This window comes from Fructobacillus tropaeoli (assembly GCF_001047135.2).
Lineage (GTDB): Bacteria > Bacillota > Bacilli > Lactobacillales > Lactobacillaceae > Fructobacillus > Fructobacillus tropaeoli.
In genome coordinates, this window is the sequence record NZ_DF968078.1 from 241009 (window position 1) to 298402 (window position 57394).

Sequence of the window (57394 nt, forward strand, 5' to 3'; positions counted from 1 at the left end):
CTAGTGAAAAAGCCTAAAAGCTGTTTTTGGCGGTTGGCTTCAGCCTTTGCGATTCGTTGTTCTCGTGTTTCCTGTACTTTTCTCGTTACCGAATCTGTTTCATCTTCTGCTACCTGACTTGATTCAGCTGCTAATTGCTCTTCTTGCAGTATTTCCTCGGCATCTAAAGCATTCTTTTGTTCATGCCTCATCTCATCATGTTCTAACCTTAATCGTTCTTCTGCATCCGTTTCTGACTCCAAAGACTCTTCTTCATCAGCTTGATTTGACCCCAAGGACTCTCCTTCATCCGTTTGATCTGACTCCAAAGACTCCGCTTCATCAGTTTGATCTGACTTCACTGACTCCTTTACATCCTTTGGTTCTGACCCCACAGACTCTTTTGAATCATTTTGTTCTGCTTGCTCAGTTTCACCTTGATCCTCCTGGACCGTTTTTTCCTGAGTCGAATCGATTAATGGCAAACCATCTGGTGACTCTGATGGCTGGTCAACTACCTGGCTTTGATTCACCGAAATTCCTAACTGGGATAATGCAGATTCTTGACTACCTTCTGTCAATGGTGGTAAGTCTCTAGGCACCAAAACCGGGCCTAATGGTGGCAAAGGTTGGTCAGGCGCAACCCCTTGATTGGTACCAGTTGCTAACAGACTCTTTTCAGTAGCGATTCTCTCTTCGTTTTGCTGAATATCCGAATCACTATCTTGCTTTTCGTCAATCAACGAATCACTATTGACCTCACTACTCTGAATTTGACTTTTTTGATTTTGCCCGTCTTTTTTAAGCTGCTTTTCAGCCTCACGCTTTGCTCGAATCCGTTCAAGCTTTTCCTGCCGACTTTCTGGCCATTCAGGATAAGATAATTGTTGCAGCAGTTCTATCCGAGGGCGGATAACCTGAATGGGGCTAGAATTGTCCGCCAAAGAGTAATGAACCAGTAAGCTATCATCGGCACTCATTAATCCCTCAATTTTTTCTGGTAACGAAGACAAAAAAGCAGCTAAATCAGTTGAATAATGGTCGATTCCTGATGGCAAAATAAGCTGGTCGGGATTGGCAACAATTGCCTTCGCCCCCTTCACGGCCTGGCGGTATTGCAATGCCACCATGGAAGAAACCAAACCATAGCCAACAAATTCAACGTCCTTAGCACGGGCTTCTTTTTTGGCTTGGCTGATTACTTTCAAGACTGCTTCATCATAAAAATCTTGGCAATGAAGCAAATCCGTAGCAAGGTATAAGACCGCCTGGGGTGATTTTTTCACTGCTTGAATTGGATAACTTGTTTGGTGAAATTCTGGCTCTGCCAAGATTACTCGAAGGGTTTTACTAGCCAGCTGATTTGGCATAGCCAAATACGCCCCGAGGTATTCGGTTATCTGTTGGTCCTGGTCCATGAGCCAGCCATCAACTTTTTCAGCCATCGTGACCTCATAGAAAGTAAAGTCACCCGTTCCAGCTGACATCAAATCTAACCGATAATGACTATAAACTCTTGGCACCTTTAAATCCAAAGAATTACTGTTTTGATACTGACTGCTAATAATTTGATCTTTTTCATCAAAAAATGTCCAGCTCAAATATGCGTGCATTCGCTTGGAATTTTGGACTCGACGAGTTGTCCGATAAGTACGACCTGGCTTCAATCGGGGTAAATCAGAAACAGACTTATCTCGATAGTAATTCGCTGCATCCGTCCATGAAGCAATAACCTGACCAGAAGGTAAAAAATGATTCGTATAATGAACCTCATTTTCCTTAATGAAGTCAACAATTGCACCCTGTAACTCATGGAGGACTGTCTGTGGTTGCCAATAGATTTGATATTGCATTAACGCCAGCCCTCCTGTTTAATTACTTTGGCCTGTCGGCTAATTTCTTTTTTCAAAAATTCGACCATGGCATCTACCTGGTCCTCGTGATGGCCAGGCATTTGCTGACGATTAACGGTGACATTGTTATGGCGGAAATAATCCAATAACTTTGGTAATGATTCACCATCATATTCGTCTTGAGTCATCGTAAAGAGTGAAACCTCGCCATTGCGCCAAGTCAATTGATTCAACGAATGCCACAATTTTTGATCTAAACGTTCGGTATCAGATTGATCAAGCCGGCCGGTTAACAAATAGCGAACATCTAAAATCCAATCATGGTTAACGCCACTATGCGCAAAGTCCCCCTGGGCGGTGAAGGTTCCCAAATTGATAATTGGCTTAGCCAATACTAGATGGTCAGCAGCAACCTTACCAGCATAATACATCGCAGCGTAAGAACCCATTGAATATCCGGTTAAAATCAATTCATCGGCCGTTACTCGGGCCGTTTCTTGAGCACTCCTGATTTTTTCCGTGACTAAATCCTCGTATTCTTCATTACCGACCATAAAGGCTCCGCCTTGTGTTCTGGAATCCGTAAAGAGCAAGTATGGGTAGCCTAAATCAGACAAAGGTCCCATCATCTCAAATCCCTCAACATAAAGACGAGTGCCGACAAAGAGAACAACAAGTGGACCCTTTTTAGTACCTGGGTTAAAGTAGGAAAGGACTTCCTGCCCATCCTCGGTCATATCACGCCTTCCACCTGGTAAAAAATACCCTAGCCCGTGGCGAGACCGCCGTTGGTGCACATTATGCAGGTCCAAGGACCCTTTACCCTTCGCAAGTACAAGAATTTGATAGTCCTGATACGAGGCCGGCGCCTTAATCGCCGTCAACCGCTGCATTGCAGGCCCTTGAATCATCTGTAATTGCTGTAAATTACCATTGTGATAAAAAACAAAGCACAACGCTAATTCAGCATCCCCAGTTTGTTCATAATCACAGTAAACAAGATTCTCTTGCCCTGGCTGATAGTCACCTGGAAAAGTTTTAAGCGTTCCAATTTGCTGGTAATCATCGCCAAAATCGCCGCTAATTGCGGTCGAAAATCGTCCCGACCGTGTGAGCTGCCAGTGATAATTTTTGACCGGCAAAAATTGCGTTTCAGAGAAACGAGTTGGAAAACCTGCTTGTCCCAAATACAAATCACGAAAAATTCGATTAGCCACCTCTTCTGGCTTTTTTTCATGAAAGTAAAAAGCACCACGATCATCTAAAGCCTGCTTCAACTCCCAATTGAAACCAACGGCATTTCCCAAATAAATAACTCGATAAGCTGGCCACTCCCTGATTTGACGTGCCAAAACGGTCGAATCAATCACGGAATCGGTCAACAAAACATATGTATAAGCTAAAAATCTGGGATCTTGTTGCCGAGCCAACAAGAAAGGCAAGTCCAAGCTAGCAGTATAATGCCAGTCCAAATTTTCGTTTTGAACCTGTTCGGTCCAATCCATTTCTCCAATTTGTAAAATTGACATCTGGGCCATCGCGGTCCTCCTTCAAAAGTTATTCAATACTTAGTTGACCTTCATCGCTTCAACCAAGCTAGTCCCGTTCAACTCAATTACCTTCTGACAGATAACTTTTTTATTTAAAATCAGCGTAACTCAAGCCGCCACTTAGCAGCCAAAGCATCACTAGCATAATCTGATTGAACCTTTATCAAGGAATCCTGAACTTCCTGCCAATTTTGCTGATCAAAGAGCCAATTCAAACTAGTAACAATATCGCTCACACTTTGAATGTGCTTCATCTCTGGTGCCTGGTAAGCCGTTTGGGTTTTAGTCAGAGAAGGCAGGCCGTGCGCCAAAGCTTGCGCCTGAAGTGACAAATCGACCTCATCGGCCAAATCAATAACGACCGATGCGGTTTGCAGATACTCCTGCCGCTTTTTAGGCGCCTGCCAATCAAGTAGAACAAACTGGGCAGGTAAAGTCTCTAATCGTTCGAAAGGCAACGTTTGGCTCTGCGCCAATTGACCTAATTTTTCGGTTAACAATTGCTGAAAGCCAACTTGCCACATGTCATTTTCAACAATAATTACCAAATCTTCATGCTCAATTGCCAAGTCGAAAAGTGTGGTAAAGATATGGTTGGCATAATCAACTGAAAGCGAACCCAAGCGCCAGTAGCAAACAAAGTGCTTCTTCGGTACAGCATTCTTAGTCGCCAAATCAACCGCAAAGGGACCCAGTACAATTGGTTGGTGGGCTAGGTTGAAAGCTGATGAAAGTGGCACTTGCCCCGTTACAGTCTGGAAAGATAAAAGATCATTTGGGCCTAATTCCTGACTAATTTCAGCCCCATAAAAGGGATAGTCCAAGACTAGGACTCGCTTATCTCCTTGAATTTGCTGGGCAATTGCTAGGTTTTTTACCGAAGGTTCTACCAGAAGCGTTTGATCTGAAAGCGATTGAATATGTAAAACCACCAGGTGTTCAATCAGGGCGCCCATCTCAGCAAAAGTTTGCTCAGAACCATCCGGTAACAGCGCCTGAACCTGACCAGTCTGACAGTTTTCAGTTGCAACCACCGCGCCGCTTTGACTAAGATAGTCAATCGTCTTCAATGATTCCTCTTGGTAAGTCAATACTCGCGAAACAAAACCCCGATCATCAATCGTGAGTTGTTGCGCCACTTGACCGTTTTGAAGCAAATCAATTCGATCAATCAAATCTGCTTTGGGATAAGTAAAATAAATTGTCGCATAGTGGGCTAAATCGACCAAGACCACAATTCGATCGTACATACGAACAAATTCAGCATTCTTTGGCCAAGTAAAATCAGTTAAATCAAGTGGCTGACGATCCTTTTGTGTCACTTGTTGCAGCTCGTCATAGGCAGACCAATACTGAATGGCTTCAATCTGAGCCTGACCAAGCCAGGTCCTCAACCGTGGCAAGTAATTGGCAAAAATAACCGTCACCTGGTCTTCGGCACGCAAAAAGAGCTTGGTCAAAGCCAGACTACTATCAACCTCGTTTTTTGAGTTCGAATTTTCTTGCCAGGTTGGCAATAAGGATATGTTCAAGGCTTCTCTCCTTTATCAACCTTAAGCTAACAGTTCAACCTTATCTAAGGGTAGGCCTGCCTTCTTTAGTTTTTCTCGGTCAATTTCTGCCACCAATACACGGCTAACAGCATGATTTTGATTCGTTAGGACCATGACTAAATCAGGCCAGACATTCCCCTGGTCATCCAAAACACCCTCTGGGAGGGCCAAAGTGGTCCCAGTAGGTGCCAAAACCAAACAACGGTCGACTGTACTAATGTGGACATCGCAGCGTCCCTGCTTTTCCATCACATGTTTCAAGTAGTTCTCTGCAGAGTCATAATGACGCTGATTTTTATCGATGACAAAGTTACGCATCCCTTGAAAATAAAAGTCTTGGCACACCATCTGATCAAAGCCAACGTAAAAATCAGATTGGAGCAGTTGACCGTTACTGAAATATTGTTTGGCAAACAAACGACCATTGCGTTGGTAAATATCTTTGCGGTCCACTTGACCGCCTTCATTTTGCCAAGTCACTGCCTGCACGAGGCGGTTGGAATTAGCAAACCAGCGTACGTCAGCCACCAAGTGACCCGCCACGGAAATACTCTTCGTCCAGTCCTTATTGACGACCAATTGACCCTGGTTAGGAACTTTTAAATCATAAAACCAGACTCCCTCACCATCTGCTTGATCGGCCAGATAACTTTGGCTACAAAGATCAAAAACTTGGTGTGACTCCAAGCCAAGATCACGGGCGATTTGAACAGCATCTTCATGAGGGGTTGCTAGCCAAAGTTCATCCAATTCACCAGTTAGCACCTGATTAATTTGCCAAGCAACCGCCTGCTGGTTTCGTTCATCAAAACTATTAATTAATGCAACTTTCATGATAGTTCATCCTCCAGTTGTGCCCATTTTTCAGCAACATTTTCTGTCAAAAATGGCCGGCAAGAAGCGATTGCACCAGCCGAAAGCCGATCATAGTCCTGGAAACAAGACAAAATGGCATCCGCAAGCTGGGCCACATTGTTTTTCCGGTCAGCATCGGTTGTCAAAAAATCAGCCAAATAACCATTTTTCCCAGGATGAATCAATTCCTTGGCGCCAAAGTTATTCGCATAACTAGCGACTGGTAGCCCCTGGCTCAAGGCTTCCAGATAAGTCAAGCCAAATCCTTCCGAGTATGATGCGGAAACAAAAACATCATGACGTTGCAAATCCTTGGTCACATGCTGAGACAAACCAGCTAAGACAACTCGATTGGTCAAACCAAGCTCCTTAATTTGCTTGGCTAATTTTTGATCCTCTGCTCCGGCGCCATAGATGGTCAAATTAACGTCATGACCACGCTCCACCAGAACTTGAACAGCGTCAATAATTTGATCAATGTGCTTTTCTTCGTGCAAACGAGAGGCTGTTACCAAATTTAATTTTTGATTTTTTCTAGTCTTTGCTTGGCCAAGCTTTGTGACCCCACCAACAGGAATGGCATAGATCTTATTAAGGTTTTTCTCTGCCGTATAACCTTGCAAATCAGCCTTTAGACCCGCTTTTTGTGCCTTGGTTGCCACAACAACCGCATCATACTGGTCTAAATGATCCAGTGTGTACTGATAAAAATTATTAAAAAGAATGTGCCCGTTCTCTTCGCTCACCTTATGGTTCGCATGGACCATACCAACAATTTTCTGCTTAGAACCTGCTGCCTTTTGTCGAACCAAAGTTTCATCGTAGAACGTTCCCCTGTCAACAAAGTACGTATTTTGTCCAAAATGTGCTGCCAGTTGATCTAAGAAAAAGGCCACTAACTCATCAAAGGTCAAGAAATAGTAATTTTCCCCCAAGAAATTAGTCAGATGAATGTCCTGCATGATTTTTTCACCTGGACCCTGTCGATATGACCACTCAACCTGATGTGCGCCCTTCGTCAAGGAAACGTGGGCATCATCAACGATATAGATATTTTTTTCTGTATTAAAAATCTTATCGCGTAAACGGCGAATTTGGTAATTACCAGAACTCTGCGTCGTAATAATTCGCTGCGTATCGGTTTGATCAATTAAAATCTTTTCATGGCTGTTTTGCACTTCGTCTGCAGGCAAGCCATTATCCAAGTAATCCAAAGGGTCAGCGGCTAACAAAAAATCATAAAGGCCAATAACCTGATTTTCCGGCAAATGCCACTCACGCATATGAATATGCAAATCCTGGAGTAAATCAGTAAAGACAATTTTGAATGGTAATTGTCGATCTAAGAAGCATTGAGCTCGATAAAACTGAGCATGTTCGACACCCGAATTTCCGTGACCCATACCTTGGTTAAGAAAAAAATTCATAAACACTTATACCGCTTTCATTCAGATTTTTGTTGAAATAATGGCAAGAAAGGGCTAACCAAGGACTCGGTTACCCCTTTAAAACGATGATTAACGCTGTGCCAAAGCTTGAGCTGCTGTGATAATGGCTACCTTGACCACGTCATCCTTGGAAGCACCTCTGGAAAGGTCCGAAACTGGCTTGGCCAGTCCTTGCAAGATTGGGCCAATCGCCTCAAATCCGCCCAAACGTTGGGCAATCTTATAACCGATATTGCCTGCCTCCAAGCTTGGAAAGACAAAGACGTTCGCCTGACCAGCCACCGTCGAGCCGGGTGCCTTGGCATTGGCCACCTTTTCAACAACGGCTGCGTCAAATTGCAAATCGCCATCAATTTGGTCAGCTAATTCTGGTGCCAATTCCTTGGCTAATTTTGTAGCTTCCTGCACCTTTTCAACTTGGTCGCCCTTTGCTGAACCCTTTGTTGAAAACGAAAGCATGGCCACCTTTGGATCGATACCAAAAATTTTAGCAGTACGAGCTGATTGAACAGCGATTTGAGCCATCGTTTCGGCATCAATCTCGATGTTAATCGCACAGTCAGCAAAGACGAAACGCTGGTCGCCCTTCTGCATAATAAAGGCACCAGAAATTCGGCGGGAACCAGGCGCTGTCTTAATTAATTGGAGAGCCGGACGAACCGTATCACCAGTTGGATGCACTGCTCCAGAAACCATCCCCTCAGCGGCACCCATTTGGACAAGCATCGTGCCAAAGTAGTTTTCATCTTGAAGCCATTTTTCAGCTGTTTTTTCGTCTGTTTTACCCTTACGACGCTCAACTAGGGCCTGAATCATCTTGACGCGTTGATCTGTTGGAACGGTTTTGATATCAACAATTTCAACCTGATTTAAACTCAATTGAAGCTTCTTTGAAAGGGCAACAATCGTCTCTTTTTCGCCCAAAACAATTGGGCTGACCAAGTCCTCTTGGGCCAACTCAACAGCGGCTGTCAAAACCCGTTCATCCGTTCCCTCAGGAAAGACAAGGCGGATTTTTTGACCCTTAATTTCTGTTTTAAACTGATCGAAAAGTGACATATTTGCGCTCCCTTTTTACTCGTTAGTCTTTTCTAAAGTATACCAAAGTTTCTTTCTTTTATTAGCCCTTTACGGTCAAATTTCAAACTTATTTCAACCAGTTAACAGGGACTTCTTGGTGCCTTTCTAAAAAGGCATTGGCCTTCGAAAATGGTTTAGAACCAAAGAAGCCTCGATAAGCGGCCAATGGGCTTGGGTGTGGCGCCATTAAAATCAGATGCCTTTCAGTATCGATTAGCCGCGCCTTTTGCTGGGCCGGCTTCCCCCACAAAATGAAAACCTTTGGCCGTTGATCAGCGCTAGCCGCCTTAATCGCTGCATCTGAGAGTTCTTCCCAGCCTTGTTTTTGGTGGCTATTAGCTTGACCAGCAGCAACCGTAAAAACCGTATTTAACAGCAAGACACCCTGGCTTGCCCATGTCGTTAAGTCATGACTGGATCGGACGTTGCCAGTATCGCTGACTAGCTCCTTTAAAATATTGCGCAGTGATGGCGGAGCTGGTAGAAAATCAGGCACCGAAAAGGCCAGGCCTTGGGCCTGATTTTCGCCATGATAAGGATCTTGACCTAGAATAACTACTTTCGTTTGCGCTAACGGCGTTTTCTCAAAAGCCAGAAAAACGTTTTCACGCTTGGGGTAAACTGGTTTTTGGGGATCTTGATAAACTTCGTTTAAAAATGATTCGGCCTGCTGTTGATAGCCTGCGGGCAAAAGAGGTGCTAAAGCCTGATCCCAGTCAGCTTTGGTCAAAGAAAAATCAGCCATGGTGTATACTACTCCTAATAAGACATTTCACTAACACTGTACCAAAGAAAAACACAAGAGAAAACGCCGCCAGACACGTTTTTACCCAATCTTAAGGGCTCTTTATGCTTAGTCGAGAAAAACTACTTAATTTAAAAGAACAATACATGACCGATCCACAGTCACTAGCCAAAATCGATATGGTGATTCAAACTCTTGCTGCCCTCGATCACCAACAGCTACCACTTCACCGTCTCCCCAACCTACTAGAAGATGTCAAATCCTTAAGTCGCCATCCAGAACGACTCCTCCTCGATGCTGCATTAGCAGAGCTAAGAGAAACACTGATTGTCAACTACGGGCTCTGGTTTTTACCAAACACAGATTGGGTCAAGGATTTAGCCCGCTTCGCCGGCCCCAGACCGATTGTTGAGCTAATGGCCGGTAATGCCGCACTATCCGCTGCACTAGAAGCACAAGGACATGTTGTGAAAGCCGTCGATAACCTTGATTGGAGTGGACAAGATAATGAACGTCCTGTCCCCTGGACAACCGTTAGCAAACAAGCTGCCCTTACGGCTGTAAAAGAGAGCTTACGCAAAGCCGATGATCCAAATTCTCAACCAATTTTTGTGATGGCTTGGGCACCAGATACTAGCGACGATGACTGGCAAATTTTACAATACCTTCGGAGCCAATCCCAACCTTTTCACTTAATTGTCATTGGTGAAAAAAATGGTGCCACCAATTCAAAGCAATTCTGGCAGGAGGCTGATTTGGAATTGAATGATGTTTTAAATCAGCATTACCGAGCCTTTGACATGATTCAAGATGCCGTTTATCTGGTGCATTGATAGTCAAGCAAGATAAAGTTTGATTGATTCTAACAAAAAAAGAAGGCTCTCGCCTTCTTTTTTTATTGACCTAATTTTAGAGACGGCCAATCTGATTTTTATAAAATTGGTGCTAGTAACCTAGCGACATACTGTTTAAAGACCAGCCAACGGCCCTGTTGGGCAAAGCTAGTCACCGTCTGCTCACTGGAAACAGTTAAATCCTGCTTAAAAACATGGGCAAGATGATGAGCTAAGTCAGAATCGTATAGAAAGGCATTCACTTCAAAATTTAGCTTAAAAGAGCGAAAATCCAAATTAGCCGAACCAACAGAAGCCAAATGATCATCGACTACCATCGTCTTGGCGTGCAAGAAACCATTTTGATAATAATAAATCTTAATTCCATACTTGGCTAACTGCGCAGCGTAATACTGAGTGGCTCGATAGACAAAGGCATGGTCAGGCATGCAAGGCACCATAATCCGAACATCAACGCCCGAATTAGCGGCAATTCGCAAAGCATCAAAAGTTGAATCATCCGGAATTAAATAGGGCGTTTGAATCCAACAGCGCTTTTTGGCCAATTGAATTAAGCGGATATAGCCCATCTTAATCTGTTCGTCATCCGTTTCAGGACCAGAAGTAACAATCTGTAAATTCGATTTACCCTGCAACGCCAATTGCAATGGTGGAAAGTAACGGTCTGACGTCACCGCCATCGGTCTCTTGGGTTCAGAAGCGTTCCAATCCAACAGAAAATGAGCTTGAAGTGAGTAGACGCCAGAACCCGTCATTCGCAAGTGCGTATCGCGCCAATGACCAAATTTCTTATCCCGGCCAAGGTACTGGTCGCCAATATTAAAACCACCAACATAGCCAATTTGACCATCAATCACCACGATTTTACGGTGATCACGGAAGTTTAACTGAAAATCAACCAGCGTCAGTCGCCGCTTCAAGAATGGCGTAGCGTAACCGCCAGCATCTCGTAACGGTGCAAAGAACCGCTTGGTTGTTCCAAAGGAACCCAAGGCATCGTAAATGACGTGCACCTCAACGCCTGCTTGAGCCCGCTCGACTAAAATGTCTCTGATTTCATGTCCCAACTGATCACTATAAAAAGTATAAAACTCAAGATTAATACTTTCCTGTGCTTGCTTCAGATCCTCTTTTAAGCGGCCAAAAAAATCCACACCCGAAGTAAAGACTTTAACCTGATTTTTTGTTGCCAAGGACGTCTGGTTAATATTTTGAAACAGCGTGACCAAAGAACGAGCCTGAACTAAGGAAGCTTGCGTTTCGTTCACACGTGTCACAAGTCCTTCCCTTTTACCGCGTTCATCAGCTTCTTGAATCAAATCGGCGATTTTCTCATTCATCGCCGAAGTATCTTGCCCTTGATAGGCAAAAAGTCGGCGCTGTGACAGCTTCCGACCCGCAAAAGAGTAAATAATAAAACCAAGGACTGGAATTAAAATCAGCACTAAGATCCACGCCCAAGTAGCGGCGATATCTCGTGGCTCACGAAAAACCGTGATAACGGCCACGGTTGTGTTAATAATTAAAAGTACTACTAGTGTTGTTAGCATCTGCTTCCCTTTATTTCACCCTGTGAAAGTCCGGTTTTGTACCAGGTGCTAGTCCTTAGTATTCCATCAAAGCAACAAACGGTACTTCGCCGGCTTCCATAATCTTCTCTCGACCGTGGAGGTCCTCTAATTCAATAATAAAGGCTACTCCGGCCACCACGCCACCTAATTCTTCCACAATCTTGCGGGTAGCATTGATGGTGCCACCAGTTGCCAAAAGGTCATCGACAATCAAGACCCGTTGACCAGGTTGAATGGCATCCTCATGAATTTCCAACTCATTGACACCGCCATACTCCAATGTGTAAGAAGCTGAAACAGCCTTACGGGGTAACTTACCAGACTTACGCGCTGGCACAAAACCAATGCCCATGGCATAGGCTAATGGCGAACCAACAATGAAGCCACGTGATTCTGGCCCAGCAATCAAGTCGACATCTAAGTCTTTGGCAAAGTCAACGATTTGGTCAATCGCTTGCTTATAGGCTGGCCCATCCCCCATCAATGGTGAGATATCACGGAAAGAAACACCAGGTTCTGGATAATCTTCCACTGTGGCAACATAATCATGTAAATCAATTTTACTCATTTTTATTTCCTCAAGCCGGGTTCATTAACCGGCAAAATACCGCTGGTATGTGACAGAGTTTGCCAAGGGCTTTTTACTGGTACTTGGTAAACACAAAATGGTCCCTGCATTCATTTTAACAAAACCGAGGTCCAAAAAGACCTGAATCATTAATTTAAATTGCTTTTCTTGCATTGAAAGTTCGGATAATACAGCTTCCAAATGCCCGATAATGTCCAAATTTTGGTGTCCATACAAATATTTATATAATCTGGCAAAGTCTTGGCTACTCGTTTGACCGATTGCCTGCGCCAATGTTGTGGATGAATTTTTAACCGCAGCTTGTGCAGTCTGTGCCGTTTGGACCACTTGCTTTTTAACCTGACGAACGACTGGCTCCATTGACGTAGGCTGATTTTGCTCTACTTCGACAAAGGACAAATCTTCCAGCATTAATTGCAGCCTAGTTTTGCCGGCAAAGGTGTTCACCCCAACCTTACCTGCTAGTGTCGCCTGCGTTTTTTCTTGGGCTTCTTTTACCAAATCAGGTTGGTTAAAGGCCAAGGCCTCGACAAAGCCCCGCCCGCCACGAATATTAAGCTTTAGGTGCTGATTCAGCGCCCCCATCGATTGAACCGATTCTAGTGGCACATCCTCAACAGCAATGACCGGCTGTGGGTTGCCCTGGCCAAATGGTTCCAACAAGGCTAATTGCTGGTAAAAATCAGGCGTCAAAATCCGTGGCTGCACAACCAAGTTAACGGCCAACTTTTGATCGGCAAATTGCAGGTTAGCCCCATCTTGTTGAACCAATTTTTGGACCACCACCAATTCATCCGGTGTCATACTGACCCCTAAGGCGCCGGCATGACCACCAAAGCTAGTGAAATGGTCAGCATAGGCCTGCAAGAAGGCGTGCAAATCAAAGTCCCCAAAGGACCGGCCAGATCCCTTATAGACACCATCAACAAGCGAAAGAACCACCACGGGCTTTTTCACCAATTCGGTCAAGCGGGCAGCAACAATGCCAAGAATACCTTGGTGCCAATCTTGACCCGCAATCAGTAAGATGTTAGTCTCCTGATTTTTTGAGTCTAATGCTTGCTCTTTTGCCTCGTCAAAAACGGTGTCCACTAAGGTCCGACGCTCATCGTTGAGCTGTTCCACTTCCTTAGCAATCGCCTTGGCCCGGTCTAGGTCCTTCGTTAACAAGAGTTCTAAGCCTAGCTGACCATCAGCCAGCCGACCAATTGCATTTAACCGCGGCGCAATTTTAAAACCGATTGTCTCGGCCAAAACTGCTTGACCCTTGGCATGCTTGGCGCTCTTTAACAGGGCTGCCAAACCAGGTCTGGGATTTTCCTCAATCTGTTTGAGACCCCAGGTCACAAAGGCCCGGTTTTCATCGGTCAAAGAAACCACATCGGCCACTGCCCCCATGGCAACCAAGTCCAAAAATTCCACTGGTAAATCTTCCAATGATTCGGCCGGTTGTCCATCGGCTAAGATTGCCTGAGCAACCTTAAAAGCAACCCCCGCTCCTGATAAATCAGAAAAAGGATAGCTTCCCTCTGGATGGCGTGGGTGGATGATGGCATAAGCATCGGGCAGAGTCTCCGGTAAAGCATGGTGGTCAGTTACAACCACGTCAACGCCAGCACCTTGCGCCCAAGCAATCGCTTCATGGCCACTGACACCGTTATCAACGGTGATAATCAAACTGGCACCGGTTTCTTCAACTAAGCGTTGGTAAGTCGTTAAATTGGGTCCATAACCGTCTTCAAAGCGGTTTGGAATATAGGGCGTCACCTCGGCACCAAGCGAGGTCAGCGTTTCCACCATAATCGCGGTACTCGTGATACCGTCGACATCATAGTCACCGTAAACCAAAATTGGTTCGGCAGTAAACACCGCTTCTTGAATCCGATCTACTGCCTTTTCCATATCGAAAAATTCGCTTGGATCATGAATACTTTGAAAATCAGGATGCAAAAAGGCCTGCGCCTCTTTCACATCCTTGATGCCGTTTTGCACCAAAAAACCTGCTGTAACTGGATTTAAATGTAATTGTTCCTGTAACCGTTGGCTACTCATTTGATCTGGTTGATCTAACAACCGCCAATTACTTGGTACCATGCTGCTCCTTCTTGAATGGGACATCAACTACGTCGAAGTCACGGGCAACATAGGTATTTGGGAACAAATGCTTCACATCACTAATGAACTTCTTTAATAATGGGCCAATGTAGCGAGCAGAAATGTGGACCAAGACTAATTTGCCAACATGACTGTCCAGTGCTAAGTGAGCCGCATCACGGGAGGTTGAATGTCCATGTGCCCGTGCTAATTTACTTTCTTCCTTACTTTGACCGTAGGTCGATTCGTGGACCAAAACGTCTGCGCCTTGCGCCAAAATCTTTGCTTGGTCGTTTGGAAGGGTGTCCAAAATAAAGGTAACAACCCGTCCTGGCTGAGCTGGGCCAAGGTAATCTTGACCATTAACCACGCGACCGTCATCAAGGGTGACGGTTTCTCCGGCCTTCAAGCGGCCATAGACGGGACCTGCTGGAATTTGATCAGCCTTCACCTTATCAATCAGTAATTCACCTGGATGAGCCTTTTCTTCGACCCGAAAGCCCCAGGCTTCAATCCGATGCTTTAGAGGAGCCGCTACCACGCGGAAGGTCTCATCTTCAAAGATTGTCCCAACCTCAATTTCCACATAGTGGACCGGGTAAGACAAGTGCGTGTCTGAAACCCGCAAAGCCGTTTGCACAAATGACTTCAAGCCCTTAGGGCCATAAATCGTCAATGGTTCACTTTTATCAGCGCCCTGGAAAGACCGCGAGGACAATAAACCAGGCAAACCAAAAATATGGTCGCCATGCAAATGGGAAATAAAAATTTTTTCAATCTTCCGTGGGCGAATCGTGGTTTGCAAAATCTGGTGCTGGGTCGCTTCCCCAACATCAAAAAGCCAGACAGCATTGCGCTCATCAAGCAGCTTCAAAGCAATGCTGGCCACGTTGCGAAATTTAGATGGTTGGCCCGAGCCGGTTCCTAAAAATTCTAGTTCCATCGGTCTTATCCTTTATTCTCTCTTCGATCTACCGATGTTTACTAGTACAAATTAATCGTCTGCTAATTCACTCTTAATATCATCCAATAGGTCGCGTTCTTCATTTGTAAATACCCGATTTTCTAATAAATCAGGTCGACGCAAGTACGTCTTTTTTAACGCTTCTTTTAACCGCCATTCAGCGATTTTACCGTGGTTTCCAGAAGTTAAGACTTCTGGCACGGTTAGGCCACGAAAGTCTGCTGGTCGCGTGTATTGTGGGTATTCCAGCAAGCCATCAGCAAAGGAATCACCTTCTGCCGATTCAGCATTGCCCAAAACATGAGGCAAAAAGCGAACCGTTGCATCAATCATAACCATCGAGGCCAGCTCTCCACCAGTTAAAACATAATCACCCAGTGAAAGTTCTTCGTCTACTAAGGTCTTAATCCGCTCATCATAGCCCTCATAATGACCGGCAATAAAAGTCAGATGGTCATAGTTTGCCAATCGTTTTGCGTCCGTGTGGTCAAACTTCTTACCAGCCGGATCTAACAAGATGACATGCCCCGCACTTTTTTCAGGGCTATTTTCCTTGACAGCCTCTAAGGCATCAAAAATCGGTTGGGGCGTGAGCAACATGCCAGCCCCACCACCGAAGGGATAGTCATCAACATTGTTATGCTTGTTGGTTGTGTAGTCACGAAAATCAGTCACGGCAAAGTCAAGGTCACCACGATCAATCGCTTTACCGATAATTGACTGACGCATTGGTGCAAACATGTCTGGAAAAAGGCTTAAAACATCAATCTTCATCGTCAAATAGCCCTTCCAAGACATCAATGGTAATCACCTTATCAGCCACATTGACCTCTTTTACGACATCATCGATGACTGGAATTAAGCCATCTTTGCCCTTGGGACGCTTCATAATCCAAACGTCGTTGGCACCAGTTGTCATAATTTCTTTGATTTCGCCCAAAGTCTGCCCGTCTAAGTCGACAACGGTGCAGCCAATGATTTCGTTGTAGTAATATTCCCCATCATCAAGGTCATCGCGATCTTCTTCATCAACGAAGACATCCTGACCCTTAAAGATTTCAACCTGGTTAATATTATCAACACCATCAAAAGTGACCAGCCACATGCCCTTATGAACACGAGCCTTTGCAATCGTTTCCTTGACGTATTGCCCCTTGTCCAAACGGTAAATCGCTTGCCCCTTTTGAAAGCGGTCATCAGCAAAGTCCGTAATGGCTTTGATTTTCAACTCACCACGAATGCCATGTGTATTGACAATCGTTCCAATTTTAAAGTAATTTTTTGTTTCCATACTCTCTATTATAGCTTATCTTAGCTTGTTCAAAAAGAAAAAAACTACCAAATGAACTTTGGTAGTTTCCACTTTATAAACCAGTTTGTCTTAAACCAATTCCAACAAGTCAGCCTTCTTAGCTGATGCTGGGTAGTCAATACCTTGGGCGTCCAAGTATGCCTTGATTTCGGCAACCTTGTTCTTAGCCGTTGGCTTTTCAGAAGAAGCAGCTGCTTCTTCCTTAACTGCTGGCTTAGCAGCAGCTGACTTCTTTGCCTTGGCAGGCTTTTCAGAAGCTGCAGCAGCCTTTTGTTCAGCATACTTAGCCATGATGCCAGCCTTTGACAACAAGTTACGAGCTGTGTCAGATGGTTGTGCACCATTTGCCAACCAAGCCAAAATCTTAGCTTCGTCCAACTTTACTTCTGCTGGAACAGCGATTGGGTTATAAGTTCCCACTGTTTCGATAAAACGACCATCACGTGGTGAACGTGAGTCAGCGATAACAACGCGGTAGAATGGACGCTTCTTAGCACCCATCCGCTTCAAGCGAATTTTAACTGCCATAATGTAATTCCTCCGTATTTCTTTACTTGTCTATTATGCCAAATATCAAAAACGATGTCAAGTGTTTTTACTTGACATCGTTTTTTAAAACAAGATAACTGATTTTTAAGCTTCAAAGCCTTCTGCTAAAGCAGCTGGATAATACTTGCGAACCAATGCAGCTTCAGCCTTTGACAATTCTGGGAAGGCCTCATCGGCTCCCAAGTCTTCGTGATAGCGACGGTCACGCGGTGACAAACCACCGCGGGCCTTTTCAACTAAAACAGGAACGTCATCAAAGCTTGGCACAGCATCTGTTGCGTCTTCGCGATCCTTCAAGTCCAATTGTGAGACCATCAAAATCAAACGCAAGTCTAAGTTCAACTCAGACAAAACGCTCTTCTGATCAGCCGTCAAGTACAACGTCATGGCTGCTTCGGCGTTCTTACCGACCAAGCCATCCGTTCGAGCGGCTTCGATTGCCTTGTTGGCTGCTGAACGCAATGCAAAGACCGTTTCCCACTTAACCATCATGTCAGCAGTTTCTGGCAAGTCCTCTACAGTTGGCATGTCTTGCAAGTAAGCGTACTTCGTGTTGGTATGTGGAATATATGACCAGATTTCTTCAGCCGTGTGTGGCAAAACTGGCAGCATCAACTTCGTTAAGGCCGTCAAAATTTCGTAGAAGACTGATTGCATTGAACGACGCAAAGCAGAATCAGGTGCTTCGACATAAACAACGTCCTTGGCAACATCCAAATAGAAAGCAGACAAGTCCACGTTAATAAAGTTAATCAAACGTGAATAGATTTCATTGAGACGATAGTTGTCATAACTATCCTTCAAATCAGCGACCAAGTTGTTCAACAAGACCGTTGCATATTGGTCATGAGCGGCACGGTCTGCGAAGGCAACCTTATCAGTATCGTAATCAAAGTCAGATGTGTTGGCCAACAAGAAACGCATGGTATTACGGATTTTGCGGTAAGAATCAGCAACTTGCTTCAAAATTTCATCTGAAACTGGCATATCTTGGGACGTATCAACTGAGATAGTCCACAAACGCAAAATTTCAACACCAAACTTGTTACCAACATCCAATGGTGAAATCGTGTTTCCCAATGACTTGGACATCTTGTTACCCTTACCATCCAAAGTAAAGCCTTGTGATAGCAAGTTCTTGTAAGGTGCCTGGCCCGTTACTGCCACAGAAGTAATCAATGAAGAGTTAAACCAACCACGGTACTGGTCAGAACCTTCCAAATACAAATCAGCAGGGTAATCCAATTGAGGGCGTTGACGCATCACCCCATTCCAAGAAGAACCGGAATCGAACCAAACATCCATGATGTCCTCTTCCTTCTTGAATTGGCCGTTTGGTGAATGCTCGTTTGTATAACCTTCTGGCAAGAGGTCCTTGGCTTCACGTTCAAACCAAACGTTTGAACCGTGCTTTTCAACCAATTGGGCAACATGTTCAATAATGTCAGCATCCAAAATGGCTGTTCCATCTTCTGCATAGAAGATTGGCAATGGCACGCCCCAAACACGTTGACGCGAAATAACCCAATCGCCACGACCGGCAATCATGTTGTGCAAGCGCTTTTGACCCCATGCTGGAAAGAAGTTAACCCCATCAATTTGATCCAAAATGTCCTGACGGAAGTTGTCAATTGAAGCAAACCATTGTGGCACAGCTCGCCAAATAATTGGCTTCTTTGTTCGCCAGTCAAATGGGTATGAGTGGGTAATCTTTTCCTTCGCCAAGAACAACCCGGCATCCGTCAACTTCGTGATAACCGTTCCGGTAACATCATCATAGAACCGACCTTCAAAATCAGGACCCGCATTCTTGGTCATATTTCCTTTTTCATCAACGGTCACAACAACCTCTAAGCCATATTGCTTTGAAACGTTGTAATCGTCTTCACCAAAGCCAGGAGCCGTGTGGACCAAACCAGTTCCGGAATCCAAAGTAACGTGGTCCGCATTCATAACCACTTCTTCGGCATCGGCATCCCATGGATGGTAAGCCGTAATCTTATCCAAGTCTTGGCCCTTATATGAATCCAAGACTTCGTAATTTTCCCAACCAAACTTTGGCGCAACCGTTTCCAGCAATTCCTTAGCCACAACATACTTCTTATCTTGACCAGCTGGCTTCACCAAAACATAGTCAAAATCAGGACCTAAGGTAATTCCACGTGAAGCGGTAACCGTAAATGGCGTCGTGGTCCAAACGACCAAGTAAGTATCACCATCCAAAATACCCTTGCCATCCTTGACACGGTTGGCATAGAACAATGAAGTTGACTTGATGTCATGGTATTCAATTTCGGCTTCCGCCAAAGCTGATTCAGATGACCATGACCAGTAAACTGGCTTAGCACCCTGGAAGATGTAACCCTTCTTGGCCATCGTACCAAAGACACGCAATTGTGCAGCTTCGAATTCAGGTTGCAAAGTAATGTATGGGTGATCCCAATCGGCCATAATCCCCAAACGCTTAAAGTCATTGCGTTGCTTATCAACTTGTTCCAGGGCAAAATCCTTGGCCAAGTTACGCCATTCGCTCTTTGGCATTGACTTCCGGTCGTGACCAGCCTTTGTTAGCTGTTGTTCAATTGGCAAACCGTGCGTATCCCATCCAGGAACATAAGGTGCATAATAGCCATTCATGTTCTTGTAACGGACAATAATATCCTTGGTAATCTTGTTCAAAGCGTGACCCAAATGAATGTTTCCATTGGCATAGGGAGGGCCATCGTGCAAGTTAAAGTGTGGCTTTTGCTCGTTTTGCGCCAGTCGTTGTTCATAGAGGTTGTCATCGTACCAACCTTGTTGCCGTTCTGGCTCCGTTGTTGGCAAAGAGCCTCGCATCGGAAATGCTGTTTTTCCTAAATTCAATGTGTCTTTATACTTCATAAGAGACTCCTTTCAATAAACAAAAAAACGTCCTGTGCCCCAAAATTTGGGACAACAGGACGTTTTTTACGTGGTACCACCTATCTTCCGCTGACCAATGGTCAACGCTCTAACTGGCGATAACGGGCCAAGCCGTCAAACTTACTCTTAGTTCAGTTTGATGAAGGGTAAGGGATGTAAAAAAGCTGAGGGAATGACCATCTTACACCGGACATGGCTCGCTAACACTATCAACTTTTTTAAACTGGCTTACACCGTTAATCAATCATTTTTACTTTGGTTGTCCATTTTCAGGGAAAACGACCACCGTTGGATCTGCAACTTCCGCTTCAACCTCAACCGTTTCACTTTCAGCAGGCTTTTCTTCCCCTTCACTAGGTTCGATTGGGCCCTTAGCAAAACTTGGAACTTCTTTAATATCGGTTGGCAACGGCTTTTCTTCAGTACCATCTTGACTAGCAGCATCCGTTGGTGCCGGTACTGATGCTTCCGAAGCAGGCTTCAACCAATGGTTCGTTTCACCCAAAACCTTTTCCGACAATTCAGAAGCAGGCAACTTATTAACTGCCTGTGACAATTGCCCCTGCTCAAGCAAAGCCTTTTGTTGGTCAATCAATGACAAGAATGATTGGCGGAAACTATCAACTCGCTGGCGCAAGCGATTTTGCTCGTCAATCAAATCAACATTTTCTTGAGCCAAACGGGCGGATTCAGCTTCAGCTTTTTGACGGGCATCATCAACAATTTGCTTAGCTTCATCTTGGGCGTGGGTCAATTGTGACTTTACTTCAGATTCCGTCTCAGAGCGCAAACGTGAGGCAGCGCTTTGGGCAAACATGATTGATTCATTCACTTGATCACGTTCACCCTCAAGCTCATCAATACGGTTTTGTTGCTGACGGTTTTGTTGTTGTAATTTCTCAAAATCAGCCAATAAAGTACGATAATCATTATTGACTTCATCCAAGAAAGAATCAACTTCGCGCGCCACATATGCCCGTGAGCCCTTTCGGGTGAATTCATGGTTTAAAATCTCATCTGGTGTTAATGCCATCTTATATCTCTGCCTCCCGAATTCATCTCATCGATGAATAATATTAAAAACTGCTTTGATTTTATCCTTTTTGCTCTGCCCTGACAAGCTTTCTAAGCAAATTCTTCCATATTTTCTCACTGAAATCACATCTTTTAGAGAAATTTGCCGGTCTACCTGGTCACTAACAGTCCAATTAACTTGCACAGAGCCACTGGTAACTAAATCTTGTGCCTTTGCACGCGCAAGGTTGAATGCCGCTGCTACAACCACATCAAGGCGCAATGAGTTGACCAACAAGAATTGGTCTTTTCCATCTTCTTCCTTTTGAAAAGCACGGTCGAAGCTAATTTCTTGCCAGTCAGTCCTAACCTTGCCAATGCGACCAATCTCTTGACGAATAAATTCGACTAATGGCTGATCAACCGCTAATTGAACCAGTCCCTCATCTTCCTTAACAACAATATCGCCAAAGCCTGACCGGTCAAGCCCCGTATGCACCAATGCACCTAAGATGTCCTTGTGACGCAAACTGACGAACTTGACCGGAAAGGACAATTCTAACAAGACCAGTTGAAAATCACTTTCCTTAATCTCATAAAAATCAGGTGCGATCACAACCCGTTTCGATTCAGCTTGGTCAAAAATGCCGTCTTCCACCATTTTTAGGCCTGAACGCTGGTTCACTAGCGTTTGCACAATATAGCGCTGGCGTGGGTTTAAAAACTTAGTTAAAACCAATCGATAGTCGATTTCTGCCTGATTTACCCAGTCGAGGGCTTGCTTCACAAAATCGCCCTCACTTTCGTGAAAGTGCTGGGCAATGGCCTGTTGATTACTCATTTAAAAGAACCATGCCAAGGCGTATTGCGCCAAATCCAAGACGATAAAGGCGATTAATGGTCGTAGATCTAAGATACCAATTGGCTTGATAAAAGAGAACCAGGACAAATAAGGGGTCACAATCTTGCCTAATTCACGGCCAAACCAGGTGTTATAAGCACCAGGAAACCATGACATCAAAACATAGGCAATCAGTGCATAAGAATAAATCTTAAGCAGCCACGCAATAATCGTGACTAGTAGTAGTCCAAACATAAATATTAATACCGACCTTGATTATCAAGGTTTTCACTCATGGAGCCTGCTACTTCATATGTTGATGGTGTCAACAAGAAAATTTTCTCACCAACTCGTTCCATCGAACCCGAAACAGCATAGACAGCTCCGCCGATATAGTCTAAGATTCGCATCGCTTGTTCCTCTTCCAACTGGGAAAAGTTAACAATCACAGCGTCACCTTCAATCACTTGACTGGCGATTGCTCGTGAATCAGCGTAAACCTTTGGTTCAAAAAGAGCAATACGACCTTGCGCTACCCCAGCAGCTCCAGCTTGACCCTGATTTTTAAAAGCAGTCATCTGCTTGTTTGCTGCAGGCTTTTGCTTTTGAACAGGTTGTTGCTCAGGAGCCTCTTCGTAGCCCTCTTCTTCATAGTAATCATCATCGCCCGAAAAAAGACGCTTAATCCCATCAAATGCCATCGCTCAATCCTCCTTATCGTTTCTTGAAGAAAGGTGGCTTATCATCATCTTCGTTTGACAAGTCTAAATCAATACTTTGGTTAACTGGCTCAACGGGATCAAAAGCTTTCTTTTGAACACCATCGAATTGACCAGTTTGGTTACTTGGCCTTTTGCTAGTCGTGATATCCCAATTCTCAAAAGGATCATCCTTACCAGGCACGTTCTGATTTAAAGACTGGTCTTGACCAGTTCGAGCAAAAAGACCATTTTGAGCTGACTCGTTTGCTGGCTTTTCTTGTTGAACGGAACGCTTTAGAGGTTGAACACCGCCAGCCTGTAAGCCGGTAGCAATCACCGTGATTCGAATTGAATCGCCCAAATCTTCGTCCACAGAGGTTCCGAAGATCACGTTCACATCGCGGCCAGCCTCTTGGTTAATCACATCAGCAGCAGTCTGCGCTTCATACAGTGACAAATCAGGACCACCAGTGATGTTCAACAAGACATCTTCAGCACCAGACATATCCACTTCAAGCAATGGTGAGGAAATGGCTGCCTTGGTTGCATCACTTGCACGTGATTCACCGTTGGCAACCCCAACACCCATCAAAGCTGGACCGGCATTTTGCATAACTGTTTTCACATCGGCAAAATCCAAGTTAATGAAACCAGGATTGGTAATCAATTCTGAAATACCACGAACGCCCTGAGCAACGACGTCATCGACAATCTTAAAGGCTTCAGACAGTGGTGTCTTCAAGTCGATACGGTCCTTCAGCTTTTCGTTCGTGATCACAATCAAAGAATCAACGGATTCGGACAAGGCTTGTAACCCTTCAACCGCATACTTTGACCGCTTTGGCCCTTCCCATGAGAAAGGACGAGTAACAACAGCGACCGTCAAGGCCCCCATTTCTTTAGCTGCCTTAGCGACGATTGGAGCAGCACCATTTCCGGTTCCACCACCCATTCCGGCTGTCACAACAACCATATCGGCGCCCTCTAAGGCTGATTTAATTTCTTCTTCAGATTCTTCAGCTGCCTTAGCACCACGCTCAGGGTTTGAGCCGGCACCAAGTCCACCTGTTAATTTAGGTCCAATTTGAACCTTTTGACGAGCCTTTGATTTATCTAAGGCCTGGACATCAGTATTGGCAACAATAAAGTCAACCCCTTGGATGCCTTCGTCAATCATATGGTTGACCGCATTAGATCCACCACCACCAACACCAATGACCTTGATGATAGCGCCGGCTTGATCCTGCGTTTCGTCGATTGTAAAATCCATGAAAGTTACTCCTTTGGGAATGTTTTATTCGTTGTCGTCTGGTTCTGCAAACAAGGAGGCGAGCGTCGACTTTACTCGTGAAAATACTCCTGGTTTCTTTTCAGCTGGATCGAGGTAAACCCCTTCCTCGCCTTGTGCTTCAATTACATCGGTCTCACCATCGTCAACCAAGTGATAATGACTAGCTTGGTCCTTTGCTGCTTCTTCAACCTGCTGTCCCATCAGCACCGCCTTGATTTCCAAGGCTAAGTTACTTTGGAAAGCCTGATGAGAGGCATAGGCAAGCGCGCGGGCAAAGCTAGGATGGCGCAAGCCAATTTGTGTTGGCTGTGCAACCTGAACATTCGAACCAAAATGTTCTTGAGCCTTAGCAAGGACCCCAGGTGTTGCTGCGTTTCCGCCAGTAATGAGAAAACCACCAGGTAGTTCTTCAGCACCAATGGCTTGTAATTGCTGGTCTAAACGATCAAAAATTTGGTCGTAGCGCGCTGCCATAATTTCAGACAAATACTGCTCGTCAACCGCCTTTTTCTCTGTTAAGCCTACGGCATTCACATAAAATTGCTGCTTAGCCGATGCCTGGTAAGGGTCGGCTGACCCGTACTTTTTCTTAACAGATTCAGCCTCATCCACACTAATACCAAGAACAGTCGAGATGTCCTTAGTCACCTGGATACCACCCTCGTAGTCCACGGTCATATACTTTACCTTGTGATCATGGACGACAGAAGCAGTTGACTGACCACCGGCTAAGTCAATTAGAATAGCACCAAAGTCCTGTTCAGCATCATTTAGAAAAGCTGGTGCCAAAGCAATTGGCGCTAACACCAGCGACTGCATTTGTAGGCCAGCCTTCTTGACAGCGGTTTTCATCGTATCAACGACTTTACTTGGTGCCAAATAAGCTAACCCTTGGACCTCTAAGCGAACACCAATCATATCGGTTGGGTCCTTAATACCATCAAAACCATCAACAATAAATTCGTTCGGTAAGAATTCAACAACCGTTTGGTCTTGAACTGAAAGCGAATCGAGGGCCTGGTGTGTCACATTGACAACATCTTGGTTTGTAATTTGTTTATTTTGATTTTCAATCGAAACAAGGCCGGTCACCGTTTGGATATCCACATGGTTAGCTGGTAAACCAACAACCACCTCGTTAATCTCAATATTTGCCTTTGCGGCAGCCTGTGAGACTGCTTGTGAAATGGCCTCAGCCGTTTGGTTGATGTCAACAATCACGCCACGGCGTAAACCAGCACCAGGGGCACTGCCCGTAGCAATGACGTTGAAGCGACCATTTTCGCTTTGGGCAACGACCACTTTGACCATGGTTGTCCCGATATCTAATCCAACTATCACGCCATCTTGGGTCATGCAAATTTCCCCTTTTTTAATAAAAATTTAGAAACTAAACCTAAAAATAATCTTATCATATTCTACCTTAGTCTGGTAGGGCTTAGAGCCAATTTATGAGCAAGTTTTTCCGTTATGAACCGTTATACGGATATGAGTATGATCCATACTGTAAATCAACAACCCCAGTCGAAGACATTTGCGCCACAATCCCAGCATAATAGCGCATTTTATCGGCCAATGTATTCTGGCTGGCATAAACTGTATTACCATCGTTCATTGACAATACTAGTTTATCGCTATTGTTCGTGTCTGGTGCAAATTTAATCTCACCGATATCCTGACGTATTGGTTTGTCCAAAGAAGAAACTGCCCTAGCAACCTTTTTAATTCGTGTCACAGAGGAAAAACCAGTATAAACAGGTCCCTGGCCATCGACTTGGTTGATTTTGCTCTGATTTCCGGCCGAATCAAGTTGGTACCATTGGTCACCCTTCTTTAGAAAACCAGCATTGATTTTCTCACCTGCTTCAATTGAAACAGTACTCTTCGTTAATGAAATTTTCACCTGCGAAATTTTATCGTTACTTCTTTTTAGCTTTTGTTCTAAAAAAGTTTCTTGAAAGAAAACTTGGTAACGGTAATCGCCCGGCTTAATCCCCACTTCTTTTTCAATTGTCTCAGATGGAATATTCCCCGCATCAACATTAACAGTCGTAATTTTCACCCACGGTTGCCAAATCACTAAAATGGTTGCGATTGTTGCCAAAAAAGCCAGGGCCACGACGGCACTGGTCCATTTGGGATGCATCCGCATTGTCATTTTAATTCTTTGCAAGGCAATTACTCCTAGTCTTTGATGACTGATTTGATCAAGCGGTAGAACCGATCGCCGGCATCGGTGATTCCAACTGCTGCCGATTGAGCCTTCATGGCTTCTGCCTGTTGGTCATTTAATAGCAAAGCATCCGCGGCCTTCACCAAGGATTCGCCATTAAAATCAGGTTCCTTAATCGACAAAGCAGCACCCGCTTCCACCAAGGCACTCGCGTTTTTAGTTTGGTGGTCACCCGTCACAAATGGTGATGGCACCAAAATGGCTGGCAGACCAAGGGCCGTTAATTCAGCAATTGATGTTGCCCCTGCTCGGGATACCAAAACATCTGCCTTTTTCATCACAGCCGGCATGTTATCAATATAAGGCAAGACCTTAATATGGTCGCCAAGTGTTAGACCACGTTCTTGTAACAAGCGGTTAAAGTTATCGATTCGCTTTGGTCCTGCCACCAAAACAACCTGGTAAGGACGGTCATTGAATGTTGAAATAGCATCAAGAGTTGCCAGGTTAATGGCCGGTGCACCTTGTGACCCACCAAAAATCAACAACGTCTTTTTGTCATCTTCTAACCCATAGCTCGTCCATGAAAAATCAGACTGGAGGTTCGCTACTTCCTGGGCTCTTGGATTACCAATCACTTCCGTCTTATCGGCTGGGAACTGGTCCTTGGCTGCTTCAAAGCCCAAGCCAATTTTTGTTGCATTTTTAGCCAAAAACTTATTGGTCACACCAGCAACTGAATTTTGCTCATGAATAACCGTTGGGATGCCCATTTGTTGTGCGGCATACAAAACAGCGCCAGAAACATAACCACCAGTTCCGACAACGACGTCGGGCTGAAAATTTTTTAAAATTTTCTTGGCAGCAGCAGTTGCCTTCAAAAATAAATAAATCGTCTTAAAGTTGGTTAACGAGAGCGAACGTGAAAAACCTTGGACATCCAATTGCATAAAGGGCAAGTTCGTCTTCGGCACGATTTGCTTCTCAACTCCACGGAAAGAACCAATATACAAAAATTCTGCTTCCGGTTCCTTTTCCTCTATGATTTTGGCCAAAGCTAAGGCCGGATAAATATGGCCACCCGTTCCACCACCTGATAACACTACTTTCATTTTTGCTCTCCTTACCCAATCTGCAAACTATTTTTTAAGGCTTGTTCGTAGGCATCCCCACGAATCTCAAAATTAGGATATTGATCCCAAGAAGCGGCTGCTGGTGAAAAAAGAACGACCTCTCCAGGTTTTGCCATTTGGACAGCCAATGGTGCCGCTTCTTCAACTGATTTCACAACCGTAACCGGTAAATTCAAGGATTCAGCCAAAGCCTTGACCTTATCGTGCGTTTCACCAAAGGCAATCACCTGACGAACATGCTTTAAATCTGAGGCCAAGCGAGATAAGTCATCTCCACGGTCTAAGCCACCAGCCAACCAAACAACTGGTTGGTTAAAGGCCGACAAGGCCGCTTGCGTTGCTTCAATATCAGTTGCCTTTGAATCGTTATAATATAGGACATCCTGGTTTTTAAACAAAAATTCCAACCGGTGCTTCACACCCGAAAAGGTTTTCAAGACATCAATGATGCCTGCTGGGTCGGCACCTGCAACCGTTGCCGCCGCCGTTGCCGCCAAAACATTTTCCAAGTTAGGTTGACCAACAAGCTTAACGTCTTTGAAAGGCATTAGTGTTTGTCCTGCAAAAACCAAGTCATCGCCACTTTGGTGGGCATAGGCTGCTTGGTCTTGATCATCAAAGAGCAATACCTGGGCAGCAGTCTTACTTTCAATTAATGGTGTATCTAGTCCCTGGCCATTTAAAATCAGCACTTGATCAGGGCGTTGGTCTTCTGTGACATGAATCTTAGCCGCTAAGTAGGCCGTTCGCGTGTGATGAAAGTCCATATGATTGGCAAAGACATTGGTAATCACGGCAATATCAGGCTGAATCATTGGAATCCCAACTAGTTGGAAAGAAGACAATTCTAAGACCAGCGTATCATCCTTCGTCATCGCACCCACAACTTGACAAACCGGCGTTCCAATATTACCAGCGACAACGACCTTCCCCTGCTTTGGATCCGCTTGCAACATCTTCCCCAAAAGTGTTGTCGTTGTCGTCTTCCCATTTGAACCAGTAACAACAATCAAACGGCCAGTGAAAGTCGACAAGGCAACGGCTACTTCCGTCAGAATTGGAATCTTCAACCGCTCCGCCTTTTCCAACAATGGTTGTTCGTAATGAATACCCGGATTTTTAACGACAAAATCAGTATCCTCTGCCAAAGATTCTGCTTGGTCGTTTTCAGCAAAAGAAACGCCAGCAGCCTTCAAGGCTTTGACATCAGCATCTTCCTCAATTTGGTCGCGATTAGCAACCGTGACCTGTGCGCCAAGTTCAACCAGTCGTTTGGCAGCAGCCTTCCCTGATTTAGCCCAACCTAACACTAATACCTTTTTATTTTTAAAATCTAACTCTGCCATACCCTACTCCTTTTTCTGACACACACAGTGCTGATTTTTTATGTACAGTGGTTGACATAGCCAACCACTTTTAAGTTTCTAATAAAAGATGAAAACGGCCAAAATGGCTAGGACCAACCCAACTGACCAAAAGGCGATGTCAATCTGCCACTCTGACCAACCAAACTTTTCAAAAGAATGGTGAATCGGTGCCATTGGGAAAACTCGTTTATGGAAGAAGTGATAAGAAAATGTCTGAATAATGACGGACAAAGTTTCAATCACAAAGACTAGTCCAATAATTAACAGTGAAATGACGGCGTGCAACAAAATGGATTCAACTGCCAGACCAGCTCCCAAAGCAAGAGAACCCGTATCGCCCATAAAAATCTTGGCCTTTGGTAAATTGAAAATCAAGAAGCCGGCTAAGGCACCAATCAACACCAGGTTAAAGGAAACCATCGCCCAGTTGGCGGCCCAATAGGCCATGACGGCGTAGGCACCATAGGCAATCACGGCTAACCCACCCAGAAGACCGTCGAGGCCATCAGTCAGGTTAGTAGCGTTTGACCAACCAACTAACCAGAACCAGATAAAGATGACATAGAAATAGCCCAGATAAACGACACCAACAACCGGCAAATTAATGATGGCTGGCACCTTTAAGGCCCAAAGCAAAAACATTAAGACAACGGCCGATAGCGTTTGTGCTGCTAATTTTGGCTTAAAAGCAAAGCCATCATCGGCATGTTTCAGTAGCTTCAAAACATCATCGACTGCACCAATCAAGGCAAATGAACCAATCGCTACTGAAAGGGTCAAAACCGTTGTGAAGGCGGTTGAATTTTCATAAGTTCTTGGCAAACAAAAAGCAACGACGATTGCCACCAAGACGAAAACGGCCCCTCCCAATGAGGGCGTACCGGCTTTTTGCTGGTGATCTGGACCCAAGACCCGAATCACGGCCTGTTCCTTACTTTGCTTCAATTTTTTGATCACCATCGGCATCAAAAGTGCTGTGATAGCCATTCCTAAGAGGAATTCTAGTACAACTGACATTACGTTCTCTCCTTAAAGTTGACGCTAATTTTACTTTGACCGGTTACCGCTGTGCCGGCCGTCACGCTTTGCTTTTCGCCATAACCAGACCCAGTTAAGGACATCTTGACCTTTGCTAAGTAGCCCCAAGTCAAAACATCGTTTTTGGTCCAAGAACTAAAATCAGGAACAGTGACTGAACCACTTGCTGTCAAGAAGACGCGTTGCCCCTTAATAGCATCCTGATTGCCCTTGATTGATTGCGCCGAAATGGTGCCACTTGAGCCCAAAGTTGTTACAGACAGCCCTGCATTTTGCAGTGTCTGCTCCGCTTGACTAATCGATAAGCCCTTCACGTCTGGCACTGTCACCTGATTGGTCTTCGACTTAACACTATCATCCCCATCGTTTAGGGCCTGAAGTATCACTGGTCGAAAGACATTATTCAATGTAATTTGAATATTGGCGTCTGGGAAAACCTGCGGCTGGCGAACTGCTATATACATAATATACTTTGGATTTTGCTCCGGCACAATTGCCATCACCGAATGAATATCATTTGTTAACCCATCCAGGTACTTTCCATTCTCGGAAATCTGCGCAGTTCCAGTCTTAGCAGCGACCTGGTAGCCAACATCAGCTAAACTATATTGTTTAGCCGTTCCATCATCGGCGTTCACAACTCCAGCCATCAAAGACAAAACTTGCTTAGCTGTACTGGCCGAAATTGGATTGGCGACCTGAGTGGTCTTGCCCTGGTAAACAACTTTCCCCGTCTCCGGATTTGTCACTCGGTCAACCAGGTAAGGTTTGATTTCCTTACCCCCGTTGGCAATGGCCGTATATGCTTGAAGTAGCTGAGCAGGGGTTACCCGAATAGCCTGGCCATATGCAGTGTTGGCCTGATCAATTGGCTGTTCAAAGGACATCGATCCGGATTCTTCGTTGGGTAAATCCATTCCGGTCTTCTTTAGGAAACGGAACTTGTTGATATAAGATTCCCAGGTACTTGCACCAAGAGCTTGTTCAAGGTGAGCAAAACCAACGTTTGATGATCGCTCATAGGCCTGGCGATAAGTTAGAATACCCTCACCGTTACCAAAAGCATCGACAACCTTCTGGCCGTTAATATCGTAAGTTCCAGATTGGTAAGTAGCATTTGGATGCCACTTGCCTTCTTGAATAGCGGCTGCCAATGTAATGGTCTTCATGGTTGAACCTGGCTCAAAGGAACCTTGATTAATCAGGTTTTCCCAAGCGGATGAAAGTCCGTCTTGTGTATTTGGATCAAAATTTGGCCGTTGCGTAGCAGCCACAATCTTACCTGTTTTCGCTTCCATCAAAACGGCGACTGCTGATTTTGCTTTTGTACCAGCGAAAAGGACATCCATCCGGTTTTCAAGCGTTGCTTGCAACTTTTCATTCAACGTTAAGGTCACGTTATTGCCATTTTCAACCTGATTCTTTTTAGAAGTCTCATTCTGATTTCCAAGAGAAGTCTGAATACCATCCTTACCACGTAAGGTACTGTTTTTAAAGGCTTCAATGCCTAAAATACCGCCAAGTGTTCGCTGACCGGCAGAGTTCTGCGTTGAATTTGTTAGACCAATAATATGTGAGGCCATCCGGTTATTCGGATAATAACGGGATGGCTGGGAATTAAACTTAATGCCCGTCAAATTTAAGGCCTTAATCTTATTGTAAGTATCGACACTTAAGTTTTTTGCCTTCGGACCAAATTCGACCTGAAGCTTGTTAGAGGTCAACTGAGCATATAAGTCATCATAGCTGATACCAAGAATGCCACTCAGTTTCTGCGCGGCATCCTTCTTATCAACCACGTAGTCAGGCTTGCCTGTCTTCGTTACTTGCTTTTTATCCAAAACGGCATACATATCATAAACCGTTGAGTTGTCCGCAAGAACTTGACCATCCGAATCCAAAATTTGCCCACGAGTAGCCGGCACTGTTTCCTTTTGCATAAAGGTTAGTCGAGTGGCAGCGGTTAAGTTATGGTTGTTGACTACCTTAAAACCAGCAATCTGAAAAAGACGACCACCCATGATTAAAATAACAAAGAAAGCCCCCACAAAGAGGAGGGCACCGAAACGCTTACCGTTCCGTGTTATTTTTTTCCCGAGTTGTCGTCTTTTCTTCTGCTTCATCTGCTTACTGGTTTACATTCCGAACGTTGTTAGTACTCTGTTCCATATTAGCTGATTGGGCAACCTTTTCCAAGTTGTCACGATTCGTTTTTGATTGAATGTCACCACGATAAGAGTCATTTTCCTCTTTCACATTGGTCACCTTCTGGGAGATCTGTTCATTTTGAGCATCAACTCGTTGCATGGTCACAGTTGTTGCCACGGTTCCCATCATCAACAGTAATACAATAGCGGCCATAAAAATAACCAAGCCACGCTCGCGTTTCGTCCAGACAGCTGCCTGGTAGCGCTTTTTGGTCCGAACTTTCTTGGCAGACGGTGTGGTAGGCTGCTCAGGTAAAGCAGTCGCCAAATCTTGGTAACGATAAGCGTTTTGTGCCATTTTTGAACTCCTTTACTAGTATCTTTTTCAAACAAAAATCATCACATTACCTGCTGAAAGCGTTAAGAATCTTCCCGCTTCAACCGGACAATGCCTCTTAATTGTGCCGAAGCAGACCGATGATTTTCTGCTTGCTCTTCTTCACTTGGCTTAATCGCCTTACGTGTTAATAATTCATAATCTGCTTGCATTTGTTCAGGCAAGAGTGGCAAGCCACGTGGTAAATCAGGTGTGGCTGCCTTTTCACGAAACATCTGCTTAATCAAGCGATCTTCTTGGGACTGGAATGAAATTGCTGAAATCCGTCCTTGAACAGCCAAAAGGTCTAAAGCTTGCGTTAGTGAATCCTCTAAAGCTCCTAATTCGTCGTTAACGGCCACTCTCAGAGCCTGGAAGGTCCGCTTTGCCGGATGACCCCCATGGCGCCTAGCTGGTGCTGGAATTGCTTCTTTAATGATTTCAACCAGGTCAAAGGTGGTTTCAATTGGCTTGACTGCCCGCGCCTGTTCAATCTTACGAGCGATAGCCTTACCAAAGCGGTCTTCTCCATAACGAGTCAACACTCGGACCAAATCAGAAAATGGCCAGTCATTGACAATGACCTTTGCCGTTAAGTCCTGGCGACGATCCATGCGCATATCCAATGGCGCATCGTGGTTATAAGAAAATCCTCGATCGCCTTGATCAAACTGAACGGATGACACGCCCAAATCATACAAAACACCATCAACTTGGTAAACACCAAGGTCATTTAGGCTTTGCTTCAATGTGCGGAAGTTCTGGAAGACCAAAACTAATTTACCAGCAGCAATTTCTTGCTCGTACTGCTTTTGATTATGTAAGATAGCGGTCTGATCTTGGTCAAAGGAATAAAGGGTCCCAGTGGTCAATTCCTTAAGAATTTCGCCAGTGTGGCCCCCGCCCCCCAAAGTCGCATCGACGTAAATGCCGTCTGGCTTGACCGCCAGCAATGCAACCGCCTCTTTTTGGAGGACCGTTACGTGTTCAAATGCCATTTTATTGTCCCCCTGTTTAACACTTTTCTCATCCATCAGTCTATTCGCGTTGAATAGACGACTTTAAAAATCAAAGTCGACTAATCCCTCAGCAATTTCATCAAAGTTTTCAGCAGTATCCTCTGTATAGGCCTGCCAATTTTCCTTAGACCAAATTTCAAAGGAATCGCCGGCACCCGTCACGACCACTTCTTTGTCAATCTGGGCATAGTCCTTCAGGTTGCCATCAACAATGATGCGCCCCTGCTTATCAAACTCTGCTTCTTTAGCACCGGCTAAAACAAAACGCTTAAAGGCCCGGGCTTCTTTTTTCCCGAGCGGCAAAGTATTTAACTGTTCCTCTAAGTTTTGCCAAACCGACATCGGCATGGCCCGTAAAGCATGTTCCATCCATCGGACAACCACAAAGGATTCACCCAATTGATTTCTAAACTTAACCGGAATGGTGAGCCGGCCCTTGGGATCTAAATTATGTGAAGATTCCCCCATGAACATCGGCACACCCTCCTTTCTTAAAGATAACTTAACAATAATTTACCACATTCCCCCACATTCCTCCACTCTTCTTGTAATTTTTTTAAACCGCTAGTAATAAAAAAAGCTTAAACCCTAAAAAATCAGGATTTAAGCTAAGTGGGGAATTTCCCCTATCTTTTCAAAATCACAGCCAGAACACACAAGACAAGTAGCAAAATAATGCCAATAATGCCAGTCGCCTGCCAATAACGATGGCAGAAGAAAGCAAGTCGTTGGCGATGCCACAAAGCTATCGAACTCCAAATTGCCCCAATCAATAGCCAAACAACTAAAACAGCTAACAAATCAGACCGATAAAAGGCTGCACCCCAGGTTAAATGTGCGAAAACAAATGTCGGAATAACAGCAAGGTCCAGGACCCCAATTTTTGGAAAAGAGCGATAAAAAAGTCGCCACAAAATAATTAAAAAGAAAATGGCTAACCAAATGGCAGGCCAATAAAACCACGTCATAAGCATTCACCTCTTCGTCAACTTTACCAAGGTCAGTTGAGAATTTCAATTTCACCCCTGCATATGTTATGATAAATTTAAATTACTCAGGAGAATGTTGCTACCAATCATGGCCAGAAAAAAAGCTAAGAAAAAAGTAAGTCAAACACCCGTTCAAAAAAATACAAACGTTGATACCGAGCTTCAAGAAGAAGTCATCCGTCAATTAGATAAACGACCAATCCCAAAGGTTGAAAAGAAAAAGAAGAGTAAATTCCAGGTTTGGACTTGGATTATGTCAATCTTCATGGTTGTTGTCATGGCCGGTTCCGTCATCTACGCCGCCATCGCCGCCATTGGCCACTAAAAATTAATCAAAAAATGCCGACCAATTTCTGTGGTCGGCGTTTTTATTATGTTGATTAATTTTATTCAACAGACAACAAGAATGGGTAAAGGTCCTGACCACCGTCATGAACTTCACATTCTAAGTCCTCATCAAGCTCAGCAACCGCTTCCGTCAAAGCTTTGATATCTTTCTTCTTAGCATCCTTACCAGTAATGATCGTGACAATTTCACTATCATCATCTAACATCTTTGCTAAAGTATCCTTGGCTGTTTCCAATAACTTTTGGCCAACCACAACGATTTCGCCATCAACCATTCCAAGCCAATCACCCTTTTTAATGGTTTGGCCATTCAGAGTTGTATCACGAACCGAATGAGTAATCTGACCAGAAACAACTGTTGCCAACTGTTCAGTCATGGCTTCTTGGTTATCCGTTACCGAAGCAGCCGGATTGTAACCCAGCATTGCCGTTAGACCTTGTTGAATCGTTCGCGACTTCACCACTTCAACTGGGACATCAACCAAGTCTTTTGCCTGGTCAGCAGCCAAGAAGATATTTGAGTTGTTTGGCAAAATAATTGCCGCTTTTGCTTGTGACTTCTCAATGGCTTCGACAAAATCAGCCGTTGAGGGGTTCATCGTTTGGCCACCAGTAATCACCTGGTAAACACCCAAAGAATCAAATAGTTGTGCAACACCATCACCAGCTGCTACTGCAAAGACCGCTACATCAGGTGCCGGCTTTTGTTCTTGTGCCGTTTGCTGGTTCTTTTGATCTTCTTTTTCTTGTTCGTCAATGACGGCCTGCTGTTGGTCACGCATGTTGTCAACCTTGACCTTAACCAATGAACCAAATTCACCACCCCAATGAATGATTGCCCCGGGATCTTCCGTGTGAACGTGAACCTTGACAACATCTTCGTCATTGATAACCAAGAGCGAATCACCCTTGTCGGCAATGTAATCGTAAAAGGTTTGGTAGTCAAATGGCTTTTCAACAGTTGTCCCCTTACCAATTTCGACCATGACTTCTGTACAGTAACCGTACTTAATGTTTTCCGGCCGTAATGATTCATTTGCTTGGGCACCCGCATGCAACTTTGAAACCATCTGGTCAAGTTCCGCGTTATCAGGCGTTTGCAGGCTTTCTTCTGAAACCGTACCCGAAATCACTTCGGCAAAGGCTGACAAAACCAAAACAAGACCCTGGCCACCAGAATCGACCACACCAACTTCTTTCAAAACAGGCAAAAGGTCTGGTGTCTTATCCAATGCCACCTGAGCAGCATGAGCTACTTGATCCATCATCGTTAGCAAATCAGCACCAGCGTTAGCCGCTTCATCAGCAGCCGCAGCGGATTCGCGAATCACCGTTAAGATAGTTCCTTCTGTTGGCTTCATTACTGATTTATAAGCAACTTGAGCTGCCATCATCAAGGCATCGGCCAAATCTCGAGCTGAAAGGTTATCCTTGTCGGCCAAAGAATCAGCCATGCCACGGAAGATTTGCGACAAAATCACACCAGAGTTCCCACGAGCTCCCATCAAAAGGCCCTTTGCCGTCGCCTTCGCTAAGGCCCCAACCGTTTCTTCCTGGGCATCACGCTCATATTGCGCACCTGAAGCCATTGACATGGCCATATTGGTCCCCGTATCCCCATCAGGAACAGGGAAAACGTTTAACTTGTTAATGTTCTCCGCATTCGCAGTCAACTTGGCCGCGGCGGCATTGACCATCTTGCCATAATCGGCAGCAGTGATAGTCATTATTTTTTCTGCAGTCATCTTCTTTTTAATCCTTGGTTTCAATTCCTTGGACAATCACGTTAACTTCGGGTACATGAATTCCCAAATAACTATCCAAATAATACTTGACCTTGCGTTGAACCGATGTGGAAATCTCTGCTAACTTCATGCCGTAACGCACAACGATATAAACATCCACAATAACACCAGCGTCCGTTTGTGAAACAACAACGCCTCGGCCATAATTTTCCCGATTCAAAATTTGGTTAACACCATCACGCAAAGCAGCCCGTGAAGCCATCCCAACCACACCAGGGTTGGCAATTGTGGCCCCACCAACAACCGACGCGATTACGTCGTTTTCAATTTTGATCTCGCCATTTTGAGTTTGAATCTTAATTGCCATCACGTTGTTGTGGGACAAAAGCCCCACATTCCTTTCTGTTTACGATAATCCTATTTTACCATGTTCTAAGAAAAGGTTCTAATTTGCCAACTAGCGGCTTTCATGTCTTTTGCCATGACATCGATTGATGGTCAAAATCAGCTCCTTGATGACCACAAGCCATCATCACCAACTGATAATAAAAAAACCACCGTCAAGTGGTGGTTTTTAAACACGTTCGATTGAGCCGTTCTTCAATCCGGCCTTCAAAGTACGTGCCGTTAAGTAAACTTTCTTAGGTGCGGAACCGTTAATCTTAACAGTAACCTTTTGCAAGTTTGGCTTCCAGCTACGACGACTTGAATTCAAGGCGTGTGAACGTTGATTACCAAAACGGGTGCGTGCACCAGTAATTGCATCTTTTGCCATGTCTGACCCTCCTATCCGAGCCGAGGTATTGTTCATGCTCTTCTTATCAACAATACAATATTTTACCAGAATAAAAGACCTTTAGCAAGAGCAGAAATCGATTTAACCATCGGTTCCACCTCAAATTCAAAGGCAATTCGCTCTATACGAGTCTTTTACCACTGTTTATCCAGAAAATTACTTATACTAAAGTTTTTCCTAATCCAGTATAACCAATTCCAGCACTAAAGGCAAAGCAAATCGTCAGCTTTGCCTTTTTACCTGATTTACGCTGGCAATCAACAAGACTAATTTTCAATCATCTTATTCATTAGTAGCGCAAGCACTAAAAAAGGGGTGTCAGCACAATCACTGCCGACACCCCAATTAAATTTGAAATTATGCGTACTTTTGCAAAATTTGAGCTAATTGCTCTTTGTTATGGAAACCAGTAATTCGTTCTACAGCCTGACCATCCTTTGTCACGACCAAAGTTGGAATTGCACGGATGCCAAAGTTGGCAGCTGTTTCCTTGTTTTCATCAACATCAACCTTATAAAAGTTGATATTCTTAGTAGCATCTTCATCAGACAAAGCATCTAAAACAGGTGATTGCATCTTGCAAGGTCCACACCAAGTTGCCCAAAAGTCCGTAATGGCAACGCCAGTAGCGGTTTCTTTTTCGAAATTTGCGTCAGTAATTGCTGTTACAGCCATTTACTTACCTCCATCTTTACTCTGAGTAACAATCATGATTCCACTGTCAAAAGACAAGTGGACCAATTCATTAATAAATTCATTTGATGACCACATTATAGCCTTACTTTCTGGCTGTGTCAAGGTATACTTCGCATCGATAATTTTCAAATTATCAACTAGACCCAATGGCATAAAACCGAGATATTTCATGCCATCAATGTGCTTCACCACCTTTTGCCCGGGCAACAAATAGGAAACAACATTCTGCTTATCGACCAGTGCCACTCGTTCTACTAAATCTGGCAAATCGATTTCTTGTGCCAATTCGGTAAAACCCTCCATTGCTGGAAAAGTTAAATTAGCCAAAAGATGATCCAGACGGCCACCGGTGGCCCCATAAACCCTGATTTCATCGGCTCCAAGACTAGCAGCGGCCTTAATGGCTAGTTGCGTATCAGTAAAGTCTTTTTCGGGTGGAAAACGATAGACATGGTTGGCTTCCAAATGGCTGATAACTTTCTCAAACTCCTCTTTTGTCAAAGAGTCAAAATCACCCACCACCGTTTGAAAGTCCATCCCGGCCTGCATCAGGTACCAGGCACCGCGGTCAGCACCCAACCACTGTCCTTCTTGCTCAAAAATATCGTCAGGCCAAAATTCAGTCGGACCCCCAGCTAAGATATTAATTCGCATCCATTCATCCTTTCTTTTCGAAAAAAGCCAAGCAAAAAATTTGCTTAGCCCATTCTGGATTATTATTTAATAGCGAGATTGTTTTACTTAGTTAAATCCAGCAACTTGGCAACCTTAGCAGCTGGATCTTTCTTATCGTAAACATATGAACCAGCAACGAAGACGTTGGCACCGGCCGCAGCCGTCAACGCAATGGTCTTGTCATTGATACCACCGTCAACTTCGATATCGTAGTCCAAGCCATTGTCTTGCTTATAGGTAGACAATTCCTTAATCTTTTCAACCATTTCTGGCAAGAAGGATTGACCACCAAAACCAGGGTTAACCGTCATGACCAAGACCTGGTCCACCATGCCTAACACAGGAATAATTGCTGATACCGGTGTTCCAGGATTAATAACCACTTCAGCCTTCACACCAGCAGCCTTAATCATTTGCAAAACACGGTGAATATGTGGCGTTGCTTCCACGTGGACACCAATCAAATCAGCACCAGCTTCAGCCAATGCTTCAACATGGTTTTCTGGGTGGACAGCCATCAAATGAACATCCAAGAACAAATCAGTTTGTGGCCGTAATTGCTTTACCCAAGCTGGACCATAAGCCATCGATGGGACAAATGACCCGTCCATCAAATCGACGTGCAAATACTTAGCACCAGCCTTTTCCACCAAGGCGACATCTTCGCCTAACTTTGTGACATCTGCACTCAAAATTGATGGAGCAATAATTCCTGCCATGTTTTCCTCTTTTCCTCAGCGCTCAGCATTGAACGAATTCATTGTCGAACAGACAAGTACCTTCTTACTGACGCCATTTTTGGCTCGTCTTTTGGTAGACTGGCCGTTTCCCTTTAATAATTTGATAAAACAGTTCGTAACTATTATACCGTGCCTGTGAAATACTGCCAAGGGCAACCCCTTCTTTCACCGCACAGCCAGGTTCATTGATATGCGAACAAGTCCGAAAACGGCACTGACCGCTGACTGCTTTGATTTCAGGAAAGTAATTTCCTAATTCTTCAACCGGAAAATCAAAGACTTCATAGGATGAAAAGCCCGGTGTATCAGCAATCAAAGCCTCAAAGGCTGGTACTAAGATTAACGATACTTGTCGGGTCGTATGCTTCCCACGCGAAAGCGCCTTTGAAACGACACCCGTCTCCAACTGCAATTCTGGTGCCAAAGTATTCAGCAACGTTGACTTGCCGGCTCCTGTTTGACCCATTGCGACCACAACCTGATTTTTCAAAATTGGCTGAAAGGCGGTGGCGACATCTTCGTCCGAAACGATGACATCGTAGCCAATCGCACGATATTCGGCTAAGGTTGCGTCAAAATTCTGTCGATCAGTCGAATCAAGCAAGTCCATTTTTGAAAAATAGAGAACAGGTTTCACACCCGCGGCCTCAAGTGCCACCAACTGCCGGTCCAACAAATTTTGAGAAAAAGCTGGTTCGACTACCGATGTCACCACAATTGCTAAATCAACATTGGCAATGGGCGGGCGCACCAAATCATTTTTCCGATCATGCAACGCCCAAATAAAACCCTCGCCATTTTCTGATTCAAAATCAGCAAAATCGCCGACTAAGGGGCGGTGGTTTTTTTGCCGAAATTGCCCTCGCGCTCGCGTTCGCTCGACAACTCCGTCATCCATCATAATGTCATAGTAACCGGCCAATGACCGAATAATCCGTCCTGTTTTCATACGCTTAGTATAGCATATTTTTAAAAATTCCAGTGCACACCGTAAGCCGAATCTTAACAAAAAAGAAAAAAATCTAATCCTTGATGAGTCTGATTTTTAAACAAAAAAAGCCACTAAAAAGTAGCTTTTTTGTCATCACTATCAATCAAAAATCCAAATTAATGGTTATTCGACGAGGATGAGGCGGAACTCGAAGATGAAGATGAAGACGAGCTCGATGCATTATTATTTGAATTATTACTATTGTTGTTACTATTCGAACTGCTCTCCTGGCCAGAAGAAATCGTCAAGGTCACCGTCTTATCTGAAGTAATTTGCGACCCAGATGGTGTATCTTGAGCAATCACTTGACCACTTGGTTGGTTAGAATTCGTAAAGTTAAAACTGAGTTGAATTCGATTGGCGTTTGCCCAACTAATCGCATCACTTTGGTTCTTACCAACCAAGTTTGGCACTTGTACCTTACTTGGACCAGTTGAAACCGTTAAGGTAATTGTCGTTGAACTAGGATCAACAGAGGTAAAGGCCGCAACCGATTGCGAGATGACTTCCCCACTAGGAACATCAGAACTAGCTTGGCTTTTTCGCTTAACGGTGAAGCCCTGACCACTTAACTGTGCAGCTGCCTCGCCATAGCTCCAACCACTATAATCCGCTAAGCTGACCTTATTCCCACCAGAGGAAACCACCAAAGAAACGGAAGTTCCCTTCTTTAGGTAGGCACCCGACCCAGGTTTCGTCTTAATCACTTGACCATTAGCCACCGTCTTAGACGACGCATAAGTTGGACTGGAAACCGTCAATCCAGCATTAGAAAGCTTACTTTCAGCTTGGTTTAAGGACATATTAGTAACATCTGGCATGGTAACGTAGTTACTTTCAAAATAGCTCGCACCGCCAATCCCAGCCAATAACAAGAGTAACATTACTAAGGAAACGACCCACTTTTTGGCCGACTTGTACTTAACGCCATTTTTTGACAAAATCTGACGAACAAACTTCGGCGTCCGATCAACTTTCGTGGCAATTTCTTTAACTGACATCCCCTGCTTAGCGTAATCAATAATTTGCTCAGTAACTGATTTTCCTTCTTCAGGATCCTTTAAAGTATCGGGGTCAGCTACGTAAGGTCGGTCGGATAAATCTGTATCGACTAAACGTGTCTCATCAGAGGTCTCCGGTACATAACGTTTTTCTTGAGATCGTCTTTTGGACAACGAGGTCTTGAGATCATCGGCCATATCTTCAGCTGAAAAATAACGATCTGCTGGATTTTTAGCCGTTGCCCGCAAAATAACATTTTCTAATGGCTGGGGAACCTGACTGTCAAAATCGCGCACAAAAGGCATTGGCATGTTTCCATGCTTATAAGCCACTTGTTCGGGCGTATCACCTTGATAAGGCACTCGGTTCGTCAAAAGTTCGTACAAAATAACACCCAGTGCATAAATATCGGACTGGGCAGAGGCATGCTGACCGATTGGTAGCTCCGGTGCCAGGTAGTGAATAGAGCCAATCACCGTGTGTACCTGAGTCAACGACTGCGATTTTTTGGCCGTCGCAATCCCAAAATCGGTAATCTTCACTTGCCCTTGTTTATCAATCAAGATATTTTGTGGTTTCAAATCACGATGAATAATACCGGCACGATGGGCAGCAGCCACCGCATCCAGGATCTGTTCCATGATATCAACTACTTCGTGATAAGGGATTGGAAAATGCGCCTGGGTATAATCCTTCAAATCCATCCCATCGACATATTCCATCACTAAATATGAGGAGCCATCAAATTCACCGGCATCATAAACCTGCACAATATGGTCATTGATTAAAGCAGTTGCTGATTTTGCCTCACGTTGAAAGCGTTCAACGGCATCCGGTTGGTCCTTGATATCCAATCGAATCATCTTCAACGTGACATCACGGTTCAAATAAGTATCAAAAGCTTGGTAGACATTGGCCATGCCGCCACCACCCAGAGGGCGCACTACTCGGTAGCGGTGATCAATCATCGTTCCTTGTTCCATTAATTTTGCCTCCCTGTTCGTTGCGGCATTTCTTGGTTATTATCTGGTATCTGACGAACGTCGGCAAAGGCCTTAGCCGCCATTTGCTGGTTTGGATTCATTAAATCAGTCACCAGCAATGCTGTAATATTGTCCGGTGCCTGGCGCGCATTGGCTGCCTTCATCAGGGCCCGGATTCGTTCGGTCAAATCTAAGACAGAACCCAATGGTGGCTCATTTCCCGGACGGTGGCGTCCTGGTTGGAGCAGCTTGACCTGGTCCTCAATTGAAAGAACCTTGGCCAACCCATCGGAGGTCAAATAGAGCCAATCGTCTTTTTTAGGGACAAAAGTCGTCCACTCAAGGTCAACTTTTTGATTAACCCCCAAATAGCGGGTCAAAGAATTGGCCTCAGGTAGGTTTTCATCATAAATTTGACCACTATCACGCTTGATTTCATTACGCAGGGTATGGTCAAAGGTCAACAATTCAGCACTTTTTCCCCGCAACAAATAGGCTCTGGAATCACCAGCGTTTGCGACTAAGATTTTCCCTGGCAAGCAAGCAGCCAAAACCACTGTTGTCGCCATATTGTTAACCCGCGGATTTTTTTGTCCAGCTAACAAAATCGCGCGGTTGGCCAAAGCAGCCTGATGCACTAGCCAGTCCTTCACGCTTTCTGGATCGGTCATATTCTTTTTTTGCCAAGCAGAACCAAGTGTTTCCACCACAATTTGACTGGCCTGCTTAGAGCCTGGATTAGAGGCAACGCCATCAGCGACAATCACTAAAGCTTCGCCCGATTGATTATAAAAGGCGCCCACTGCGTCTTGATTATCGACCCGTGTAGGGCCTTTTTCGCTGATATAAGCAATTGCCATCGTATCTAATCCTTCCTTTGAAGGGTGGCTACGAAAAAGCCGTCCGTCTCGTAGTCATCCGGGTAGATTTTCAACACATCCTCTACTCGGTCATCCTTCAACTTCTTATCGGTTGGTGTCTTCAACAAGGTAAAATCAGGATTTTCAGCTAAAAAGCGTTCAATCACGCCATCGTTTTCCTGATTTAAAATCGTACAAGTACTATAAACCAAACGGCCACCAGGTGCTAAGCGCTTCGCGGTCGCATTTAAAATCGAAAGCTGTAAGTCAGCGAGGTGCAAAACATCCTCAAGCGACTTTTCATAGCGAATTTCTGGTTTACGACGCAAAAGCCCTAAGCCAGAACAAGGCGCATCGACCAAAATTCGGTCAAAGTCTTGGTCAAGCTTTTCCGGTACCTGCCGAGCATCCAGAGCTTTTGCTTCAACTCGGTCAGCTAAGCCAAGACGCTTGGCATTGGCCTTAATCAACTTAACCTTATGCTCGTGGATGTCTAAAGCCAGAACCGTGGCATCCCCCGATAAATACTGGGCAATCTGAGTTGTCTTGCCACCGGGAGCGGCTGCGGCATCCAAAACAGAGTGAACGGACTCATCAATGTCTAACGCCTCAACCGGCAACATGGCGGATTCATCTTGAATCGTAATCAAGCCATCAACAAAGGCCTTGGAAGAAGCCACGTGACCACCGGTAACCACCAAGGCATCGGCAGCCACGGCGGAGTCGCGAACGGACAGTCCTTCGGCTATCAAACTCGCCTTCGCATCAGCAACCGTTGTCTTAGCCGTATTAACTCGAACAGCCTGGGCCGGTGCTTCATTCAAAGAGGCTAAAATCCTCTTGGTCTTATCTTCGCCAACTTGGTCCAATAAGGCCTTTACCAGCCAAACGGGTAACGAATACGAAATCGATAAACGTTCGATTGGGTCTGCAATTTTACTCTCATCACGAAGACCTGTGCGGTCCATATTATGAAGAATTGCCGTCACAAATTTAGCTGTCCCCGCGTTTCCGAGGGTTTTAGCCACTTCAATCGTTTCGTTAAAAATCGCATGCTTGGGAATTTTGTCTAGTTTATGCCACTGGAACAATGCCGTCAAGAGCAATTCCTTAACCCAGGGTTCTAATTTTTTCCCTTTTACAAAGGGGGCCAACCAGTATTCCAGCAATAGACGATACTGAATCGTCCCATACACGAGGGTTGTTAGGAGCCCCTTATCAACTGCTTTCAGTTGGTGGCTCTTAATCACCTGGTTCAATTGCAGGTTAGAGTATGCACCGTTTTTAATTTTAGCTAACGTAGTAACTGCTAGCAAACGCGGATTTTGACTGTTTTTTACTTGATTAGGCATTAACTTCCTCGATGGTGACCCACTGGTCGCCCACTGTATACTTTTGACCGGCGCCATTCAAATAGGCGGCAACGGCCATGACGCTTTTGCCGGCCGGCTGCAAACTTTGAATTGCTAACTGCGTCCCATCAGCGGCCGCAATCACCAGGTGCTTCTTATCCTTTTTTGTAATCACGCCCGGCTTTGCTTCTGTTTTTTCAGCCAACGGTGTCGTTTCCACGAGCTTGAAGCGTTCGCCACCAACCACGGCATGGGCCGGATGGGTTGGGTACAAGCCACGAATATGCCAATTTAACTGTTCAGCAGTCTCTTTGGCAAAGTCTAAGTTCTGCTGGTCCCGGCTGATATTTGGTGAAAAGCTGACTAGGTCGGGGTCTTGGGGCTCTACTTGTGCTATTCCGGCTGCTAATTTTGGCAAATTAGCAAGAACCAATGGTGCTGCGACAGCGCTCAACTTATCAAACATGGTCCCAACGTTGTCAGTTGCCTCAATCGGCACCTTAACCACATCGATCACATCACCGGCGTCCATCTTCTTGACCATGTACATCAATGACACGCCCGTTTCTTGGTCACCGTTCATAATTGCGTAATGAACTGGCGCACCACCTCGATACTTTGGTAGCAAAGAAGCATGGGCATTCACCGCCGCTACCTTGGCTGACTGTAACAACTTTTCCGGCAAGAATTGCCCAAAAGCAGCCGTCACTATAAAATCAGGGGCCAGGTCAATTAATTCAGCCATTTCGGCTGATCCACTGATTTTTTCCGGCTGTAAGACCGGTAAATCATGGGCTAAGGCGGCCTCTTTTACCGGACTTGGTGTCAACTTTTGCTTGCGACCCTGTGGTCGGTCCGGCTGTGTTACCACAGCCAAAACATCATATTGGGGATCGGCCACTAAGGCCTCTAAAATTGGAACAGCAAATTGGGGTGTTCCCATAAAGACAACGCGATTGGTCATTAACTTCCTCACTAGTTCTGCCGATTAGAAAGTCGGCGCTTTCACTCATTATAACAAATTCAATCAAAAGACTCATTGACGCCAAGATAGCACCAATTAATCACCATCCAAGTGACACCAAAACGCTTCTGCCAAGGCCGTATGCATCCTTACATAAAGGTAACTGGGTCACGTTTCACCGAAAGTTGGAAACCAGCCTCAGCCTTTTGTGACCGGTCAACCAAGTCACGCAGTAATGCATCGGCCTCATGGGGTTTCTTTAGTTTGAGCAAAATCTGGAAATAATACCGACCCTTTAGCTTAGCGATAGCTTGAGGCGATGGTCCAAGCATCAAAACATCCTTTGGCAATTTTTTTCGCAGCCAAAGGCCAATTTTGGCACTCTGGACGGCCACCAGATTCTCATCAGGATGCGAACTCTGAATCTGGATCGTGTAGTAGTAAGGCGGAAATTCACCAGCATGGCGGATGGCCATTTCTTGCCGGTAAAAACCCTCGTAATCATGGTGCTGGGCAAATGTCAGGGCGTAGTGCTTCGGATTAAAGGTTTGAATCACTACTTCCCCCGCACGGTCACCTCGGCCAGCACGCCCGGCAACCTGAGTAAGCAGTTCAAAGGTTTTTTCACTGGCACGAAAATCAGGCAAGCCCAGGCCCGTATCAGCATTTAGAACGCCAACTAGGGTAACATCCTCAAAGTCCAAACCCTTGGCAACCATTTGCGTTCCCAACAAGATTTGTGCTTTTTTAGCGCCAAAATCAGCCAGGGCTTGCGCCATGGCGCCCTTCTTCTTAGTCGTATCCTGGTCCAAGCGGATCACCGGATATTCTGGTAGAACACGGCTCAATTCTTCTTGGACCTTTTCAGTCCCAGTCCCGTAGTAGCGAATCCGCTTTGATCCACAGCTTGGACAAACACGTGGGATTGGTGCCTGAAAATCGCAGTAATGGCACTTCAGGGTTTTCGTATCCATGTGCAGGGTCATGGCCAAGTTACAATTGGGATCTTTTGGTACATAGCCACAGTCCCGACACATCACAAAGGAAGAAAATCCACGGCGGTTCAGTAGCAAAACGGCTTGTTCCCCACGGGCCAAATGATCTTTCAACTTTTCCAAGAGCTCGGTTGAAAAATTAGTGTCCCCCTTTAAGACGACCGTCTGTCGCATATCAACAATCTCCACCGGTGGCAACGTGGCCGCTGCCGCTGCCCGTTTCGTTAGCGTCAGCAATTGATAAACGCCCTTTTGTGCCCGGGCCCGACTTTCCAGTGAAGGAGTTGCCGAGCCCAAAACAACGGGTGCCTGATGATAGGCGCCCCGCCATAACGCCACGTCGCGGGCAGAATAATGTGGATTTTCACTTTGGCTATAGGAAGTTTCGTGTTCCTCATCAACGATAATCAAGCCCAGCTTAGCTAGCGGGGCAAAGACCGCTGACCGGGCACCAACCACCACCTTAACCTGACCGGATTGAATTCGACGCCATTCATCATAGCGCTCTCCGGCTGATAAACCAGAATGCAGGACTGCAGTTGCATCCCCAAAACGGTCTGCCACCCGCTTTTGCATCTGTGGTGTCAGCGCAATTTCAGGAACTAAAAAGAGGACTTGCTCTCCCTGGTCAATCGCTTTTTGCGCTGCCTGGAGGTAAACCTCGGTCTTCCCAGATCCAGTAATCCCTTCAAGCAAAAAGGTCGTCTTTTCGTTGGCCGTTATGGCTGCAGTCACGGCATCATAAGCCTTCTGCTGGTCTTCGTTTAGAACCTTAACTGCTTCAACTTTGCCAGAAGCCATTGCTCCGGGACGCCGCTTTTGCTCAACCTGGCGCTTAACTAGCCAACCGTTTTTAACACCAGTCGTTAACGTTGCCGCGGCAACATCAAGTTGGGCCAACCAATCGCGCTTCGTAAAGGTTTCACCAGGGTGTTCCTGGCAAAAGGCCAACAAAGCTGCCTGGCTTTTCGCTGATTTGCGCAAGGTTTCTTCCGCTTGGCCCAATAGGTCCTGGTCACTAGTGACCTGATAGGCCAGTTCCGTTTTAATTCGACCCTTATTTTCAATCACCGTTTCAATCGACAATTGTCCTGCCGCAGCTAACTGGCGGACATGCCGCCACTCCTTCGCCGAAAAGTCCTTGGTTTTAACTAAGCGCTCCTCCTGACCGTCTAAGTAGGCCACGCGGTCAGCGGGCAACAAGTCAGCTTGTGCTCGCAAACGCTTCTTGTAGGATGCCTTTAAAGCGGTTGGCAGCATCAAAGCCAAAAAAGAGACCTGAAATGAAAAATTAGTCTGCGCCAATTCCTCGGACAAGTCCAACATTTCCTGGCTGAGAACCGGATGGTCATCTAAGACCGTCAAAATATCCTTGACCTGGTCAACGGCTAAATCAGCTGGCAATTCGACACCGATTTTTAACACATAACCCAAAACCGAGCGGTGACCAAAGGCGACCAAAACGCGGACACCGGGTTGCACTTCATCTTGAATTTCATCTGGAATCAAATAAGTATACGGCCGATTCGTTTGTTGGGTGGGAACATCCACCACCACCTGTGCGTACGTAAGTGTCACCGCTGGTCACCTCCTTCTTTGTTATGTTTTCAATAGCTTACTTGCAATAGATAAAGCTGGAATAAAAAAGACCCGAAACGTTCAGGGTCCTTATCTTAAACCTTGGTTAAATTAATGCCAACTTTATCTTCAATAATTTCCAAAGCCTGCATATACCGGGCATAGTAACCCGCTGGGTCATCGGGTCCACCCGGCCGATCCAAAGCCACTGCCAAATCATCATAGCCATAGTCAGCAATTACCTGCCAAAGGTGGCGATCAAATTCGGCACTTTCAATTGGATCTGCGCCGTTTAAAACAGCTACTGCTGGTGGAATGACCAAAATTAGGTCTAATTCTTCTTCTTGAATTGTATTATCAAATAGTGGTAACAATTGAGCCAAGTCATCTTTTGGTAACCACTCCCTCGCTTCCGCCATGGTCACCATCGCATCCGTATCAAAGAAGGTCAGGCCGTTATTGGCCGGTGAATTAATTTCGGCCGAATTGGCATCATACTGGCCCTGAATAATCCGCGAATAGTCCTTTAAGAGCAGTTCACTATCAAAGACATTTGACTTCTCCTGGTAAGTTCGTGAAAACTCTACCGAAAAAGGCGAATTTGATGTTCGCGCTAAACGCCTGGTTAAAGTTGATTTACCTGTTTGCGGTGCCCCAACGACCAAAATCTTTTTAGCAAAATGGCGGCGGAAAACGCGGTTAATAAAGTCCCAGTTTCCCAAAGGATCATTACGAACAGCCGTTGCCGATACCTTTAAAATAGTACGATCCATTAATGAAACACGGAAATGGCCATCTTTTGGCAACATCTTTTCCAGCATTTCCTTATAGTCCGCTTCACCAGTATAAAGCGTAATCTGTGCCTCAGGGTTGACAATATTCCGTCGAATTGTCGCCGTCAACCGGTCTGTCCATTCCTGCCAACCGTTCGGCATCTGAGGAATATCATCTTCATTGATGTAATCAACCTTGATGTTGTCTTCATCATTGAAGGCCTCCCGTAAGTAACGGAACCGTTTTTCAACCGGCAAGCCAATTTGATCTCCACGGTCGCCTGTGTACCCGGAAGTAATCACAACGACCCCATCATTCAGGGCTGCGGCCTTATAAATTTCGGCCTGGTGCCCAATGTGCATCGGTGCCAAGGTTCCGAAAAAGACCCCAATTCGGTCACCTGTTAAGTTTGCTTTGACTAAGTTTTTCTTGACCATCAGTCTTCCTAACATCTATCTTATCAAACACTTCACTGGAAAAATCAGCCAGTGCATATTACCTCTATTATACCAAAGATAGTCAAGGGGGTTGTTGAATGGCAATTTACGTTTAGTCGCTATAAACACATCATGAACATTATCTTAATCGTAAACTATAGCCATAAAACCAAGACTCTTCAGAAATTTTGATAGAAAAGAACCACCACTTTTTAATAAAGAAAAGAATCAAGCAACTTGATATGCCTGATTCTTAGTATAAATGCCTACTGCTAGCTAAAAACATTACAGTTGATTATTAATCGATTGAACTAGCTGTTCAGGATTTTTTACGCCTAAAACTAAACGATCATATTTTTCATTCTGCAATTGAATAACTACGGGTATCTCGTTAGCCTTAACATTATAAAAAGTAGTTTCGTTATTTTGATGAAAACTTCCACCCCAATAATTGGCAGTGTGCGTTCCGCCCGCACGTAATCCCTTAGGATCAGCTAAAATACCACTGTCTAATGACGCACCGGCGACATGGGTAATGGGAAAAATTAGATGTGTTTTAAGGGTTGTCAACTTATTCAATCCCACTGGCTCTACCACGAGCTGATTCTGTTGAATATAAACGCGATTTTCCATCATTTCACCTCCGTTATTCCACTCTCTCTTAATACAATTTGACCTAGTTTTTCCGTGACCGCTTGATAAGACTGATGATGATACCACTGATTTATGATTTCAAAAACTCGCTTACTTTGATTAGTAAGTTCGATCATTGCAATCAAAATTAAGTGCCAGCTTTCCTCACTTTCCTTTTCAAGACTATCTGATAGGGCCGCAATGAACATCCCCTCCTTACTGCCAAAGGTACTGTATAAACTACCACGCAGTAACCCCGTCGCTTGCACTAAGTCATCCAGAGAAGTCGCATTATAACCTTTTTGAATAAATACTCGCTGTATTTGTCCTATTGTTTCAACCGTATCAAATTTTTTATTTCGTCCCATGGCTGTATTATAACTCTTTTTTGACTAATTGGTCAAAAATATTCACTGATTTTAAAGTGTAATTTCCACACTAAAAAAGACAGCAATGGCATGCGCACCCTTGCTGTCTTTTAAATTGATTGTATCGTTCCTTGATTCCAATCAGGTTTATGCGCTGACCATCTCCAAGAAAAGTTGGTGCATCCGAGTATCATCAGACAATTCTGGATGGAATGACGTTGCCAAAATCTTACCATGTTTAACGGCAATAATCCGGTCATCGTCAATCTTTGCCAATACTTCGACGTCATCTGCTACCTGCTTTAAATAAGGAGCACGGATGAAGATGCCGGGAAATGGTTGATCAAAACCGGCCACATCGATATCAGCTTGGAAGCTATCCTTTTGTCGGCCAAAACCGTTCCGTTCCACTTCGCCTTCAATACCAGCCAAAGCATCCGAACGAGATAAGAGTACCAAACCAGCACAAGTTCCAAAGATTGGCAATCCTGCTGCCACCTTCTCCTGAAGGGGCTTTAACAAATCAAACTTGAGCAACAGGTTCATAATTGCCGTACTCTCGCCACCAGGAATAATCAAGCCATCGACCTGATTTAAGTCTTCCTCTGAGAGCACCTTTTTCCCTGTTACACCACACTGAGCAAGCATTTGGATATGCTCGTCAACAGCGCCTTGTAAATCTAAAACACCAATTACCATTTGCTTGCTCCTTTTTTCAATCGATTAGATTCCGCGAGGAGCCATCTTGTCTTCGTCGTGCAAAGTTGCCGTATCGATTCCCTTCATTGGGGCACCCAAGTTCTTGGAAACTTCAGCAATCAAGTGGTAGTCAGTTGGGTTCGCAGTTGCAGTCACAATTGCCTTGGCAAACTTAGCTGGGTTTTCTGATTTGAAAATACCAGAACCTACAAAGACCCCATCGGCACCAAGGTTCATCATCAAAGCAGCGTCGGCTGGTGTTGAAATCCCACCGGCAGCAAAGTTAACCACTGGCAGCTTGCCAGTTTCATGGATTTCTTGAACCAAGTCCAATGGTGCCCGCAAGTCACGCGCAATGGCCATCAAATGTTCGGGCTTTTCGTTTTGAATGTGGCGAATTTGTTCGTTCACCTTTTGCATGTGACGAACAGCTTCGACAACATCCCCCGTACCGGGTTCACCCTTCGTCCGTAACATTGAAGCACCTTCACCGATTCGACGCAATGCTTCTCCAAGGTCACGGCAACCACAAACAAATGGCACTGTAAATTCATTCTTAGCAATGTGGAAGTTGTCATCGGCTGGCGTCAACACTTCACTTTCATCGATGTAGTCCACACCGATACTTTCCAAAACGTGGGCTTCAGCAATATGACCGATACGAGCCTTGGCCATTACAGGGATTGAAACAGCAGCCATGATTTCTTCAATCATCGCTGGATCTGACATCCGCGCAACTCCCCCAGCAGCACGAATATCCGATGGTACTCGTTCCAAGGCCATCACAGCAACAGCGCCGGCTTCTTCAGCAATCTTTGCCTGTTCAACGTTGGCGACATCCATGATGACCCCACCCTTTTGCATCTGCGCCATACCACGCTTGACCGTTGTTGATCCAGTTTCCTTCATGACAATACATCCTCCACAATCTATTCTAATAAAATGATTAAAAAATAAATTTCCAAAATCAGTAAAACCGAACTATTGGATAGAACGATTATACCATAACGGAAATTAATCTTAATGTTATTCTCATTACACTTTCATTTAAGCAATATGGAAACATTCAGAACTTTAAAAATGATAAAAAGATTAAAAAAATAACCAAGAGTAGCCGAAATCCGATTAAAACCTCTGATTTAAATTGGAATAGTTCTTTTTATGCAAGAAATTTATTGGTTATCTTTCTATTTTTAACCACTTTTTCAACAATAAAGACCAAATAGTAAAATCCATCCCCTTTTTTCCTTGATTTGTTTTACAGTGAATTTAACAAAACCGTGTCAAAAGGAAAAACCAATGAAAGTATCCACTAAAATTGATCAAAATGCTCAGACACCCAATATCGTTATTTTCGCTAAACAGAAAACGGCCAAAATTGTCTACCTAGAGCACGAAATTCAAAGCGTTATCAATCACAGTAGCCTCTTTGTCAAAAATCAAGAGGATTACCAACAAATTGAACTGCCCAACATCGACCGTTTTTACACGGAAGAGCATGCGATTTATTGCCAAGTCAACGGTCAGCACTATAAAACGCAAAAACGAATTTATGAGCTAGCCGACTTTTTACCAGAGAGCTTATTTATTCATTCAAATTTCTCAGTCCGAAATCATTAATCGTCACTTCATTCAATGCTTTCGACTTAGTAAAACGGGCGCCTATGAAGTTATCTTACGAGATGGTCAAACTACTTTTGCTTCAAGGCGGTACATGCGACGCATCAAAAAGGAGAAGCTATTATGAAAATTTTAAAAAAAATTGTATTGGGCGCTAGTGTAGGAATTAATATTGGTCTTTTGTTTGCTGTTTCTTTCTCATATGCCTACCAATTACCCAACTTAGTCGCCTCCGGTCCAACCTTTACAAATCACTTTCACCGACCACTCACTGCTTTAGTATGTTCCATCGTTCTTTGGGCACTCATGGGCATCCTCTTTTCTCTTTCCGATACAATTTTTCAAAATGATCACCTGAGCATTACCCGTCGAACAGTCGAACACTTTTCAGTGACTTACGTTGGATTCACGATTTTGGCTATTTTGGCGGGTTGGTTTCCCCTTTCCCTTCCGTGGTTGGCATTTTACACACTGATTTATCTGATTATCTGGCTAATTTCCATGGCTCAAGCGAAAAAATTAGTTCGTGAGCTGAACGAAAACTTCAAATCAACCCGTTAACCAAAAAGGAGTTGCCCATTAGAGCAACTCCTTTATTTTTTTCGGTTAACAAACTTCGTCCATAACCAGCTGAGGACCATTAGCACTGCAAAGCCAGCCACATTAACCACCAAACTATTCAGCCAGCCAAGAAAAGATTGACCAGACGAAAATAAGTTCACTAATAAAATGTAAATAATATTGAGAACAGTCACCAAAACGATTGCGGCTGTTCGTGGATAGAGAATGGTCAGTTCGGTTATCTTATTTTTCATGTCGAATTATTCCTTTTCTTTCCCATTCATTGTAGCCAATCTCCTATATTTTTACAAAAAGGCAATAAAAAAACGCCCCGAACGGGCGTTTTAGCTTACTTTTCGTCAGCCTTCTCACGACTCTCGTGCGATGACTTAACGAACTCTGATTGCTTTTCTAGGCGTTCATCTTGGCGCTTAGCATCTTCAACTTCGCGGGCATCAGCCGCTTCAAATTCATGCTTTTTTTCCATAATGATTTCCCCCGATTATGCTTATTGACCTTCGAATTCTTTCTTTTCGTTCTCGAATTCCTCGTTGTCGTAGCGAGCATCCTTATGCTTAGCATCCTCAACACGGGTATTTGCCTTCTCTTCATGGGCTTCAGCGGCGTGTTCTTGAGCTTGCTTATTCTTTGCCTCTTCAAAAGATTCGCGGTTCTCTTTTGAACCATCACGTAATGTTGCCATCCTTAATTCCCCCTTTTCAATATATTACGATTATAATACTATCATGACAAATTTTAAAGACAAATGTTAAAAAATTCTAGTATTGGTTTTTTCCTGCTAAGTTCATGAAAAATCAGTCCCGCTCGACCCACCAGCTTTAGCAACCCCAAATAAAAAATCAGCCACTAGATCACGGCTGATTTTTCATTATTTAAGAAGCATGCGCACTTCGTTGCGGCTTCTGTAGCAAAACCACGCTCACGATTAACAAGATTCCCAGTACTTCAACCAGGCCTAGGTTCTGCCCAAGGAAAAGAACTGAGAACAGCGCCGCCGTCAGCGGTTCAAACGATCCTAAAATCTGTGCAATCGTGGCTGATAGGAACTTCAGGCTATTGATATAGCACAGGCAGGCCACAAATGTACCAACAATAACGATAAAGAGTACGTTTGCCCACTGCCAATTCGTTAATTGATAAAACGAATGATCACGGAAGCTAGCCGGTAGCAATGGCAAACTACCCAGAAGCATTCCCCAACCAACAACCACGCTCGTTGGGTATTCCTTTAACAAAGGCTTTGGCAGTAAGCTATAGGCTACCTGACCAACGCCGGACATCAGCCCCCAAAAGATGGCCCAGATTGAGACAACGAACATCGATAAGTTGCCGTTCGTAATTAATAGGATTGTGCCAGAAAAGCTAATCACAATCGCTAGTGTCTCCAAACGATTTGGCCGATGATGCCAGGCAATCATCATAAAAATCAGCGTAAGCGTTGGGCTCAAGAACTGCAGTGCCGCGGCCGTCGCGACGTTGCCATAGCTAATCGACAAAAAATAGGACAATTGTGATGGCAAAAAGCCAAAGAGACTAAATAATAAAAGCCGGTTTCGGGTCCGCTTCTGCTGCCAAATACCCAAAACGAGCTGACGACTACTCGACTGAGTCAGAGCGGTCAATAGGCACAGGACGCCACCAACAAAGAGTCGTAAGCCAACCAGGCTCACAGGGTGAACTGCGGTATGATGAAATAAATATTGACTCGCGACCCCACTGATTCCCCAGCACGATGCCCCCAATATCGCAAAAAGAATGCCAACTTGTTTTTTCGTATTATTCATGTGTTCTTCCTCTTTAACTAATATAAAATAGAATCGGTTATAATTGAAATTGATAATTTTTATTTCAATATAAGGAGAACTTATGAATAATTTTTTGGCATTAAAAATCATTTTAGAACAGCAAAATATCACCAAGGCGGCCAAAATTTTAGGCTATACCCAACCTGCCGTCACCCAAATGATTGCTAGCCTTGAAAACGACCTAGGCTTTCCCTTATTGATCAAAAAGCATCGGCAAATCAGCTTAACGCCCGAGGGCGAACGCATCTTTCCGTTTATCAACCAGCTGCTCAATGACTACCAGGCACTCGAGGAACAAAAGCAAGAGATTCAGGGCGAAAGTACCGTCATCAAAATTGCCACGATTCCCAGTATTTCCCAACAGTGGTTGCCAAAGCTAATCGCGAACTTCCAAAAACAGTTTGAGAACATTGAATTTGCCATTATCCAGGGTGACGGGACCAGTATTCCCAACTGGATTGAAAATGGGGAGGCCGATATTGGCTTCGTTAACGGCGATGTCACCGAGAACGGGTTAGTTATCCAACACCAGGTTCTCAAGGCGATTTTACCGTTACCACTTGCTGAAAATTTTCCAGACAATCAGCCCATTCCCCTCGCTGATTTGACCAACTACGACTATATCCTCCTCGAAGAAGGTCTCTTTAGTGAATCGGTCTCGGAGTTCCAAAAGATTGGGATTGAACCCAAGATGAAGCTGCGGCTACACGATAGCTTTTCAACCATCCTAATGGTCGAACAAGGCCTAGGCTACAGCATCATGCCCATGGATGAAGAAACCGAGTCGCTCTATCAAATCAAATCATTCGATACGGTACCGACCATCAGTCGGTCGATCAGCCTGTTACAAAAAAATGATGGGCTGCTCACCAACGGCGCGAAAAACTTCGTTAAGTTCGTTCAAACACACCGAAATGCCCTGTAATCGAGCGGACTCCCCCCTATTGTCCAGGAGTAAAAAAGTCTATACTGTGAGTAAAAAAGTCTATACTGTCACTATAATAAATCAGTTTTTGAGAGGTTATGTTTATGATGACAAAATCACGATTAGAAGGATTTACTGATGGAATTTTGGTCATTATTTTTACCATCATGATTTTGGAATTTAAGGTACCAAATTCCAGCAATATCACAGCCATTTTAAAACAGTTTCCCTACTTTATTGCTTATAGCATTGGCTGGCTTTTTCTAGGGGAAGCCTGGTACAACCATCTCTATATCGCCAGCAAAATTCATCGGGTGACTCACAAGCTCTTCGTTATCAATGCCCTCTGGCTCTTCACCACCTCCTTTTTACCGCTAGCAACGGCTTGGATTGGTCAAGACCTCTCGGCTCGTGGGACTGAAATCTTTTACGGCCTCGTCTTCTTGGTGTGGACTGCAGCCTTTTTGCTACTGGTTTTCACAGCTATCCTAGATAATCAAAAATTAGGAAGGCTGCAAGAGGCAGAGGATCTTCGCCAAATGCGGATTGTCCGTTACTTAACCAACCCGTTTGCCATTGTTTCTCAAGGTCTGGCCTGGCTGCTGATTCTTATTTTTGCCCCACAGTTTCAGCTGGTCATCATGGTTTGGCAAATTCTCTTTATTGCTGGTCGAACCAATGTTGATATTGACCGACAACATTCTCTTAATCGATAAAATACCATTAAAAAATCAGCCTCGCATAACTGGATATGACCTCCAATTTCAGAGTTCATATCACTACGAGACTGATTTTTATTTAGAATAATCTAAAATTTTATTTTTTCCGATACTTTTTGACAACCCAGTCAACTAGCATCGACAGGACGGTAATAACAGCTAATCCCAAGTAGAGCGATACCCAATAAGATATCGGCTCTCCAGGCGAAATCAAAGACCCAATAAACACGAAAAAAAATTCCAAAACTGCGACAAAGAAGGTCGCAAAAGTTCGACGATAGTGCATGACGAGTGTTTGCATCTGCTTTCTCCCCGGGGGCCTGCCCACCTGCTCAAAGTCTCGGGTGAAACTTTTTCTAAGGACAGCATACCAGAAAAAATTAGAAATGAAATGATAAATTCAAAAATTTTCTCGCTTAATAGCAAGTTTCCCCCAATAAATATTAAAAAATAATAAACAAATGCCTTTTAATTGCTTTTTATTAGAAAAATATGAAATTAAATGATACAATTACCTCTAGAGAAGTATAGAATAGTGTCTTATGACAATTAGGAGAGGATTAAAATGGCAAGTGAAAAGTCCGCATTTATCTTTGTTTCAATGCTCGTAATTTTAGCACAGGCGATTATCGTCAAATTTAGTTTGAATACCTGGGTGCAATTTGTCATCCCCTTTGCCTACTCCATAATTTTTGTAATCTGCTTTTTCTTTGTCTTCAAAAGCGATAACTTAATTGCATTTGTCACACTTTTGTTAGCAGGCAACATTACCCTTATGGCGACTGCCAACCACACAACATCAATTTATTAAATATTCCAAATCAGAATAATCTTAATTCTGCCAAATAGCAGACAAAAAGGTCGAAACAATCTTGTTTCGGCCTTTTTATTGTGGATAAACTAAGTGAAATTTTTCCAGGACAATTTGCGCCTGATTTTCTCGAAACACCTTGCCCTCTTCGTGGTAGGCGGCAGTAAAAAACTCATGGTGCACCTGGCGCCAATAGGCTAATGAGCGGTCCCCTTCGCCCTCTTCATAGGCATGTTGGGCATTAATATTTAGGTACTGTTCAATTGTGACAGCATCGTTTTTAATAATGCCAACAGGTTGATTTTGC

Annotated in this window: 62 protein-coding genes (1 of these 62 cut by a window edge); 9 read left to right on the forward strand and 53 right to left on the reverse strand. The window is 44.5% G+C overall.

The genetic code is table 11. The annotated features are described in order from the left end of the window. The 7 genes from asp3 to AOQ32_RS01170 all read right to left on the reverse strand — a co-directional run. The coding region (gene asp3, locus AOQ32_RS01140) for an accessory Sec system protein Asp3 (RefSeq protein WP_059393209.1) at positions 1–1832 on the reverse strand (1832 nt) is incomplete at its 3' end. Next, on the reverse strand, positions 1832–3370 hold the full coding sequence (gene asp2 / locus AOQ32_RS01145; RefSeq protein ID WP_242976699.1) for an accessory Sec system protein Asp2: 1539 nt from the start codon (positions 3368–3370) through the stop codon (positions 1832–1834). The genes asp2 and asp3, both read right to left, overlap by 1 nt. Positions 3371–3480: 110 nt before the next feature. Beyond that, the gene (gene asp1 / locus AOQ32_RS01150; RefSeq protein ID WP_059393210.1) at positions 3481–4914 is read right to left on the reverse strand and encodes an accessory Sec system glycosyltransferase Asp1; all 1434 of its coding nucleotides are present in this window, start codon (positions 4912–4914) and stop codon (positions 3481–3483) included. Between the two features lie 21 nt (positions 4915–4935). Continuing rightward, entirely contained in the window at positions 4936–5769 is an 834-nt protein-coding gene (locus tag AOQ32_RS01155) for a hypothetical protein (RefSeq protein WP_059393211.1), read from the reverse strand. After that, positions 5766–7217 carry a glycosyltransferase gene (locus AOQ32_RS01160; RefSeq protein ID WP_059393212.1) on the reverse strand — a complete coding sequence of 484 codons (1452 nt, stop codon included), beginning with the start codon at positions 7215–7217 and terminating at the stop codon, positions 5766–5768. The genes AOQ32_RS01155 and AOQ32_RS01160 overlap by 4 nt, the downstream gene beginning before the upstream one ends. Before the next feature lie 90 nt (positions 7218–7307). Then, positions 7308–8297 (reverse strand): phosphate acetyltransferase, encoded by a 990-nt coding sequence (gene pta / locus AOQ32_RS01165; protein WP_059393213.1) that lies wholly within the window; start codon positions 8295–8297, stop codon positions 7308–7310. Positions 8298–8385: 88 nt separating this feature from the next. Next, on the reverse strand, positions 8386–9063 hold the full coding sequence (locus AOQ32_RS01170; RefSeq protein ID WP_059393214.1) for a uracil-DNA glycosylase: 678 nt from the start codon (positions 9061–9063) through the stop codon (positions 8386–8388). A gap of 146 nt (positions 9064–9209) precedes the next feature. On the opposite strand from AOQ32_RS01170, the gene AOQ32_RS01175 reads away from it, so the two are divergent. Continuing rightward, positions 9210–9896 carry a hypothetical protein gene (locus AOQ32_RS01175; RefSeq protein WP_059393215.1) on the forward strand — a complete coding sequence of 229 codons (687 nt, stop codon included), beginning with the start codon at positions 9210–9212 and terminating at the stop codon, positions 9894–9896. Positions 9897–9994: 98 nt separating this feature from the next. On the opposite strand, the gene cls is transcribed toward AOQ32_RS01175, so the two are convergent. The 23 genes from cls to AOQ32_RS01290 form a co-directional block, all read right to left on the reverse strand. Further along, a complete protein-coding gene (gene cls, locus AOQ32_RS01180) occupies positions 9995–11467 on the reverse strand; it encodes a cardiolipin synthase (RefSeq protein ID WP_059393216.1) in 1473 nt (490 codons plus the stop codon). Between the two features lie 55 nt (positions 11468–11522). Then, positions 11523–12056 (reverse strand): adenine phosphoribosyltransferase, encoded by a 534-nt coding sequence (locus AOQ32_RS01185; protein ID WP_047974364.1) that lies wholly within the window; start codon positions 12054–12056, stop codon positions 11523–11525. A 24-nt stretch (positions 12057–12080) separates the two neighbouring features. Further along, the gene (gene recJ / locus AOQ32_RS01190) at positions 12081–14171 is read right to left on the reverse strand and encodes a single-stranded-DNA-specific exonuclease RecJ (protein WP_059393217.1); all 2091 of its coding nucleotides are present in this window, start codon (positions 14169–14171) and stop codon (positions 12081–12083) included. Further along, positions 14158–15114, reverse strand: coding sequence for a ribonuclease Z (rnz, locus tag AOQ32_RS01195; RefSeq protein WP_059393218.1), 957 nt, complete (start codon positions 15112–15114; stop codon positions 14158–14160). The genes recJ and rnz overlap by 14 nt, the downstream gene beginning before the upstream one ends. A gap of 51 nt (positions 15115–15165) precedes the next feature. Beyond that, positions 15166–15909 (reverse strand): tRNA (guanosine(37)-N1)-methyltransferase TrmD, encoded by a 744-nt coding sequence (gene trmD, locus AOQ32_RS01200; RefSeq protein ID WP_059393323.1) that lies wholly within the window; start codon positions 15907–15909, stop codon positions 15166–15168. Next, positions 15899–16426: a ribosome maturation factor RimM gene (gene rimM / locus AOQ32_RS01205; protein WP_059393219.1), complete on the reverse strand. Its 528-nt coding sequence runs from the start codon at positions 16424–16426 to the stop codon at positions 15899–15901. The genes trmD and rimM overlap by 11 nt, the downstream gene beginning before the upstream one ends. A gap of 90 nt (positions 16427–16516) precedes the next feature. After that, entirely contained in the window at positions 16517–16975 is a 459-nt protein-coding gene (gene rpsP, locus AOQ32_RS01210) for a 30S ribosomal protein S16 (RefSeq protein ID WP_059393220.1), read from the reverse strand. Between the two features lie 105 nt (positions 16976–17080). Further along, a complete protein-coding gene (gene ileS / locus AOQ32_RS01215) occupies positions 17081–19879 on the reverse strand; it encodes an isoleucine--tRNA ligase (protein WP_059393221.1) in 2799 nt (932 codons plus the stop codon). A gap of 271 nt (positions 19880–20150) precedes the next feature. After that, a complete protein-coding gene (locus tag AOQ32_RS01220; protein ID WP_059393222.1) occupies positions 20151–20933 on the reverse strand; it encodes a DivIVA domain-containing protein in 783 nt (260 codons plus the stop codon). A 27-nt stretch (positions 20934–20960) separates the two neighbouring features. Then, on the reverse strand, positions 20961–21755 hold the full coding sequence (locus AOQ32_RS01225; protein ID WP_059393223.1) for a YlmH family RNA-binding protein: 795 nt from the start codon (positions 21753–21755) through the stop codon (positions 20961–20963). Beyond that, on the reverse strand, positions 21756–22010 hold the full coding sequence (locus AOQ32_RS01230; RefSeq protein WP_059393224.1) for a YggT family protein: 255 nt from the start codon (positions 22008–22010) through the stop codon (positions 21756–21758). Positions 22011–22015: 5 nt separating this feature from the next. After that, positions 22016–22456, reverse strand: a complete 441-nt coding sequence (locus AOQ32_RS01235) for a cell division protein SepF (RefSeq protein WP_047974354.1) — start codon at positions 22454–22456, stop codon at positions 22016–22018. A gap of 13 nt (positions 22457–22469) precedes the next feature. Continuing rightward, a complete protein-coding gene (ftsZ, locus tag AOQ32_RS01240; protein WP_047974353.1) occupies positions 22470–23726 on the reverse strand; it encodes a cell division protein FtsZ in 1257 nt (418 codons plus the stop codon). A 24-nt stretch (positions 23727–23750) separates the two neighbouring features. Further along, complete coding sequence (gene ftsA, locus AOQ32_RS01245; protein WP_059393225.1) at positions 23751–25103, reverse strand: cell division protein FtsA; 1353 nt, start codon at positions 25101–25103, stop codon at positions 23751–23753. A gap of 112 nt (positions 25104–25215) precedes the next feature. Further along, positions 25216–25920 (reverse strand): cell division protein FtsQ, encoded by a 705-nt coding sequence (locus AOQ32_RS01250; RefSeq protein WP_148666513.1) that lies wholly within the window; start codon positions 25918–25920, stop codon positions 25216–25218. Positions 25921–25931: 11 nt separating this feature from the next. Beyond that, positions 25932–27032: an undecaprenyldiphospho-muramoylpentapeptide beta-N-acetylglucosaminyltransferase gene (murG, locus tag AOQ32_RS01255; protein ID WP_059393226.1), complete on the reverse strand. Its 1101-nt coding sequence runs from the start codon at positions 27030–27032 to the stop codon at positions 25932–25934. 11 nt (positions 27033–27043) lie between these two features. After that, positions 27044–28399, reverse strand: coding sequence for a UDP-N-acetylmuramoyl-L-alanine--D-glutamate ligase (murD, locus tag AOQ32_RS01260; protein WP_059393227.1), 1356 nt, complete (start codon positions 28397–28399; stop codon positions 27044–27046). A 78-nt stretch (positions 28400–28477) separates the two neighbouring features. Next, entirely contained in the window at positions 28478–29437 is a 960-nt protein-coding gene (gene mraY, locus AOQ32_RS01265) for a phospho-N-acetylmuramoyl-pentapeptide-transferase (protein ID WP_059393228.1), read from the reverse strand. Then, complete coding sequence (locus AOQ32_RS01270; RefSeq protein ID WP_059393229.1) at positions 29437–31581, reverse strand: peptidoglycan D,D-transpeptidase FtsI family protein; 2145 nt, start codon at positions 31579–31581, stop codon at positions 29437–29439. The genes mraY and AOQ32_RS01270 overlap by 1 nt, the downstream gene beginning before the upstream one ends. Before the next feature lie 4 nt (positions 31582–31585). After that, a complete protein-coding gene (locus AOQ32_RS01275; RefSeq protein WP_059393230.1) occupies positions 31586–31963 on the reverse strand; it encodes a hypothetical protein in 378 nt (125 codons plus the stop codon). Positions 31964–32025: 62 nt separating this feature from the next. Next, positions 32026–32979: a 16S rRNA (cytosine(1402)-N(4))-methyltransferase RsmH gene (rsmH, locus tag AOQ32_RS01280; protein ID WP_059393231.1), complete on the reverse strand. Its 954-nt coding sequence runs from the start codon at positions 32977–32979 to the stop codon at positions 32026–32028. Between the two features lie 63 nt (positions 32980–33042). Then, positions 33043–33474: a division/cell wall cluster transcriptional repressor MraZ gene (mraZ, locus tag AOQ32_RS01285; RefSeq protein ID WP_059393232.1), complete on the reverse strand. Its 432-nt coding sequence runs from the start codon at positions 33472–33474 to the stop codon at positions 33043–33045. A gap of 152 nt (positions 33475–33626) precedes the next feature. Further along, positions 33627–33968 (reverse strand): hypothetical protein, encoded by a 342-nt coding sequence (locus AOQ32_RS01290; RefSeq protein ID WP_059393233.1) that lies wholly within the window; start codon positions 33966–33968, stop codon positions 33627–33629. Positions 33969–34077: 109 nt separating this feature from the next. Here AOQ32_RS01290 and AOQ32_RS01295 point away from each other — a divergent pair, with 109 nt between their 5' ends. After that, positions 34078–34314 (forward strand): DUF4044 domain-containing protein, encoded by a 237-nt coding sequence (locus tag AOQ32_RS01295; RefSeq protein WP_158531851.1) that lies wholly within the window; start codon positions 34078–34080, stop codon positions 34312–34314. Positions 34315–34375: 61 nt separating this feature from the next. Here AOQ32_RS01295 and AOQ32_RS01300 read toward each other — a convergent pair whose 3' ends face one another. Both AOQ32_RS01300 and AOQ32_RS01305 read right to left on the reverse strand, forming a co-directional pair. Then, the gene (locus tag AOQ32_RS01300; RefSeq protein WP_059393235.1) at positions 34376–36082 is read right to left on the reverse strand and encodes a DAK2 domain-containing protein; all 1707 of its coding nucleotides are present in this window, start codon (positions 36080–36082) and stop codon (positions 34376–34378) included. Positions 36083–36089: 7 nt separating this feature from the next. Continuing rightward, entirely contained in the window at positions 36090–36449 is a 360-nt protein-coding gene (locus tag AOQ32_RS01305; protein WP_047974342.1) for an Asp23/Gls24 family envelope stress response protein, read from the reverse strand. A 102-nt stretch (positions 36450–36551) separates the two neighbouring features. Here AOQ32_RS01305 and AOQ32_RS09035 point away from each other — a divergent pair, with 102 nt between their 5' ends. After that, positions 36552–36674 (forward strand): hypothetical protein, encoded by a 123-nt coding sequence (locus AOQ32_RS09035; protein WP_275403534.1) that lies wholly within the window; start codon positions 36552–36554, stop codon positions 36672–36674. Here AOQ32_RS09035 and rpmB read toward each other — a convergent pair. The 15 genes from rpmB to pdxS all read right to left on the reverse strand — a co-directional run bounded on the left by rpmB (position 36657) and on the right by pdxS (position 51534). Beyond that, a complete protein-coding gene (gene rpmB / locus AOQ32_RS01310) occupies positions 36657–36857 on the reverse strand; it encodes a 50S ribosomal protein L28 (protein ID WP_047974341.1) in 201 nt (66 codons plus the stop codon). The genes AOQ32_RS09035 and rpmB overlap by 18 nt on opposite strands. A 378-nt stretch (positions 36858–37235) precedes the next feature. Then, positions 37236–37553: a thioredoxin gene (gene trxA, locus AOQ32_RS01315; RefSeq protein ID WP_047974340.1), complete on the reverse strand. Its 318-nt coding sequence runs from the start codon at positions 37551–37553 to the stop codon at positions 37236–37238. Next, a complete protein-coding gene (locus tag AOQ32_RS01320; protein WP_059393236.1) occupies positions 37554–38228 on the reverse strand; it encodes a thiamine diphosphokinase in 675 nt (224 codons plus the stop codon). Positions 38229–38311: 83 nt separating this feature from the next. After that, a complete protein-coding gene (gene rpe, locus AOQ32_RS01325; RefSeq protein ID WP_059393237.1) occupies positions 38312–38968 on the reverse strand; it encodes a ribulose-phosphate 3-epimerase in 657 nt (218 codons plus the stop codon). A gap of 64 nt (positions 38969–39032) precedes the next feature. Then, positions 39033–39938, reverse strand: coding sequence for a ribosome small subunit-dependent GTPase A (gene rsgA, locus AOQ32_RS01330; protein ID WP_059393238.1), 906 nt, complete (start codon positions 39936–39938; stop codon positions 39033–39035). Between the two features lie 158 nt (positions 39939–40096). Beyond that, positions 40097–41965 (reverse strand): Stk1 family PASTA domain-containing Ser/Thr kinase, encoded by a 1869-nt coding sequence (gene pknB / locus AOQ32_RS01335; RefSeq protein WP_059393239.1) that lies wholly within the window; start codon positions 41963–41965, stop codon positions 40097–40099. Further along, a complete protein-coding gene (locus AOQ32_RS01340; RefSeq protein WP_059393240.1) occupies positions 41965–42825 on the reverse strand; it encodes a PP2C family protein-serine/threonine phosphatase in 861 nt (286 codons plus the stop codon). The genes pknB and AOQ32_RS01340 overlap by 1 nt, the downstream gene beginning before the upstream one ends. A gap of 5 nt (positions 42826–42830) precedes the next feature. Beyond that, positions 42831–44177, reverse strand: a complete 1347-nt coding sequence (rsmB, locus tag AOQ32_RS01345) for a 16S rRNA (cytosine(967)-C(5))-methyltransferase RsmB (protein WP_059393241.1) — start codon at positions 44175–44177, stop codon at positions 42831–42833. Beyond that, the gene (gene fmt, locus AOQ32_RS01350; protein WP_059393242.1) at positions 44170–45141 is read right to left on the reverse strand and encodes a methionyl-tRNA formyltransferase; all 972 of its coding nucleotides are present in this window, start codon (positions 45139–45141) and stop codon (positions 44170–44172) included. The genes rsmB and fmt overlap by 8 nt, the downstream gene beginning before the upstream one ends. A 149-nt stretch (positions 45142–45290) precedes the next feature. Further along, positions 45291–47714, reverse strand: a complete 2424-nt coding sequence (priA, locus tag AOQ32_RS01355; protein WP_059393243.1) for a primosomal protein N' — start codon at positions 47712–47714, stop codon at positions 45291–45293. 95 nt (positions 47715–47809) lie between these two features. Then, the gene (locus AOQ32_RS01360) at positions 47810–48925 is read right to left on the reverse strand and encodes an AAA family ATPase (RefSeq protein ID WP_083994327.1); all 1116 of its coding nucleotides are present in this window, start codon (positions 48923–48925) and stop codon (positions 47810–47812) included. Positions 48926–49210: 285 nt separating this feature from the next. Continuing rightward, the gene (locus AOQ32_RS01365; protein ID WP_059393325.1) at positions 49211–49558 is read right to left on the reverse strand and encodes a hypothetical protein; all 348 of its coding nucleotides are present in this window, start codon (positions 49556–49558) and stop codon (positions 49211–49213) included. Continuing rightward, positions 49558–49926 carry a TetR/AcrR family transcriptional regulator gene (locus AOQ32_RS01370; RefSeq protein ID WP_059393245.1) on the reverse strand — a complete coding sequence of 123 codons (369 nt, stop codon included), beginning with the start codon at positions 49924–49926 and terminating at the stop codon, positions 49558–49560. The genes AOQ32_RS01365 and AOQ32_RS01370 overlap by 1 nt, the downstream gene beginning before the upstream one ends. Positions 49927–50073: 147 nt before the next feature. Further along, entirely contained in the window at positions 50074–50625 is a 552-nt protein-coding gene (gene pdxT / locus AOQ32_RS01375; protein WP_059393246.1) for a pyridoxal 5'-phosphate synthase glutaminase subunit PdxT, read from the reverse strand. Between the two features lie 24 nt (positions 50626–50649). Continuing rightward, complete coding sequence (gene pdxS, locus AOQ32_RS01380) at positions 50650–51534, reverse strand: pyridoxal 5'-phosphate synthase lyase subunit PdxS (RefSeq protein ID WP_059393247.1); 885 nt, start codon at positions 51532–51534, stop codon at positions 50650–50652. 390 nt (positions 51535–51924) lie between these two features. On the opposite strand from pdxS, the gene AOQ32_RS01385 reads away from it, so the two are divergent. From AOQ32_RS01385 to AOQ32_RS01395, 3 genes are read left to right on the forward strand one after another with little or no spacing between them, the layout of a single operon-like run. Next, positions 51925–52245, forward strand: coding sequence for a hypothetical protein (locus AOQ32_RS01385; protein ID WP_059393248.1), 321 nt, complete (start codon positions 51925–51927; stop codon positions 52243–52245). Between the two features lie 10 nt (positions 52246–52255). Continuing rightward, on the forward strand, positions 52256–52372 hold the full coding sequence (locus AOQ32_RS09175; RefSeq protein ID WP_420889743.1) for a hypothetical protein: 117 nt from the start codon (positions 52256–52258) through the stop codon (positions 52370–52372). Continuing rightward, on the forward strand, positions 52369–52806 hold the full coding sequence (locus tag AOQ32_RS01395; RefSeq protein WP_242976700.1) for a DUF3021 domain-containing protein: 438 nt from the start codon (positions 52369–52371) through the stop codon (positions 52804–52806). Before AOQ32_RS09175 ends, AOQ32_RS01395 begins: the two co-directional genes overlap by 4 nt. 32 nt (positions 52807–52838) lie before the next feature. Here the strand turns inward: AOQ32_RS01395 and AOQ32_RS01400 are convergent, their stop codons facing one another. The 4 genes from AOQ32_RS01400 to AOQ32_RS01410 all read right to left on the reverse strand — a co-directional run bounded on the left by AOQ32_RS01400 (position 52839) and on the right by AOQ32_RS01410 (position 54611). Further along, complete coding sequence (locus AOQ32_RS01400; RefSeq protein ID WP_059393250.1) at positions 52839–53060, reverse strand: hypothetical protein; 222 nt, start codon at positions 53058–53060, stop codon at positions 52839–52841. 95 nt (positions 53061–53155) lie between these two features. Next, complete coding sequence (locus AOQ32_RS08620) at positions 53156–53293, reverse strand: hypothetical protein (protein WP_158531852.1); 138 nt, start codon at positions 53291–53293, stop codon at positions 53156–53158. A 21-nt stretch (positions 53294–53314) separates the two neighbouring features. After that, entirely contained in the window at positions 53315–53509 is a 195-nt protein-coding gene (locus AOQ32_RS01405; protein ID WP_059393251.1) for a hypothetical protein, read from the reverse strand. A 190-nt stretch (positions 53510–53699) separates the two neighbouring features. Further along, positions 53700–54611 (reverse strand): DMT family transporter, encoded by a 912-nt coding sequence (locus tag AOQ32_RS01410; RefSeq protein ID WP_059393252.1) that lies wholly within the window; start codon positions 54609–54611, stop codon positions 53700–53702. 82 nt (positions 54612–54693) lie between these two features. Between AOQ32_RS01410 and AOQ32_RS01415 the strand changes: the two genes are divergently transcribed. Both AOQ32_RS01415 and AOQ32_RS01420 read left to right on the forward strand, forming a co-directional pair. Beyond that, a complete protein-coding gene (locus AOQ32_RS01415; RefSeq protein ID WP_059393253.1) occupies positions 54694–55557 on the forward strand; it encodes a LysR family transcriptional regulator in 864 nt (287 codons plus the stop codon). A 104-nt stretch (positions 55558–55661) separates the two neighbouring features. Further along, positions 55662–56273, forward strand: coding sequence for a TMEM175 family protein (locus tag AOQ32_RS01420; protein ID WP_059393254.1), 612 nt, complete (start codon positions 55662–55664; stop codon positions 56271–56273). 100 nt (positions 56274–56373) lie between these two features. Here the strand turns inward: AOQ32_RS01420 and AOQ32_RS01425 are convergent, their stop codons facing one another. Then, entirely contained in the window at positions 56374–56577 is a 204-nt protein-coding gene (locus tag AOQ32_RS01425; RefSeq protein WP_059393255.1) for a hypothetical protein, read from the reverse strand. A 264-nt stretch (positions 56578–56841) separates the two neighbouring features. Here AOQ32_RS01425 and AOQ32_RS01430 point away from each other — a divergent pair, with 264 nt between their 5' ends. Then, positions 56842–57087, forward strand: coding sequence for a hypothetical protein (locus AOQ32_RS01430; protein ID WP_059393256.1), 246 nt, complete (start codon positions 56842–56844; stop codon positions 57085–57087). A gap of 75 nt (positions 57088–57162) precedes the next feature. Here the strand turns inward: AOQ32_RS01430 and AOQ32_RS01435 are convergent, their stop codons facing one another. Continuing rightward, positions 57163–57394, reverse strand: the 3' portion of a protein-coding gene (locus AOQ32_RS01435) for an ASCH domain-containing protein (protein WP_059393257.1). Its footprint extends 215 nt past the window's final position; the window shows 232 of its 447 coding nt (coding positions 216–447); its start codon lies off the right edge, out of view — the gene reads right to left on this strand; the stop codon is at positions 57163–57165.

Coding starts and splice junctions, on each gene's coding strand:
- rpe (WP_059393237.1), bottom strand. CDS start 38,968: ATGGCAGGAATTATTGCTCCATCAATTTTGAGTGCAGATGTCACAAAG.
- rsmH (WP_059393231.1), bottom strand. CDS start 32,979: ATGGCATTTGAACACGTAACGGTCCTCCAAAAAGAGGCGGTTGCATTG.
- AOQ32_RS01270 (WP_059393229.1), bottom strand. CDS start 31,581: ATGAAGCAGAAGAAAAGACGACAACTCGGGAAAAAAATAACACGGAAC.
- AOQ32_RS01430 (WP_059393256.1), top strand. CDS start 56,842: ATGGCAAGTGAAAAGTCCGCATTTATCTTTGTTTCAATGCTCGTAATT.
- pknB (WP_059393239.1), bottom strand. CDS start 41,965: ATGGAACAAGGAACGATGATTGATCACCGCTACCGAGTAGTGCGCCCT.
- ftsZ (WP_047974353.1), bottom strand. CDS start 23,726: ATGGATTTTACAATCGACGAAACGCAGGATCAAGCCGGCGCTATCATC.
- mraY (WP_059393228.1), bottom strand. CDS start 29,437: ATGTCAGTTGTACTAGAATTCCTCTTAGGAATGGCTATCACAGCACTT.
- pta (WP_059393213.1), bottom strand. CDS start 8,297: ATGTCACTTTTCGATCAGTTTAAAACAGAAATTAAGGGTCAAAAAATC.
- AOQ32_RS01360 (WP_083994327.1), bottom strand. CDS start 48,925: ATGGTCAAGAAAAACTTAGTCAAAGCAAACTTAACAGGTGACCGAATT.
- rnz (WP_059393218.1), bottom strand. CDS start 15,114: ATGGAACTAGAATTTTTAGGAACCGGCTCGGGCCAACCATCTAAATTT.
- rsmB (WP_059393241.1), bottom strand. CDS start 44,177: ATGCCTAATCAAGTAAAAAACAGTCAAAATCCGCGTTTGCTAGCAGTT.
- fmt (WP_059393242.1), bottom strand. CDS start 45,141: ATGACCAATCGCGTTGTCTTTATGGGAACACCCCAATTTGCTGTTCCA.
- AOQ32_RS01400 (WP_059393250.1), bottom strand. CDS start 53,060: ATGAAAAATAAGATAACCGAACTGACCATTCTCTATCCACGAACAGCC.
- AOQ32_RS01160 (WP_059393212.1), bottom strand. CDS start 7,217: ATGAATTTTTTTCTTAACCAAGGTATGGGTCACGGAAATTCGGGTGTC.
- ftsA (WP_059393225.1), bottom strand. CDS start 25,103: ATGACCCAAGATGGCGTGATAGTTGGATTAGATATCGGGACAACCATG.
- AOQ32_RS01370 (WP_059393245.1), bottom strand. CDS start 49,926: ATGGGACGAAATAAAAAATTTGATACGGTTGAAACAATAGGACAAATA.
- trmD (WP_059393323.1), bottom strand. CDS start 15,909: ATGAAGATTGATGTTTTAAGCCTTTTTCCAGACATGTTTGCACCAATG.
- AOQ32_RS01415 (WP_059393253.1), top strand. CDS start 54,694: ATGAATAATTTTTTGGCATTAAAAATCATTTTAGAACAGCAAAATATC.
- AOQ32_RS01410 (WP_059393252.1), bottom strand. CDS start 54,611: ATGAATAATACGAAAAAACAAGTTGGCATTCTTTTTGCGATATTGGGG.
- pdxT (WP_059393246.1), bottom strand. CDS start 50,625: ATGGTAATTGGTGTTTTAGATTTACAAGGCGCTGTTGACGAGCATATC.
- murD (WP_059393227.1), bottom strand. CDS start 28,399: ATGGCAGAGTTAGATTTTAAAAATAAAAAGGTATTAGTGTTAGGTTGG.
- AOQ32_RS01420 (WP_059393254.1), top strand. CDS start 55,662: ATGATGACAAAATCACGATTAGAAGGATTTACTGATGGAATTTTGGTC.
- AOQ32_RS01230 (WP_059393224.1), bottom strand. CDS start 22,010: ATGTTTGGACTACTACTAGTCACGATTATTGCGTGGCTGCTTAAGATT.
- AOQ32_RS01405 (WP_059393251.1), bottom strand. CDS start 53,509: ATGGCAACATTACGTGATGGTTCAAAAGAGAACCGCGAATCTTTTGAA.
- AOQ32_RS01185 (WP_047974364.1), bottom strand. CDS start 12,056: ATGAGTAAAATTGATTTACATGATTATGTTGCCACAGTGGAAGATTAT.
- AOQ32_RS01225 (WP_059393223.1), bottom strand. CDS start 21,755: ATGAGTAATCAACAGGCCATTGCCCAGCACTTTCACGAAAGTGAGGGC.
- AOQ32_RS01295 (WP_158531851.1), top strand. CDS start 34,078: ATGGCCAGAAAAAAAGCTAAGAAAAAAGTAAGTCAAACACCCGTTCAA.
- AOQ32_RS08620 (WP_158531852.1), bottom strand. CDS start 53,293: ATGGAAAAAAAGCATGAATTTGAAGCGGCTGATGCCCGCGAAGTTGAA.
- AOQ32_RS01175 (WP_059393215.1), top strand. CDS start 9,210: ATGACCGATCCACAGTCACTAGCCAAAATCGATATGGTGATTCAAACT.
- AOQ32_RS01275 (WP_059393230.1), bottom strand. CDS start 31,963: ATGGCACAAAACGCTTATCGTTACCAAGATTTGGCGACTGCTTTACCT.
- asp2 (WP_242976699.1), bottom strand. CDS start 3,370: ATGGCCCAGATGTCAATTTTACAAATTGGAGAAATGGATTGGACCGAA.
- pdxS (WP_059393247.1), bottom strand. CDS start 51,534: ATGAAGGAAACTGGATCAACAACGGTCAAGCGTGGTATGGCGCAGATG.
- AOQ32_RS01425 (WP_059393255.1), bottom strand. CDS start 56,577: ATGCAAACACTCGTCATGCACTATCGTCGAACTTTTGCGACCTTCTTT.
- ileS (WP_059393221.1), bottom strand. CDS start 19,879: ATGAAGTATAAAGACACATTGAATTTAGGAAAAACAGCATTTCCGATG.
- AOQ32_RS01235 (WP_047974354.1), bottom strand. CDS start 22,456: ATGGCATTTGATGGGATTAAGCGTCTTTTTTCGGGCGATGATGATTAC.
- rimM (WP_059393219.1), bottom strand. CDS start 16,426: ATGGAAACAAAAAATTACTTTAAAATTGGAACGATTGTCAATACACAT.
- rpmB (WP_047974341.1), bottom strand. CDS start 36,857: ATGGCAAAAGATGCAATTACTGGTGCACGCACCCGTTTTGGTAATCAA.
- AOQ32_RS01220 (WP_059393222.1), bottom strand. CDS start 20,933: ATGGCATTAACACCAGATGAGATTTTAAACCATGAATTCACCCGAAAG.
- AOQ32_RS01395 (WP_242976700.1), top strand. CDS start 52,369: ATGAAAATTTTAAAAAAAATTGTATTGGGCGCTAGTGTAGGAATTAAT.
- AOQ32_RS01300 (WP_059393235.1), bottom strand. CDS start 36,082: ATGACTGCAGAAAAAATAATGACTATCACTGCTGCCGATTATGGCAAG.
- AOQ32_RS09035 (WP_275403534.1), top strand. CDS start 36,552: ATGTCTTTTGCCATGACATCGATTGATGGTCAAAATCAGCTCCTTGAT.
- AOQ32_RS01385 (WP_059393248.1), top strand. CDS start 51,925: ATGAAAGTATCCACTAAAATTGATCAAAATGCTCAGACACCCAATATC.
- mraZ (WP_059393232.1), bottom strand. CDS start 33,474: ATGTTCATGGGGGAATCTTCACATAATTTAGATCCCAAGGGCCGGCTC.
- rpsP (WP_059393220.1), bottom strand. CDS start 16,975: ATGGCAGTTAAAATTCGCTTGAAGCGGATGGGTGCTAAGAAGCGTCCA.
- AOQ32_RS01365 (WP_059393325.1), bottom strand. CDS start 49,558: ATGGAAAATCGCGTTTATATTCAACAGAATCAGCTCGTGGTAGAGCCA.
- AOQ32_RS01340 (WP_059393240.1), bottom strand. CDS start 42,825: ATGGCAATTGCTTATATCAGCGAAAAAGGCCCTACACGGGTCGATAAT.
- murG (WP_059393226.1), bottom strand. CDS start 27,032: ATGAAAGTAGTGTTATCAGGTGGTGGAACGGGTGGCCATATTTATCCG.
- AOQ32_RS01305 (WP_047974342.1), bottom strand. CDS start 36,449: ATGGCAATTAAGATTCAAACTCAAAATGGCGAGATCAAAATTGAAAAC.
- trxA (WP_047974340.1), bottom strand. CDS start 37,553: ATGGCTGTAACAGCAATTACTGACGCAAATTTCGAAAAAGAAACCGCT.
- rsgA (WP_059393238.1), bottom strand. CDS start 39,938: ATGAAAACAGGACGGATTATTCGGTCATTGGCCGGTTACTATGACATT.
- cls (WP_059393216.1), bottom strand. CDS start 11,467: ATGCTAACAACACTAGTAGTACTTTTAATTATTAACACAACCGTGGCC.
- AOQ32_RS01170 (WP_059393214.1), bottom strand. CDS start 9,063: ATGGCTGATTTTTCTTTGACCAAAGCTGACTGGGATCAGGCTTTAGCA.
- AOQ32_RS01155 (WP_059393211.1), bottom strand. CDS start 5,769: ATGAAAGTTGCATTAATTAATAGTTTTGATGAACGAAACCAGCAGGCG.
- recJ (WP_059393217.1), bottom strand. CDS start 14,171: ATGGTACCAAGTAATTGGCGGTTGTTAGATCAACCAGATCAAATGAGT.
- AOQ32_RS01320 (WP_059393236.1), bottom strand. CDS start 38,228: ATGCGAATTAATATCTTAGCTGGGGGTCCGACTGAATTTTGGCCTGAC.
- AOQ32_RS01290 (WP_059393233.1), bottom strand. CDS start 33,968: ATGACGTGGTTTTATTGGCCTGCCATTTGGTTAGCCATTTTCTTTTTA.